The 57,671-nt window shown below is 72.1% G+C and carries 50 protein-coding genes and 1 pseudogene (1 of these 51 running past the window's edge); 31 read left to right on the top strand and 20 right to left on the bottom strand.

The window, feature by feature from the left end:
• A protein-coding gene (locus EV562_RS32675) for an endonuclease/exonuclease/phosphatase family protein (RefSeq protein ID WP_133890484.1) crosses the window boundary here: on the bottom strand, window positions 1-121 show its beginning. The gene continues 1,721 nt to the left of window position 1, outside the view; the window shows 121 of its 1,842 coding nt (coding positions 1-121); its start codon is at window positions 119-121; the stop codon falls past the left edge of the window.
• Between the two features lie 276 nt (window positions 122-397).
• Between EV562_RS32675 and EV562_RS32670 the strand changes: the two genes are divergently transcribed.
• The 4 genes from EV562_RS32670 (at window position 398) to EV562_RS32655 (ending at window position 5,910) form a co-directional block, all read left to right on the top strand.
• A complete protein-coding gene (locus EV562_RS32670; RefSeq protein ID WP_133890483.1) occupies window positions 398-1,822 on the top strand; it encodes a hypothetical protein in 1,425 nt (474 codons plus the stop codon).
• 626 nt (window positions 1,823-2,448) lie between these two features.
• A complete protein-coding gene (locus EV562_RS32665; protein WP_133890482.1) occupies window positions 2,449-3,927 on the top strand; it encodes a PhoX family protein in 1,479 nt (492 codons plus the stop codon).
• Between the two features lie 299 nt (window positions 3,928-4,226).
• Window positions 4,227-5,279, top strand: coding sequence for an LAGLIDADG family homing endonuclease (locus tag EV562_RS32660; RefSeq protein WP_166662112.1), 1,053 nt, complete (start codon window positions 4,227-4,229; stop codon window positions 5,277-5,279).
• Between the two features lie 70 nt (window positions 5,280-5,349).
• Window positions 5,350-5,910, top strand: coding sequence for a TetR/AcrR family transcriptional regulator (locus EV562_RS32655; protein ID WP_133890480.1), 561 nt, complete (start codon window positions 5,350-5,352; stop codon window positions 5,908-5,910).
• A gap of 46 nt (window positions 5,911-5,956) precedes the next feature.
• On the opposite strand, the gene EV562_RS32650 is transcribed toward EV562_RS32655, so the two are convergent.
• The 8 genes and pseudogenes from EV562_RS32650 to EV562_RS32615 form a co-directional block, all read right to left on the bottom strand.
• A complete protein-coding gene (locus EV562_RS32650) occupies window positions 5,957-7,180 on the bottom strand; it encodes a TerD family protein (RefSeq protein WP_133890516.1) in 1,224 nt (407 codons plus the stop codon).
• An 85-nt stretch (window positions 7,181-7,265) separates the two neighbouring features.
• Window positions 7,266-7,486, bottom strand: a pseudogene (locus EV562_RS35795) (hypothetical protein).
• A gap of 176 nt (window positions 7,487-7,662) precedes the next feature.
• A complete protein-coding gene (locus EV562_RS32640; RefSeq protein WP_133890479.1) occupies window positions 7,663-8,652 on the bottom strand; it encodes a zinc-dependent alcohol dehydrogenase family protein in 990 nt (329 codons plus the stop codon).
• The gene (locus tag EV562_RS32635; RefSeq protein ID WP_133890478.1) at window positions 8,649-9,524 is read right to left on the bottom strand and encodes a carbohydrate ABC transporter permease; all 876 of its coding nucleotides are present in this window, start codon (window positions 9,522-9,524) and stop codon (window positions 8,649-8,651) included. The genes EV562_RS32640 and EV562_RS32635 overlap by 4 nt, the downstream gene beginning before the upstream one ends.
• The gene (locus EV562_RS32630; protein ID WP_133890477.1) at window positions 9,521-10,465 is read right to left on the bottom strand and encodes a sugar ABC transporter permease; all 945 of its coding nucleotides are present in this window, start codon (window positions 10,463-10,465) and stop codon (window positions 9,521-9,523) included. Before EV562_RS32630 ends, EV562_RS32635 begins: the two co-directional genes overlap by 4 nt.
• Entirely contained in the window at window positions 10,462-11,832 is a 1,371-nt protein-coding gene (locus EV562_RS32625) for a sugar ABC transporter substrate-binding protein (RefSeq protein WP_133890476.1), read from the bottom strand. The genes EV562_RS32630 and EV562_RS32625 overlap by 4 nt, the downstream gene beginning before the upstream one ends.
• Before the next feature lie 90 nt (window positions 11,833-11,922).
• Complete coding sequence (locus tag EV562_RS32620) at window positions 11,923-12,693, bottom strand: DeoR/GlpR family DNA-binding transcription regulator (RefSeq protein ID WP_133890475.1); 771 nt, start codon at window positions 12,691-12,693, stop codon at window positions 11,923-11,925.
• Window positions 12,694-12,964: 271 nt separating this feature from the next.
• Window positions 12,965-13,774 carry an NAD(P)-dependent oxidoreductase gene (locus EV562_RS32615; RefSeq protein WP_133890474.1) on the bottom strand — a complete coding sequence of 270 codons (810 nt, stop codon included), beginning with the start codon at window positions 13,772-13,774 and terminating at the stop codon, window positions 12,965-12,967.
• Between the two features lie 241 nt (window positions 13,775-14,015).
• Here EV562_RS32615 and EV562_RS32610 point away from each other — a divergent pair, with 241 nt between their 5' ends.
• On the top strand, window positions 14,016-14,978 hold the full coding sequence (locus tag EV562_RS32610; protein ID WP_133890473.1) for a 5-dehydro-4-deoxyglucarate dehydratase: 963 nt from the start codon (window positions 14,016-14,018) through the stop codon (window positions 14,976-14,978).
• Window positions 14,975-16,144 carry a hypothetical protein gene (locus EV562_RS32605; RefSeq protein ID WP_133890472.1) on the top strand — a complete coding sequence of 390 codons (1,170 nt, stop codon included), beginning with the start codon at window positions 14,975-14,977 and terminating at the stop codon, window positions 16,142-16,144. The genes EV562_RS32610 and EV562_RS32605 overlap by 4 nt, the downstream gene beginning before the upstream one ends.
• 95 nt (window positions 16,145-16,239) lie before the next feature.
• Here the strand turns inward: EV562_RS32605 and EV562_RS32600 are convergent, their stop codons facing one another.
• Window positions 16,240-17,508 carry an MFS transporter gene (locus EV562_RS32600; protein WP_133890471.1) on the bottom strand — a complete coding sequence of 423 codons (1,269 nt, stop codon included), beginning with the start codon at window positions 17,506-17,508 and terminating at the stop codon, window positions 16,240-16,242.
• 137 nt (window positions 17,509-17,645) lie between these two features.
• Between EV562_RS32600 and EV562_RS32595 the strand changes: the two genes are divergently transcribed.
• The 14 genes from EV562_RS32595 (at window position 17,646) to EV562_RS32525 (ending at window position 33,440) form a co-directional block, all read left to right on the top strand.
• A complete protein-coding gene (locus tag EV562_RS32595; protein WP_133890470.1) occupies window positions 17,646-18,257 on the top strand; it encodes a TIGR03086 family metal-binding protein in 612 nt (203 codons plus the stop codon).
• A gap of 225 nt (window positions 18,258-18,482) precedes the next feature.
• Complete coding sequence (locus EV562_RS32590; protein WP_127893774.1) at window positions 18,483-19,151, top strand: GntR family transcriptional regulator; 669 nt, start codon at window positions 18,483-18,485, stop codon at window positions 19,149-19,151.
• Window positions 19,148-20,056, top strand: coding sequence for a dihydrodipicolinate synthase family protein (locus EV562_RS32585; RefSeq protein WP_133890469.1), 909 nt, complete (start codon window positions 19,148-19,150; stop codon window positions 20,054-20,056). Before EV562_RS32590 ends, EV562_RS32585 begins: the two co-directional genes overlap by 4 nt.
• Window positions 20,053-21,801 carry an L-arabinonate dehydratase gene (gene araD / locus EV562_RS32580; RefSeq protein WP_133890468.1) on the top strand — a complete coding sequence of 583 codons (1,749 nt, stop codon included), beginning with the start codon at window positions 20,053-20,055 and terminating at the stop codon, window positions 21,799-21,801. Before EV562_RS32585 ends, araD begins: the two co-directional genes overlap by 4 nt.
• 113 nt (window positions 21,802-21,914) lie before the next feature.
• Window positions 21,915-22,850, top strand: a complete 936-nt coding sequence (locus tag EV562_RS32575) for a sugar ABC transporter permease (protein ID WP_133890467.1) — start codon at window positions 21,915-21,917, stop codon at window positions 22,848-22,850.
• Window positions 22,847-23,743: a carbohydrate ABC transporter permease gene (locus tag EV562_RS32570; protein ID WP_133890466.1), complete on the top strand. Its 897-nt coding sequence runs from the start codon at window positions 22,847-22,849 to the stop codon at window positions 23,741-23,743. The genes EV562_RS32575 and EV562_RS32570 overlap by 4 nt, the downstream gene beginning before the upstream one ends.
• Window positions 23,740-24,897, top strand: coding sequence for a Gfo/Idh/MocA family oxidoreductase (locus EV562_RS32565; RefSeq protein WP_133890465.1), 1,158 nt, complete (start codon window positions 23,740-23,742; stop codon window positions 24,895-24,897). Before EV562_RS32570 ends, EV562_RS32565 begins: the two co-directional genes overlap by 4 nt.
• Window positions 24,894-25,739: a PmoA family protein gene (locus tag EV562_RS32560; protein WP_133890464.1), complete on the top strand. Its 846-nt coding sequence runs from the start codon at window positions 24,894-24,896 to the stop codon at window positions 25,737-25,739. Before EV562_RS32565 ends, EV562_RS32560 begins: the two co-directional genes overlap by 4 nt.
• Window positions 25,736-27,295 (top strand): glycoside hydrolase 43 family protein, encoded by a 1,560-nt coding sequence (locus EV562_RS32555; RefSeq protein WP_133890463.1) that lies wholly within the window; start codon window positions 25,736-25,738, stop codon window positions 27,293-27,295. Before EV562_RS32560 ends, EV562_RS32555 begins: the two co-directional genes overlap by 4 nt.
• 68 nt (window positions 27,296-27,363) lie before the next feature.
• A complete protein-coding gene (locus EV562_RS32550) occupies window positions 27,364-28,734 on the top strand; it encodes a sugar ABC transporter substrate-binding protein (RefSeq protein ID WP_166662111.1) in 1,371 nt (456 codons plus the stop codon).
• A 312-nt stretch (window positions 28,735-29,046) separates the two neighbouring features.
• The gene (locus EV562_RS32540) at window positions 29,047-29,847 is read left to right on the top strand and encodes a rhamnogalacturonan acetylesterase (RefSeq protein WP_133890461.1); all 801 of its coding nucleotides are present in this window, start codon (window positions 29,047-29,049) and stop codon (window positions 29,845-29,847) included.
• 113 nt (window positions 29,848-29,960) lie between these two features.
• Window positions 29,961-31,292 (top strand): polysaccharide lyase family 1 protein, encoded by a 1,332-nt coding sequence (locus EV562_RS32535; protein WP_133890460.1) that lies wholly within the window; start codon window positions 29,961-29,963, stop codon window positions 31,290-31,292.
• A gap of 84 nt (window positions 31,293-31,376) precedes the next feature.
• Window positions 31,377-32,525: a pectinesterase family protein gene (locus EV562_RS32530; RefSeq protein ID WP_133890459.1), complete on the top strand. Its 1,149-nt coding sequence runs from the start codon at window positions 31,377-31,379 to the stop codon at window positions 32,523-32,525.
• 117 nt (window positions 32,526-32,642) lie between these two features.
• A complete protein-coding gene (locus EV562_RS32525) occupies window positions 32,643-33,440 on the top strand; it encodes an HAD family acid phosphatase (RefSeq protein ID WP_133890458.1) in 798 nt (265 codons plus the stop codon).
• 12 nt (window positions 33,441-33,452) lie between these two features.
• On the opposite strand, the gene EV562_RS32520 is transcribed toward EV562_RS32525, so the two are convergent.
• The 5 genes from EV562_RS32520 to EV562_RS32500 all read right to left on the bottom strand — a co-directional run bounded on the left by EV562_RS32520 (window position 33,453) and on the right by EV562_RS32500 (window position 37,582).
• Entirely contained in the window at window positions 33,453-34,139 is a 687-nt protein-coding gene (locus EV562_RS32520; RefSeq protein WP_133890457.1) for a hypothetical protein, read from the bottom strand.
• Window positions 34,136-34,711, bottom strand: a complete 576-nt coding sequence (locus EV562_RS32515) for a SigE family RNA polymerase sigma factor (protein WP_133890456.1) — start codon at window positions 34,709-34,711, stop codon at window positions 34,136-34,138. The genes EV562_RS32520 and EV562_RS32515 overlap by 4 nt, the downstream gene beginning before the upstream one ends.
• A 76-nt stretch (window positions 34,712-34,787) precedes the next feature.
• Complete coding sequence (locus EV562_RS32510; protein ID WP_133890455.1) at window positions 34,788-36,242, bottom strand: penicillin-binding protein 2; 1,455 nt, start codon at window positions 36,240-36,242, stop codon at window positions 34,788-34,790.
• 92 nt (window positions 36,243-36,334) lie between these two features.
• Window positions 36,335-36,805 carry a GNAT family N-acetyltransferase gene (locus EV562_RS32505; protein WP_133890454.1) on the bottom strand — a complete coding sequence of 157 codons (471 nt, stop codon included), beginning with the start codon at window positions 36,803-36,805 and terminating at the stop codon, window positions 36,335-36,337.
• 3 nt (window positions 36,806-36,808) lie between these two features.
• Complete coding sequence (locus EV562_RS32500; RefSeq protein ID WP_133890453.1) at window positions 36,809-37,582, bottom strand: IclR family transcriptional regulator; 774 nt, start codon at window positions 37,580-37,582, stop codon at window positions 36,809-36,811.
• A gap of 115 nt (window positions 37,583-37,697) precedes the next feature.
• On the opposite strand from EV562_RS32500, the gene EV562_RS32495 reads away from it, so the two are divergent.
• The 8 genes from EV562_RS32495 to EV562_RS32455 all read left to right on the top strand — a co-directional run bounded on the left by EV562_RS32495 (window position 37,698) and on the right by EV562_RS32455 (window position 49,597).
• Window positions 37,698-39,227: an aldehyde dehydrogenase (NADP(+)) gene (locus EV562_RS32495; RefSeq protein WP_133890452.1), complete on the top strand. Its 1,530-nt coding sequence runs from the start codon at window positions 37,698-37,700 to the stop codon at window positions 39,225-39,227.
• 858 nt (window positions 39,228-40,085) lie between these two features.
• Entirely contained in the window at window positions 40,086-41,681 is a 1,596-nt protein-coding gene (locus EV562_RS32490; RefSeq protein WP_133890451.1) for an acyl-CoA oxidase, read from the top strand.
• 100 nt (window positions 41,682-41,781) lie between these two features.
• Window positions 41,782-43,785, top strand: a complete 2,004-nt coding sequence (locus EV562_RS32485; protein ID WP_133890450.1) for a hypothetical protein — start codon at window positions 41,782-41,784, stop codon at window positions 43,783-43,785.
• A gap of 637 nt (window positions 43,786-44,422) precedes the next feature.
• Entirely contained in the window at window positions 44,423-45,661 is a 1,239-nt protein-coding gene (locus tag EV562_RS32475; RefSeq protein ID WP_133890448.1) for a 3-deoxy-7-phosphoheptulonate synthase, read from the top strand.
• A 27-nt stretch (window positions 45,662-45,688) separates the two neighbouring features.
• Complete coding sequence (locus tag EV562_RS32470) at window positions 45,689-46,894, top strand: histidine decarboxylase (protein WP_133890447.1); 1,206 nt, start codon at window positions 45,689-45,691, stop codon at window positions 46,892-46,894.
• Between the two features lie 120 nt (window positions 46,895-47,014).
• On the top strand, window positions 47,015-47,623 hold the full coding sequence (locus tag EV562_RS32465; RefSeq protein ID WP_133890446.1) for a DUF1349 domain-containing protein: 609 nt from the start codon (window positions 47,015-47,017) through the stop codon (window positions 47,621-47,623).
• Between the two features lie 91 nt (window positions 47,624-47,714).
• Complete coding sequence (locus EV562_RS32460) at window positions 47,715-48,431, top strand: DsbA family oxidoreductase (protein ID WP_133890445.1); 717 nt, start codon at window positions 47,715-47,717, stop codon at window positions 48,429-48,431.
• A 71-nt stretch (window positions 48,432-48,502) separates the two neighbouring features.
• Window positions 48,503-49,597 carry an aminotransferase class V-fold PLP-dependent enzyme gene (locus EV562_RS32455; protein WP_133890515.1) on the top strand — a complete coding sequence of 365 codons (1,095 nt, stop codon included), beginning with the start codon at window positions 48,503-48,505 and terminating at the stop codon, window positions 49,595-49,597.
• A gap of 100 nt (window positions 49,598-49,697) precedes the next feature.
• Here EV562_RS32455 and thpD read toward each other — a convergent pair whose 3' ends face one another.
• The 5 genes from thpD to EV562_RS32430 all read right to left on the bottom strand — a co-directional run bounded on the left by thpD (window position 49,698) and on the right by EV562_RS32430 (window position 54,469).
• Window positions 49,698-50,597 carry an ectoine hydroxylase gene (gene thpD / locus EV562_RS32450; RefSeq protein ID WP_166662109.1) on the bottom strand — a complete coding sequence of 300 codons (900 nt, stop codon included), beginning with the start codon at window positions 50,595-50,597 and terminating at the stop codon, window positions 49,698-49,700.
• Between the two features lie 6 nt (window positions 50,598-50,603).
• On the bottom strand, window positions 50,604-51,002 hold the full coding sequence (locus EV562_RS32445; protein ID WP_133890444.1) for an ectoine synthase: 399 nt from the start codon (window positions 51,000-51,002) through the stop codon (window positions 50,604-50,606).
• Window positions 51,003-51,101: 99 nt separating this feature from the next.
• Entirely contained in the window at window positions 51,102-52,373 is a 1,272-nt protein-coding gene (gene ectB, locus EV562_RS32440; protein WP_133890443.1) for a diaminobutyrate--2-oxoglutarate transaminase, read from the bottom strand.
• A gap of 111 nt (window positions 52,374-52,484) precedes the next feature.
• Window positions 52,485-53,003, bottom strand: a complete 519-nt coding sequence (gene ectA, locus EV562_RS32435) for a diaminobutyrate acetyltransferase (RefSeq protein WP_133890442.1) — start codon at window positions 53,001-53,003, stop codon at window positions 52,485-52,487.
• A 326-nt stretch (window positions 53,004-53,329) separates the two neighbouring features.
• The gene (locus EV562_RS32430; RefSeq protein WP_133890441.1) at window positions 53,330-54,469 is read right to left on the bottom strand and encodes an aminotransferase class V-fold PLP-dependent enzyme; all 1,140 of its coding nucleotides are present in this window, start codon (window positions 54,467-54,469) and stop codon (window positions 53,330-53,332) included.
• A gap of 199 nt (window positions 54,470-54,668) precedes the next feature.
• Here EV562_RS32430 and EV562_RS32425 point away from each other — a divergent pair, with 199 nt between their 5' ends.
• The 3 genes from EV562_RS32425 to EV562_RS32415 all read left to right on the top strand — a co-directional run bounded on the left by EV562_RS32425 (window position 54,669) and on the right by EV562_RS32415 (window position 57,384).
• Window positions 54,669-55,175 (top strand): hypothetical protein, encoded by a 507-nt coding sequence (locus EV562_RS32425; RefSeq protein WP_133890440.1) that lies wholly within the window; start codon window positions 54,669-54,671, stop codon window positions 55,173-55,175.
• Between the two features lie 10 nt (window positions 55,176-55,185).
• The gene (locus EV562_RS32420) at window positions 55,186-56,277 is read left to right on the top strand and encodes an amidohydrolase family protein (RefSeq protein ID WP_133890439.1); all 1,092 of its coding nucleotides are present in this window, start codon (window positions 55,186-55,188) and stop codon (window positions 56,275-56,277) included.
• 186 nt (window positions 56,278-56,463) lie between these two features.
• Window positions 56,464-57,384: an SCO1860 family LAETG-anchored protein gene (locus tag EV562_RS32415; protein WP_166662108.1), complete on the top strand. Its 921-nt coding sequence runs from the start codon at window positions 56,464-56,466 to the stop codon at window positions 57,382-57,384.
• Window positions 57,385-57,671 lie beyond the last annotated feature (287 nt).

Below are 57,671 nucleotides of genomic sequence, written 5' to 3'. Positions count from 1 at the left end.
GCACGGAACCGGCCGCCGCCGGACCGGCGTGCGCGGGCACGGTGAGGGCGACGGTGGACGCCGCCGAGCAGACGGCGGCGACGGTGAGCGCGGCGAGGCGCGCGGAGGACTTGCTGGCCAACGGATCCCTCCGGGGATGTGACGTGGCGCCGGGGCGAGGGTGGGACACGAGGGGCAGCAGGCCGCACATGGGGCACCTGGGACCTGAGTGAACACGTGCCCCCCGGCCCGCCCCCCGCTTTCTACGCGCGTCAATCTCCTGCCTGGCCACGCCGGTTGTCAAGGTTTCGGCCATGTACTCCACCCGACGGGGAGATGAACCGGGCGGCATGGGTGGAAACCCGTCTAGGCTGAGCAGTCGTACGGCGGTCAAGAGGCGCGCGAGGAGAAACTTCCCATGTCAGACAGGTCCACCCTGCCGCCCGCACGGCTGCGCCCCGAAGCGGAGCTGGCCCGCGAAGCGCTGTCCGCGCCGGTGCTCGCCCGGGCCGCGCGACTCGCCCGCTGGGCCGGCCCCGACACCCGCGTCGACGCGGGCGGCGGACTGGTCGAGGAGCAGCTGCCCGCGGCGGCCGGGCAGCTCGGCCTGAGCGGGGACGACGCCGCCGCCCACGCGAGCGAGGCCTGGCGCGTCGCCGTGGACACCGGGCTCGTCGAGATCACCGACGAGGAGACGGGCACCGTGGCCCCGGGCGAGAACCTCGCCCTGCTCTCCGGCTCGCCCCAGGACGTGCTCGGAGTCTGGCTCACCGCCTTGGAGGCCGTGCTCGCCGACGCGAGCGTCCCCGACCTCGACGACCTCGTCGACGCGATGGCCGAGGGCGGCGAGGTCGACCTCTCCTCCTTCGACTGGGACCCCGACGCCGAGTCCGAGTTCCTCGACGGCGTGCTCGGCAACCTCTACCTGCTCACCGTCGGCGAGGACGGCCCCGGCGACGCCCCGGTGCCGCTGCCCGCGCTGGCCGCCTCGGTCATCGTGCCCAGCGACATGGGCGAGCCCAGCAACGAGGTGCTGGAGCAGGTCTCGGACGCGATGATGCGCCTGGACGACCAGTTCCGGCTGCTCGAGCCCATCGGTCTCGTCGCGTACCAGCCGGTCGACGAGGCGCTCATGGCCGACGCCGACGAGGAGCCCGCCGCGCCCCTCGACGAGGCCGACGTCACGCGCTACGGCATGGTGCGGCTCACCCCGCTCGGACTGTACGGGCTGCGCGCCCGGCTCCTGGACGCCGGCTTCGAGGCCCCCGCCGTCGGCGACCTCGCCGACAAGGGCGCCGACGCGCTGCTCGACGGCACCGCCCCCTACCCGCCGGGTGCCGCCCACGCCGAGACCCAGCTGTGGCTGGCCGGACGGAGCGCCCTCGACGCCGCCCGCGAACTGCTGGCGGCGGCCCGCGGGTCCGACCCCGGCGCGCCGCTGCGCAGGCTCCGCTGCCAGCAGGCGCTCTCCCTCGTCGGTGCGGAGGCCGAGCCCGCGCTGCGGGAGGTCCTCGACGACGCCGAACTGGGCGGCCTGGCCCGGGTGTGGCTCACCGAGCACGGCGCCCGGGACGTGCCGGCCCCGCCGCAGGAGATGGTCTTCTGGCTGACCATCGACACCGTCGCCGCCCAGCTCGCCGCCGAGGGCAACTCCGAGGAGCTGCGCGCCCTGGTGGAGGGGCTCGCCCGCCAGCACAGCGGTTTCTTCGACACGGCCTGGCGGGTCGGGCACCCCGCGACTCCGGACGTCCTGGAGGCGATGGGGCGGCTGCATCCCGACAAGAAGATCGCCAAGGAGGCCCGCAAGGCGGCCTTCAAGGCACGCTCCCAGCAGGGTGGCTGACCGGCCGACCCGCGGGCGGTGAACGGGCGGGTGGCGGGGCGGGGCCCTCGCGGCGGGCGGTGTGGTTGTCTCCTTGAGTCGGGACGGTGGTTGACCCCGGGGCGGGAGGGGCGGGGGATGGGCGGAAGGGCAGTCGGTCTGCGGCCGGGACCGGCTGTCGCTCCCGGGCGGACGACTCCCGGTGGCTGCCGCCGGTGAGCGGCGACAGGCGGCCGGCCTCAGCCGACCAGCGGCGGCGGCCGGCCTCAGCCGACCAGCGGCGGCGGCCGGCCTCGGCCGACCAGCGGCAAGCGACTTGCCACAGGAGACCAGCGACAAGCGGTCGACACAGGCGGCAGGCGACAGGCGACAGGCGGCTGGAGCCCGGACCCGGAGCCCTGAGCCGGAGCCCTGAGCCGGAGCCCGGAGCCCGGAGCCCTGAGCCCTGAGCCCGAGCCGGGGCGAGGCGGCGGCTCGCGGCGGGACCGGGGACCCGAGGGCGGGGCTCTCGGCCGGTCGGAGAGGTCTCCGCCCGTTCAGGTCCCGTTCAACAACCGGTGGGACTCCCGTTCAGGCACGGGCGGAACCGTGACGCCGGACCGAGGTCCGCCACCCTCCACGGCCCGCCCACCGTCACAGGAGACACCATGTCGCTCACCCGCAGGGATTTCGCCAGCCGATCCGCGCTCACCGGCGCCGGGGTCGTGCTGGCGGGCAGCGTCGGCGCCCTCGCGACCGCCCCGAACGCCCTCGCGTCCACGGACACCGACAGCGTGGGGGAGGAGCAGGAGCGCGGCCACGGACACGACCACCACCACGACGAGCACGGCGGGGTCGGCTACGGACCGCTGGTCCCGGACCCGGACGGCATCCTCGCCCTGCCCGCCGGATTCCGGTACGAGATCATCACCTACTCCGGCCGCACCAAACTGGAGACCGGCGAGTACACCCCGTCCAACCACGACGGCACCGCCAGCTTCGAGGGCCCGCGCGGCACCACCCTCCTCGTCAACAACCACGAGCTCGGCGGCCACCGCGACGACTGGCCGCACCCCGTCCCGCTCACCGAGGGACTCGTCTACGACCCGGCCGCCGCCGGTGGCTGCACGGTCGTCGAGGTCCGTCGCGGCGGTCACGTCGCCGAGTGGGTCGGCATCGCCGGTACCGCCACCAACTGCGCGGGCGGCAGCACTCCGTGGGGCACCTGGCTGACCTGCGAGGAGACCGAGGACAAGGCCGGCAAGAACGGCATGACCAAGGACCACGGCTACGTCTTCGAGGTCGACCCCGAGGACCGCCGCGCCAACCGCGACCCCAAGCCGGTCAAGGCGTTCGGCCGTTACGCCCACGAGGCCGTCGTCATCGACCCCAAGCGCGGCCACGCCTACCTCACCGAGGACGCCTCGGGCCCCAACGGCCTGCTCTACCGCTGGACCCCGCCGGAGCACTTCCGGCACGGCCGCGGCCGGCTGCGCACCCTCGCCGACGACGCCGGGGTCCTCCAGGCCTTCAAGTGCTTCGACTCCGGCGGCAAGTTCGTCGACGATCTCTCCCGCGCCACGAAGACCGGCACCGTCTACGGCGTCGACTGGGTCGACGTCCCCGACCGCGACGCGAGGACCACCTCCGTGCGCAAGCAGTTCACCGCCGGCCAGGTCACCCGCGCCCGCAAGCTGGAGGGCATGTGGTGGGCCGACGGCGGCACCTACATCGTCTCCTCCTACGCCCGTGACGAGAGCCCCGGCCGCCCGCACGACGGCCAGGTCTGGTTCTACGACCCCAAGCGCCGCACCCTGACCCTGAAGGTCCTGCTCGGCGTCAACGCCGACCCGTCCGCCGACGGCGCCTTCGACGGCCCCGACAACATCACCGTCTCCCCGTACGGCGGCCTGGTCATCGCCGAGGACGGTGAGGGCGTCCAGCACCTGTTCGGCGCCACCGACAGCGGGCGCACCTACCCCATCGCCCGCAACGAACTGAACCAGGGCACCGAGGACGAGCCCGAGTACAGCGAGTTCACCGGCGTCACCTTCTCGCCCGACGGCCGGACCCTCTACGCCAACATCCAGACGCCGGGCATCATGCTGGCGATCACGGGACCGTGGAAGCGGCAGAAGCGCCGGTAGCACCTTCTATCCCTCGGACGAGTGGTGCACTCGCCTTAAGGACAAGCCAGCTCCCCTTGTCGAATTAGCGTTCTGGTGTCGTGTATGCCGGGCGATCGGCAAGGGGAGAGGCGATGGGGCGGGTATGGCAACAAGGGGTTGTCGAAGGAGCGCCGGTCTGGTTGCCAGACGGTTCTGTGAGAACTGTGGAGCAGGTAGTCGAGTGCTGCCTTCCCGTGTTGTCGTACAACAAGGCTTGGGACACGAGGCCAGTACGCTACGGCCCCCATCAGGGACCTCGCGACCACTCCGTCGGTGAAGTGGTTTCTGCTCAGCCCGTCTCCATCACGTCGGGGGAGGTGGAAGAAGCGCTCGACATCCGGTTCGTATCCGGGCGTGTCGTGCAGGTGGCTCCTGGTCAGGAGTGGGTGACACAACGCCGAAAGGGCCGCCAGGCGTGGGAGTGGAAGCGGTCAGACACCCTTGTTCCAGGCGACCGGATCCCGCTCGCATTGACGGCCGGCCGTTTCGGAGAACAGGGAAGCTCGGACGAGGGCTACTTCGTGGGCGCCATGCTCGGTGATGGTGGAATGACGTCCTGCACACCCGAATTCCACGGCGACCCCGCGGATGGTGCGGTGTCGTTCATGCGTACGCTGGCGGCGAAGTACGGGTGCGGGGTGCGTGAGATCCCCTCGGGGCGCATTGTGCGTCTGAGGTTTCCGTACCTCTCGGGGCGGCGCAATCCTTTGACCCAATGCCTCCGGCGTTTTGGTGTCTGGGGACAGAGCTGCGCGGAGAAGCATCTTCCTGACGAGCTGTTCAGTCGAGACTTCTGGATCGGGTGCCTCTCTGGGCTGATCGACACCGACGGCCATGTGCGCGAAAGGCGCAATCCCAGGGGCACCGTTCACGGCTCTGTCGAGTACGCCACCGTCTCGCCCGTACTGGCGAGGCAAGTCGCGGACGCCCTCCTTCGCCTGGGCGTCACCAGTACGCACCGGGTGATCGAGAGGGGCTCCGAGTCAGCACACTGGATCAACGGCTACCGCGTTATGGGACGGCGCCCGATCCACATTGTTGACGTCTCTCGCGCCACTGCGGTGGTGCGTCTCGCGAACCTGCTGCACCTTCGCATCGGGTACAAGGCGACCAGGCTCGAAGACGTCGCGCATGCGGTGAGTCATGTCGAGGCCGCGCGAAGCGACATGCATGGATACGACGAGAGTGTCGCCCTGGACAGAGTCAAAACTGTCGAGCCGGCCGGCAGAAAGCGCGTCTTCAGCCTTGACATGGGGGCCGCTTCCTTGTTCATCGTGAACGGATTGGTGACAGGTGCGTCGAGGCGTTCCATTCTCGACTGCAGCGCTTGACGGGTGGCAAGGCGGCAGTGTCTGCCTCGGATAGGCTGGCCGGAAGGTTACCGCTGGGCAGGAGACGGGGATGGCGCAGGTCAGGCCCATGCGGGCGGATGCGCGGCGGAATCGTGAGCGGTTGCTGGCGGTCGCGGCGGAGGCGTTCGCCGAGCACGGTGAGGGCGCTTCCCTGGACGACATCGCCCGGCGGGCCGGGGTGGGGGTCGGCACCCTCTACCGGCACTTCCCGACGCGGCAGGCGCTGCTGGAGGCCGCCTACCTGGAGCGCCTGGAGGCGATCGCGGCCCGCGCCGACGTGATCGCGGCCGCGCGGCCGCCGGGCGCGGCGCTCGTGGCGTGGCTCGACGAACTGGCCGTCGGAATGCTCCACGTGCGCGGGCTCAGGGCGCTGCTCGGTACGGCCGTCACCGGCGGCGGACCCGCGTGCGGGGACTGCGTGCGGGGCGCGGCGGTCCGGCTCGTGGGAGCCGCGCAGGAGGCGGGGGAGCTGCGGCCGGACGTCGAGCCGGTCGAGGTGCTGCGGCTGCTGCACGGGGTGGTGACGGCGGCGGAGACGGCCGGCGAGGTGGACGGGACAGCCGTACGGCGGTATCTGTCGCTGCTGATGGAGGGTCTGGCACGGCCGTAGGGGCCGCCCGCAGGACGGGCGGCCCCTCGGCTCGCGGCGCGGTTCGCTACAGCGCCTGCGCGGCCGGCTTCACCATGCCGCGGACCGTGCGGGACTTGACGAAGTCGCCCATCGCGGTCATCTCCCACTCGCCGGAGTACTGGCGGATCAGCTTCGCCATCATCACGCCGGTCTGCGGCTCGGCGCTGGTGAGGTCGAAGCGGACCAGCTCCTCGCCGGTGGCGGCGTCCAGGAGGCGGCAGTAGGCCTTGGCGACCTCGGTGAACTTCTGGCCCGAGAAGGAGTTCACCGTGAAGACCAGGCCGCTGACCTCCTGCGGGAGCCGGCCCAGGTCCACGACGATCACCTCGTCGTCACCGCCGCCCTCACCGGTCAGGTTGTCGCCGGAGTGCTTGATCGCGCCGTTGACGATGGAGAGCTTGCCGAAGTAGCAGCTGTCGATGTGGTTGCGCTGCGGACCGTAGGCGATGACCGACGCGTCCAGGTCGATGTCCTTGCCGCGGTACGCCGGCTCCCAGCCGAGGCCCATCTTGACCTGGGAGAGCACCGGCCGGCCGCCCTTGACCAGGGACACCGTCTGGTTCTTCTGGAGGCTGACCCGGCCCTTGTCGAGGTTGATCTTGCCGGTGCCCGGGGCGGGGGCCGGCGGCGCGGCGGGTGGGGCCGGCGGCGCGGCGGGCATCGTGGGCGCGGCGGCGGGCGCGGGCGGGGGCGGGGGCGTGGCCGCCTGGGACCGCTGCGGGGTCGCCGGCTGGGCCGGGGGAGCGACCGGCGCGGGCTCCTCCACCGTGACGCCGAAGTCCGTGGCGATGCCGGCCAGGCCGTTGGCGTACCCCTGGCCGACCGCGCGGGCCTTCCAGGCGCCGCCTCGCAGGTAGACCTCCACGATCACCAGGGCGGTCTCGGAGCCGAGCTGCGGGGGCGTGAAGGTGGCGAGGACGGAGCCGTCGTCCGCGTTGCGGATGGTGGCGGTGGGTTCGATGCCCTGGAAGGTCTGCCCGGCCGCGTCCGGGCTGGCGGTGACGACGATCTTCTCGATGCCCGGCGGGACGGCGGCCGTGTCGACCGTGATCGCGTCCGGGGCGGTGCCGCCGCCGGAGCGGTAGGTCACGCCCTGGCCGGCGGGCTGGTTGTAGAAGATGAAGTCGTCGTCGGAGCGCACCTTGCCGTCGGCGGTGAGCAGCAGGCCCGATACGTCGAGCCGCACGGGCGCGGCGACGTCCACCGTGACGCGGGCGGCGGAGAGGGGGATGTTCGAGCCGGGGGTCATAGCTGTCATGCCGGGTGAACGAGCGGGGGCGTTTTACCGTTCCCTTACCCGGGGGCCAATCGGGTCGGGGCCGTGTCCCGCCTGGTCAGCGGCGGTTTCGGGGGTGGTTGCGGGCCGTGCGTTCGTTGCCGCGCTTGTAGTTGCCGGTCCAGCGGGCCATGACCTGCTGCGGGTCGCCCGCCTCGACCTCTTGGAGGAAGCGGGCGGCTCGGGAGCCGTTGAGGGTGGTGGCGGGGTGGTTGTGGTGGTGATGTGGACGGTGCCGGATGCTGAGGCGGTGTAGGCGAAACCGTGGGGTTCTGGCATGCGGGGGATCGTACGGGCGGTGGAGGCGGCGGGCTCGGGTTTTCGCCCCCGCCGCCCCTTCCCTTCCCGCCCTTGGGGCCCCGCCCTTAGTGGCTGCCGCCTCCCGGACCCCCGTTGTCGGCCTGGACGGCCTCGTCCTCAGGCACTCGTCCTCAGGCACCGGACGGGCCGTGCGGTCACGGCACGACGACGATCTTGCGGCCCACGCCCGCCGCGAACTGCTCCAGGGCCTGCGGATAGCGGTCGAGCTCGACGCGGTCGCTGATGAAGACGTCCGGGTCCAGGACCCCGTTGGCGAAGAGCTCCGCCGCGCGCTCGTAGCTGTGCAGGACCGCCATCGAGCCGGTGATGGTGATCTCCTGGTTGTAGATGCGGTACGGGTCGATCTGCACGCGCGTCGCGTAGTCGGCGACGCCGAACTGGAGGAACGTGCCGGCCTTGGCGACCCGGTCCAGGCCGTCCTGGATCGCCGCCGCGTTGCCCGTGGCGTCGATGACGAGGTCCCAGCCCCCGGGGCGGTCCAGTTCGTCCGGGGTCGCGGCCGACGCCGAGACGCCGAGGCCCCGGGCGGTCTCCAGCCTGGCGGGGTTGAGGTCGACCATGTCGACGCTGGCCGCGCCGGTCCGCTTGGCCAGCTCCAGCATCATCAGGCCCATCGTGCCGGAGCCGTAGATCAGGACGTGGGCGCCGAGGCGGGACTTGAGGACGTCGTAGCCGCGGACCGCGCAGGAGAGCGGCTCGATCAGGGCCGCGTCCTGGGTGCGCACGTGCTCGGGGAGCTTCACGCAGTTCGCGACCGGCGCCACCGCGTACTGCGCGGCGCCGCCCGCCGTCGTGACGCCGATGGCCGCCCAGCGTTCGCAGAGGTTGTTGTGACCGGTGCGGCAGTAGCGGCACTCGTAGCAGTACAGCGAGGGGTCGACCGCGACCCGGTCGCCGACGGCCACCTCCGTGACCTGGGCGCCGACGCCGACCACCGCGCCGGCGAACTCGTGGCCCGGCACGATCGGGAGCTTGGGGGCGAACTCGCCCTGGAGGATGTGCAGGTCGGTGCCGCACAGTCCGCAGGCGGCGACCTCGACGACGACCTCGCGCGGGCCCGGGGTCGGGTCGGGGACGTCGGTGACGACGGCGCGGCCCACGGACTCGATGACGGCGGCCTTCATTTCACGGCTCCCAACGACAGGCCCTGGACCAGTTTGTCCTGGGCGGCGAACCCCGCGGCGAGCACCGGCAGGGAGATGACGAGCGACGCGGCGCACACCTTGGCCAGGAAGAGGCCCTGGCTGGTGATGAAGCCGGTCAGGAAGACGGGGGCGGTCTCGGCGACCACGCCCGTCAGCACCCGGGCGAAGAGCAGTTCGTTCCAGCTGAAGATGAAGCAGATGAGAGAGGTCGCCGCGATGCCCGGGAGGGCGATGGGGGCCACGACCCGGGCCAGGATCGTGGGCAGCTTCGCGCCGTCCACCCGGGCCGCCTCGATGATGGCGACGGGGACCTCGGCCAGGAAGGACTGCATCATCCAGACCGCGATCGGCAGGTTCATCGAGGTGTAGAGGATGACCAGCAGCCAGATGTTGTCCAGCATGCCGGTGTTCTTGGCGAACAGGTAGATCGGCAGCAGGCCCGCCACCACCGGCAGCATCTTGGTGGACAGGAAGAAGAACAGGACGTCCGTCCACTTCTTCACCGGGCGGATGGACAGGGCGTAGGCGGCGGGCAGGGCCAGGACCAGGACGAAGAGGGTCGAGGCGAGCGACGCCACCGCGGAGTTGACCAGTGCGGGCCAGGGGCTGGCCCCGCCGCCCGCGCCGAAGAACTCCCGGTAGCCGTCCAGCGTCAGCGACGCGGCGAAGGAGGGCGGGTTGGTGGCGGCGTCCGACTCCGAGTGGAAGGAGGTCAGCGCCATCCAGGCGATGGGCAGGAAGAAGACGATGCCGACCAGCCAGGCCACCAGGCCGAGACCGGCACCGGTCCTGCGGCGGGTGGGTGCGGACTTGGCGTCGGTGACGACGGGTCGTACGGCGGTGGCGGTCATGCGCGGCCGGCCTCCTCGCGGAACAGGGACGACACCACGCGCAGCGCGAAGGTGGCGATGACGATCGAGCCGATGACGACCAGGACGCCCGCGGCCGAGGCCAGGCCGTTCTCGTGGGCCTGGTAGAAGGTCTGGTAGACGGTGTAGGGCAGGTTGGCCGTGCCCAGGCCGCCCGAGGTGATGGTGAAGACGGCGTCGAAGTTCTGGACGATGTAGATCGAACCGAGCAGTGCGCCGAGTTCGAGGTAGCGGCGCAGGTGGGGCAGGGTGAGGTGGACGAAGATCTGCCAGTCGCCCGCGCCGTCCACCCGGGCGGCCTCGATCTGCTGCTGGTCCCGGCTCTGGAGGCCGGCCAGCAGGATGAGCATCATGAACGGCGTCCACTGCCACACCAGTGAGGCCTCGACCGCCAGCAGCGGGGTGTTGGAGACCCAGTCCGGCTGTGGTCCGCCGACGTAGTGCAACAGGCCGTTGAGCAGCCCGTATTCGGGGTTGTACAGGACGTGCTTCCAGAGCAGCGCCGCCGCCACCGGGACGACCAGGAACGGGGCGATCAGCAGGGTGCGGACCACGCCGCGGCCCTTGAACCTCCGGTCGAGGAGCAGGGCGAGGGCCAGGCCGAGGACCAGGCTGACCAGGACCACCGCCACGGTCAGCAGGATGGTCGTCCACACCGACTTGCGCAGCGCCGGGTCGCTCAGGACGTCGCCGTAGTTGGCGAAGCCGGTGAAGTGGCGGGCGTCCGGGTAGAGCGCGTTCCAGTCGAAGAAGGAGATCACCAGGGTGGCCACGAAGGGCAGCTGGGTGACCGCGATCATGAAGATCAGGGCGGGGAGCAGAGGGGCGCGGGTGGCCCAGGCGCGCAGCCGGCCGGACGGCGGGCGGACGGCGGGGCGCGTGTGGTCGGGGGCGGCCGAGGGGGCCGTGGTCGTGGCGGTCATCGTCCCTCGTACTCCTCGGAGATCTGCTCGGCGAGCTGCTGGGACTTCTTCAGGGCCTCCTCGACGGACTGGCGTCCGGCGATGGCCGCGCTGATCTCCTGGGAGACCTTGGTCCCGAGGTCGGTGAACTCGGGGATGCCGACGAACTGGATGCCGGGCGCGGGCCGCGGCTGCACGCCGGGGTCCTTGGGCCTGGCACCCTCGATGGCCTTCCTGGTCATCTCCTGGAAGGCGGCGGCCTCCTCGGCGTAGGCCGGGTTCTCGTACGTCGAGGCGCGCTTGCCGGCCGGGACGTTGGACCAGCCGAACTCGTCGCCGACCAGCTGCTCGTACTCCTTGCCGGACGCCCAGGAGACGAACTTCCACGCCTTGTCGGAGTTGCGGGAGGCCTTCTGGATGCCCCAGGCCCAGGTGTAGAGCCAGCCGGAGGAGTCGGTCTTCTCCACCGGGGCCGGGGCGTAGCCGACCTTGCCCTTGACCGGGGACTTGGCCGCGTCCAGGGAGCCGGCCGCGGACGTGGCGTCGTACCACATGGCGACCTTGCCCTGCGTCATGTTGTTCAGGCACTCGGCGAAGCCGGACTGGGCGGCGCCCGACTCGCCGTGCTCGCGGACCAGGTCGACGTAGAACTTCGTCGCCCGCTGCCACTCGGGGGAGTCGAGGCGGGCCTTCCAGTCCTGGTCGAACCAGGTGCCGCCGAAGGTGTTCACCACCGTCGTCAGGGGTGCCATCAGCTCGCCCCAGCCGGGCAGCCCGCGCAGGCAGATGCCCTTCATGCCGGGCTCGGCCCCGTCGAGCTTCCCGGCGAACTCCGCCACCTGGGACCAGGTGGGGTGCTCGGGCATCTCCAGACCCGCCTCGGCGAACAGGTCCTTGCGGTACATCAGGAAGGACGACTCGCCGTAGAAGGGCTGGCCGTAGAGCTTGCCGTCGTCGCCGGTGAGGGACTCGCGCATCGGGCCGAGGACGTCCTCCTCGTCGTAGGCCGGGTCCTTCGCGACGTAGGAGTTCATCTCGTGCAGCCAGTCGTTGCGGGCGTAGATCGGTATCTCGTAGTTGGAGAGGGTCGCCACGTCGTACTGGCCGGCCTGGTTGGCGAAGTCCTGGCTGATCTTGTCGCGGACGTCGTTCTCCGGCAGGACGGTGAAGTTCACCTCGATGCCGGTGTCCTTGGTGAAGTGGTCCGCGGTGAGCTTCTGCAGCTCGACCATCTGCGGGTTGTTGACCATCAGGACGTTGATGGCGTTGCCGCCGGATCCGGCGCCGCCCGCCCCGACCCAGCAGCCGGTGAGCAGCGGGGCGAGCAGCGTCCCTGCGGCGGCCAAGGCGAGTGTGGCTCGCGGCCTCCGTCGGCTCTGGGTTCGCATGGATCGCTCCTGAACGTATGGGGAGGTATGAGGAGATAAGGGGCAGTGGACGGTAGGGGTGTGCCGTGCGGGGAGAGAGGTGGCCGGTGCTCAGACGCGGATGACCTGAGGTCCCAGCAGTGAGTAGCGGTGGGCCTCGGCCGAGGGCAGCAGCGTGCTGGTGACGATGGCCTCCAGGGCGCCGATCTCCGCGAACCGGCAGAAGCTCACCGCCCCGAACTTGGTGTGCGCGCCGACGAACACCGTGCGGCGGGCGGCCCGCACGGCCTGCGCCTTGACCTCGCTGACCGCGGGGTCGGGAGTGGTGAGGCCGTGTTCGCGGGAGATGCCGTTGGCCCCGATGTAGGCCAGGTCGACGACGAAGCCGGCCAGCATCTTCGTCGTCCAGTGGTCGACGGTGGCCAGGGTGCCCGAGCGGACCCGGCCGCCGAGCAGCAGGACCGAGGTGTCGCCGGCCTCGGCCAGCGCACCGGCGACCGGCAGGGACGCGGTGACCACGGTCAGCGGCCGGTCGCGGGGGAGGGCCTCGGCGATGAGCTGCGGGGTGAAGCCCTCGTCGACGAAGACCGTCTCCGCGTCGCCGAGCAGTTCGGCGGCGGCGGAGGCGATCCGGCGCTTCTCGGGCACGTGGCTGGTGGCCCGGAAGGCGAGCGTCGTCTCGAAACCGGCGCTCTCCACCGGGTAGGCGCCGCCGTGGGTGCGGCGGACCAGGCCGTGGTCCTCCAGGGCGCGCAGGTCCCGTCGTACGGTCTCCTTGGCGACGCCCAGTTCGGCCGCGAGCGCGGTGACGTCGACCGAACCGGTGGCGCGGGCGACCCGCACGATCTCGTGCCGGCGCTCTTCCGTCGTCCTCGTGCCCATGCCGAACACCTGCCTCACCGCCTCGTCGCCGTGTGGTTGCCCGTTCGGGCCCGCTCGGCCCTTGGGGGAAGTTCTACAGCGACCGCGCGGCACTGACCAGGTCTGTTGCGGACCCGAAACTGCCCGGGTGTGCCCGTTTGCGGTGCCGGGTGCCCGTCTCGGACCTGGGGCGCAGCGCCGGGAGGGGTGAGATCGGGCAGGGCGGATGCCCGCATACGGAAGCGGACGGGCCCGTTCGGTGCCCGTCCGCCTCTGCTCGGTCGTCTTCCGGTCAGTACGGCCAGATCGGCGGGTCGGTCACGAAGTGGCCGCCGAGGCGCGCGTGCGCGGGGTTGCCGGGGTCGAGCTCGCCCTGCTCGGCGATCAGCTTCTCGGCGTACGGCTCGGAGTCGTCCCGCGGCTCGTAACCGAGCGCCCGCGCGGAGCCGAGGTCCCACCACAGGCGGGTGTTGGCGGAGGAGCCGTGGACGACGGTGTGGCCCACGTTCTGCGCGGTGAGCGCCGCGTGGAAGAGGCGGGCGCCGTCCGCGGGGCTCATCCACACCGAGAGCATGCGCACGCTGGTCGGCTCGGGGAAGCAGGAGCCGATGCGGACCGAGACGGTCTCGATGCCGTGCTTGTCCCAGTAGAGCTGGGCGAGGTCCTCGCCGAAGCACTTGGACAGGCCGTAGAAGGTGTCCGGGCGGCGTGGCGTGTCCACGGGGATGAGGGGGTCGTCGCCCTGCGGGCGGGGGGTGTAGCCGACGGCGTGGTTGGAGGAGGCGAAGACGACGCGGCCGACGCCCTCCTCGCGGGCGGCCTCGTACAGGTTGTACGTGCCCTCGATGTTCGCCGCGAGGATCTTGTCGAAAGAGGCTTCCAGGGAGATGCCCGCCAGGTGGATGATCGCGTCGACGCCCCGGACCGCCTCGCGCAGGGCGTCCCGGTCGGCGAGGTCGGCGACGATCGCGTCCGGCTCGCCCTCGACGGGGCGCAGGTCCAGCAGGCGCAGCCGGTAGCCGTATTCGGGGAGCAGGTCCCGCATCAGGGTGCCGAGACCGCCGGCGGCGCCGGTGAGCAGGACGGTGCGGGGAGCGGGCATCCTCGGGACTCCTAGGTCGGTCTGCGGAAGCGGCGGCAGTCGCACGACGCCAGTCGTACGAGTGCGTGCCCGGTGTTCATATGCGTGGACACGCTAAGGAACGGGTGGTCACCCGTCAAGAGGCGGCCTGCTTGACGGTGTTCGCGGGGCGGCTTAGCGTGGTCGCGTTCAGAAATATGGACACCAGTCATGAATATGATGACCTCGTGAATCCACCACGCACACGGAATGGGGAGCGCCCGTGACCTCAGCCCCTCTCGCCGCCCGGCTCACCGTGCCCAGCGGGCCGCTGTTCTTCCCCGTCACCGCGTACGGACCGGACGGCGGTCTCGACCTCGGCGTCTACCGCGCCCATGTGCGTCGCGGGATCGAGGCCGGCGCCGCCGCCGTGTTCGCCTGCTGCGGCACCGGCGAGTTCCACGCCCTGACGCCCGAGGAGTTCGCGGTCTGCGTCCACGCGGCCGTGGAGGAGAGCGGGGGCCGGGTGCCCGTGCTGGCGGGCGCGGGATACGGCACCGCCCTCGCCGTGCGCTACGCCCGCCTCGCCGAGGAGGCCGGGGCCGACGGACTGCTCGCCATGCCGCCCTACCTGGTGCACGCCGGGCAGGAGGGACTGGTGCGGCACTACCGGGAGGTGGCCGCCGCGACCTCGCTGCCCGTGATCGTCTACCAGCGCGACAACGCCGTGTTCACGCCCGCGAGCGTCGTCGACCTGGCCCGCACGGACGGCATCGTCGGCCTCAAGGACGGGCTCGGCGACCTCGACCTCATGCAGCGGATCGTCAGCGCCGTGCGCACGGAGCTGCCCGGCGAGGAGTTCCTGTACTTCAACGGGCTGCCGACCGCCGAGCAGACCCAGCTCGCCTACCGCGCGATCGGCGTCGACCTCTACTCGTCCGCCGTGTTCTGCTTCGCCCCCGAACTCGCCCTCGCCTTCCACCGGGCGCTGCGCGAGGGGGACGACACCACGGCCCACCGGCTGCTGGACGGCTTCTACCGGCCGTTCGTCGAACTGCGCGCCCAGGGCCGCGGCTACGCCGTCGCCCTGGTCAAGGCGGGCGTACGGCTGGACGGCCTGGACGTCGGGGAGGTCCGGCCGCCGCTGCAGGAGCCGACCGAGGACCACGTGAAGCAGCTCGCCGGGATCATCGAACGGGGCCGGGCACTGCTCGACGCGCCGGCCGGTGCGGAGGGGGACCGGTGAGGACCTCGGCGTTCGTCTACCCCTGGGACGTCAACGGCGACCCACAGGCCCCCGCGCGCGTCGCGGACCTCGGCGTGGCCCAGGTGACGCTCGCCGCCGCCTACCACTCCACCCGCGCCCTCACCCCGCGCCACCCGGGCCACCGCGTCGTCACCGCCGAGCACGCGGCCGTCCTCTACCCGCCGGACGCCACCCGCTGGGAGGGCCGCACGCCCCGCCCGTACGCGTCCGGCGACTGGGCACCCGGCGACGCGTACGGCGAGGCCGCCGCCGCCCTCGCGGACGCGGGCCTGGAGGTGCACACCTGGGTCGTCCTCGCCCACAACTCCCGCCTCGGCGCCGAGCAGCCGCACACCTCCGTCGTCAACGCCTACGGCGACCGCTACCCCTGGGCGCCCTGCATCGCGCAGCCCGCCACGCGCGCGTACCTCACCGACCTGGCCGCCGAGGCGGCGGTGCGGCCCGGAGCCCGCGGCACGGAACTGGAGTCGCTCGGCTGGTACGGGCTCGCCCACCTGCACGCCCACGACAAGACCGGCGGGGTGCCCCTCGGGGACGCCGGGCAGTACCTGATGTCGCTGTGCTTCTGCCCCGACTGCCGGGCGGGGTACGGCGACCACGGCCTCGACGCCGACGCGCTCGCCGCCGCCGTGCGCACCGCGCTGGAACCGGTGTGGCGGGGGGAGGCGCCCTCGGACGGGGGCTGGGCGGGCGTCGGGAAGCTCATCGGCGAGACGCCGGCGAACGCCACGCGCGCGTGGCGCGACGACCGCGCCCGCACGCTGCAGGAGGCGGCGGTCTCGGCGGTCCGCGCCGCCGCACCCGACGGCTTCCAGGTCCTGCTGCACGCCGACCCGGTGTCGTACCACTGCGGCGCCAACGCCGGCGTCGACCCCGCGCACATCCTGTCCGTCGCGGACGGCGTGGTGGTGCCCTGCACGGGCGGCGCGGGCCTGCTGACACCGTTCGCCGAACGGGCCGGTGACGGAACCGTCCTCGCCGCCAACCTCACCGTGGTCTCCGGCATGGGCGGCGCCCCGCACACCCTCGCCGCGGACGCCGCCCGCGCCCGGGAGCTGGGCGCGACGGAACTGCGGCTGTACCACGCGGGGCTGGCCTCGGACGCGGACCTGGCGGCGGTGCGGGCGGGGCTCGCCCAGGGGTGAGCGGAGCGGGGACCGGGCCGGACCGCCGCGGGGCCCCGGGGTAGTGACGCCGCCGGGGTCCGTCGGGGCCGTCCGCGCGGTCCCCCAGGCCTCGGTCAGCGGTCCCCCAGGCCCCGGTCAGGGGTGTCCGGCGGAGTCGGACCCGGGACCGCCGGGTGCCGGGCGAGGGCCGCCGCCGTCCCCATCAAGGCCGCGCCCACGGCCGGGAGCAGCAACGCCAGGTCGGTCGCTTCCACCAGGGCCGCGCCCGCGGCCAGGCCGAGGACGTTCGGGGTGAAGACGAGGGTGCCGGCCGTCGCCGTGACCCGCCCGAGGAGCGGACCGGGCGTCTCCCGCTGGACGGCGGTCAGGGCGGCGATCAGCACCGCGGGCAGCCCCGCGCCGATCGCCGCGCCGCAGGCCAGGGCCACTCCGTCGTTCGGGACCGCCCGCGCGGCCACCGCGATGGAGAGCAGGGCGATCCCGGCGGTGGCGAAGCGCCGGCCGCCCAGCCGCCGCATGGCCGGCCCGGCGACCAGGCCGGCCGCCACCGACCCGGCCCCCTGGACGGCGTACAGCGCACCGGCGTACTCGGGGGAGTGGCCGAGGTCGTCGACGACGGCGTACACCGTGGCGCCGTTGACGCCCGCGCACAGCATCGTGACGCCGCCCGCGAGGACGAGCGGGCGCAGTCCGGGGCGTCCCCACAGGTACCGGGCGCCCTCGGCCGTGTGCCGCCGCCGGTTCCCCGCGGGGCGTCCCGGGGGTGCCTCCCGCACCCGCAGCGCGGCGTACACGCCGGCGGCCAGCACGAACGTCGTCGCGTCCAGCAGGGCCACGGCCGGGCCGCCGTACGCCGCGTACAGGCCCGCTCCGGCCGGCGGCGCCACCAGTTTCATGCCCTCGTTGCAGCTCATGCGCAGGCCGTTGAAGTCCCCGAGCAGCCCGGGGGCGACGGCGGTGGCCACCAGCGCCGACTCGGCCGCGTCGTGGACGACGCCCGTCGCGCCGTACACGAGGAGCACCGCGTAGACCAGCCACAGTCCGTCCCGTGAGTCGACGGCGAAGAGCGTGAGCAGCAGGCAGGCCGTCAGCAGGCTCGTGGCGATCAGCAGCGGCCTGCGGCGGACGCGGTCGGCCAGGGTGCCGAGGGCCGGGCCCACGAGCGTCGGGGCCCACATCGCGAGCACGCACAGCGCCGCGAGCCCGTCCGAGCCGGTCAGGTCCTTCACCCACACGCCCGCCGCCAGCCACAGTGCGGAGGTACCGAAACCGGACACCACCACCGAGGCGAGACACAGGCCGGCGGTGCGGTCGCGCAGGACCCGGACGACGGGCGGGCGTCCGTCCGGTTGCGCCGAGTCTTCCGTTCGTGCGGTCGTCATACCTGGTCAGCGTGGGCCTAAGGCCCGGACGCGCGCATCGGGCAGGTGTCCTAGTCGCGGCCGGACCGATGAGTTTCGCGGGTGCGGCGGGTCCACCGTCCGACGGAGCAGGCCCCGCACAGCCCGAGGAGCAGCCGATGAGTACCGACCCCGCCACCGACCCCGCCACCCTCGACCTGGGACCGCAGGCCCGGATCCTCGCCCGCCTCGCCGACGGCGTGCGTGACGACCGGCTGGGGGACCCGACGCCCTGCCCCGACCTGGCGGTGCGGAACCTGCTCGGCCACCTCACCTACCTCGCCGTCGCCTTCCGCGACGCCGCGCGCAAGGACCTCAGCGCCACGACCGACACCAGCCCCGGGGCGTCCGTCCCGGACATCGGGCCCGGCTGGCGCGCGGACCTCGCGAAGGCCCTGGGTGAAGTCGCCGACGCCTGGCGCGAGCCGGACGCGTGGACCGGCATGACCCGGGCCGGCGGCATCGACCTGCCCGGCGCCGTCGCCGGAGCCGTCGTCGCCGACGAACTGGTGATCCACGGCTGGGACCTGGCCCGCGCGACCGGCCAGGAGTACGCCCCCGACGAGGCCGCGCTCCAGGCGGCGTACGGACTCCTGGCGGGCGCCGCCGAGGAGTCCGAGCGGGACGAGGGCATGTTCGGCCCCGTCGTCGCCGTGCCCGCCGACGCGCCGCTGCTGGAGCGGGCGGTGGGACTGAGCGGACGCGATCCGGGCTGGTCCCGCACCGCCTGACGACCGGCCGGCCGGGCCGGTCCCGGCCGCCGCCGCGGTACCGCCCCGCCCGGCGAGTGAGGTACCCGGCTTCGACTTTCCTTTGTCAGAACCATTGACGCGGCCGCGCGCCCCTCTTACCTTCAACGCGTCGTACTTCGTACGTCATATATGAGACGCGATACGCGAGATCTCAGACATCAGAGATCGGTCCGCGCATCCGACGCGAGATTCCGAGAGGCGCGCATGACCTCTGTGCCCACGCCGATCCCCTCCCGCACGCAGTACGTGCTGGAGGAGATCAAACGCCGCATCCTCACCGGCCGGCTGACGCCCGGCCAGGCCCTGGTCGAGACCGACCTCGCCGCACAGTTCGGGGTGTCCAAGACGCCGGTGCGCGAGGCGCTCAAGACGCTGGCCGGTACCGGACTGGTCGTGATGAGCCAGTACAAGGGCGTCACCGTGCGCATGGTGGACGCGGACATGGCGCGCGAGGTCTACGACGTCCGGCTCCTCCTGGAGCCCGAGGCGCTCCGGCGCGCCGTGCGCCGCGGAGCCTCCCTGGACGCCGCACGCGACGCGCTCACCCAGGCCGACCGCGCCACGGACACGGCCGAACGGTCGCTGGCCAACCGGGAGTTCCACCGCGCCCTGTACGTGCCCTGCGGCAACCCGCTGCTCGGCCGGATGCTCGACGAGGTCCGCGACCAGGCGGCCCTCGTCTCCGCGGTCGCCTGGGCCGCCGACCCCTCCTGGGAGCGGGAGGCGGGCGAGCACCAGGAGATCCTGCGCCTCGCCCTCGCCGGTGACGCGGACGGCGCGGCCCGCGCCCTCCACGCGCACATCGCGTCGTTCGTCGAGCGGGCCTTCCCCGAAGCGGGGACCGCGGCCCAGGAAGAGGACGGTCAGGCATGACAGCGACGTTCGAGACCCAGCGGGCGGCCCTGGCCGACGTGGTGGCGATCCCGGTGACCCCGTTCGCCGAGGACGGCTCCGTCGACCCCGCCACCTACCGGGCCCTGCTGCGTCGTCTCCTCGACGGTGGCATCACGACCCTCACACCCGGCGGCAACACCGGCGAGTTCTACGCCCTCGACCCGGCCGAGCGGCGCCTGGTCACCGAGCTGACGATCGAGGAGGCCGGCGAGCGCGCGGAGATCCTGGTCGGCGTCGGCCACGACGTGCCGACGGCGGTCGCCTCCGCCCGGCACGCCCGCGACCTGGGCGCCTCCATGGTGATGGTGCACCAGCCCGTCCACCCCTACGTCTCCCAGAGCGGCTGGGTCGACTACCACCGCGCCATCGCCGAGGCCGTGCCGGAGCTGGGCGTCGTGCCCTACATCCGCAACGCCCAGCTCCTCGGCACCCGCCTCGCCGACCTCGCCGACACCTGCCCCAACGTCATCGGAGTGAAGTACGCCGTACCGGACGCCGCCAGGTTCGCCGCGTTCGCCCGCGACGCCGGCCTCGACCGCTTCGTCTGGGTCGCCGGGCTCGCCGAGCCGTACGCGCCCTCGTACTTCTCCGCCGGAGCCACCGGCTTCACCTCGGGACTGGTCAACGTCGCCCCCGCCGTCTCGCTGAACATGATCGAAGCGCTGCGGGCGGGCGACTACCCGGCCGCCATGAAGGTCTGGGAGCAGATCCGCCGCTTCGAGGAACTGCGCGCCGCCAACGGCTCCGCCAACAACGTCACCGTGGTCAAGGAGGCCCTCGCCTCGCTCGGCCTGTGCCGCCGGGAGGTCCGCCCGCCGAGCAAGCCGCTGCCCGAGAGCGAGCGTGCCGAGGTCGCCGCCATCGCCGCGGGATGGTCGATATGACCGGCCCCGTCGGCGCGCCCGGCCGCAAGCGCCCCGAGGAGCTGCGCAGCCACCAGTGGTACGGCACGGACGGACTGCGCTCCTTCAGCCACCGCGCCCGCACCCGCCAGCTCGGCTACCTGCCCGAGGAGCACCTCGGCAAGCCCGTCATCGCCATCCTCAACACCTGGTCCGACATCAACCCCTGCCACGTGCACCTGCGCGACCGCGCCCAGGCCGTGAAGCGGGGCGTGTGGCAGGCGGGCGGCTTCCCGCTGGAGTTCCCGGTCTCCACGCTCAGCGAGACCTTCCAGAAGCCGACCCCGATGCTCTACCGCAACCTCCTCGCCATGGAGACCGAGGAACTGCTGCGCTCCTACCCGGTCGACGGCGCCGTGCTGATGGGCGGCTGCGACAAGTCCACGCCCGCCCTGCTCATGGGCGCAGCCAGCGTCGACCTGCCCGCCGTCTTCGTGCCCGCGGGGCCCATGCTCCCCGGGCACTGGCGCGGCGAGACCCTCGGTTCCGGCACCGACATGTGGAAGTACTGGGACGACAAACGGGCCGGCCTCATCGGCGACTGCGAGATGCAGGAACTGGAGAGCGGCCTGGCCCGCTCGCCCGGCCACTGCATGACGATGGGCACCGCCTCCACGCTGACCGCCGCCGCCGAGGCCCTCGGTGTCACCGTTCCCGGCGCCTCCAGCATCCCCGCCGTCGACTCCGGGCACGACCGGATGGCCGCCGCCGCCGGACTGCGCGTCGTCGAACTGGTCCACCGCGACCGGAGACTGAGCGACATCCTCACCGCCGACGCCTTCGAGGACGCGGTCATCACCGTGCTCGGCCTCGGCGGCTCCACCAACGCCGTGATCCACCTGATCGCCATGGCGGGCCGCGCGGGCGTCACCCTCACGCTCGACGACTTCGACCGCATCGCCCGCACCGTCCCGGTGCTGGCCAACGTCCGCCCCGGCGGACAGACCTACCTGATGGAGGACTTCCACTTCGCCGGCGGCCTGCCCGGCTTCCTCTCCCGCATCACCGACCTGCTCCACCTGGACCGGCCCACCGTCTCCCACGACACCCTGCGGGAGCAGCTGGACGGTGCCCTCGTCCACCACGACGACGTCATCAGGACCCGCGACAACCCGGTCGCGGACGAGGGCGGGGTCGCCGTCCTGCGGGGCAACCTCTGCCCGGACGGTGCCGTCATCAAGCACATCGCCGCCGAGCCGCACCTGCTCAAGCACACCGGTCCCGCCGTCGTCTTCGACGACTACCGGACCATGCAGCGCACCATCAACGACCCGTCGCTGGACATCACCGCCGACAGCGTGCTGGTGCTGCGCAACTCCGGCCCCAAGGGCGGTCCCGGCATGCCCGAGTACGGCATGCTGCCCATCCCCGACCACCTGCTCAAGCAGGGCGTGCGGGACATGGTCCGGATCTCCGACGCCCGGATGAGCGGCACCAGTTACGGCGCCTGCGTACTGCACGTGGCCCCCGAGTCGTACGTCGGCGGACCGCTCGCCCTGGTGCGCACCGGCGACTCCATCACCCTCGACGTCGAGGCGCGCTCCCTCCAGCTCAACGTCGACGACGCGGAACTGGAACGCCGCAGGGCCGCCTGGACCCCGCCGCCCGCCCGCTACGAACGGGGCTACGGCGCGCTCTACAACGAACAGATCACCCAGGCCGACACCGGCTGCGACTTCGAGTTCCTGGCCCGCCCCGGCACGGTGCAGGACCCCTACGCGGGCTGAACCGCCGGGCGGATCCGCGCACACCCCTGCCGGTTGAGAAAGCGCTTCCCGTACGGCGCCCGCCCGCCGCGACGCCCGACCCCCGCACGACGTACCAGAAACGGAGAACTGTCATGGCCCAAGCCGCAGCCGTGGCGAAACCGCCCGCGCCACCCCGGCGGCGCCGTGCCTCGGCCACGCCGCGCAGGCTCCCGTACCTGCTGATCGGACCGGCCGCCCTGCTGATGCTGGGCTTCATCGCCTACCCGGTCATCAGCGTCTTCTACTACAGCCTGCAGCACTACAACCCCACCAAGCCGTGGCGGAACGGATTCGCGGGCTTCGACAACTTCGTCAAGATCTTCACCGACGACGCGGTGTTCTGGGACACCCTCGTCTTCAGTGCCAAGTGGGTCTTCGTCGAGGTCGGACTGCAACTCCTCTTCGGTCTGGCGCTGGCGCTCATCGTCAACCAGACCTTCGTGGGGCGCGGCATCGGGCGGGCCCTGGTCTTCTCCCCGTGGGCCGTCTCCGGCGTGCTGACCTCGGCGATCTGGGTGCTGCTCTACAACTCCCAGACCGGCGTCACGCGCTACCTGGCCGACATGGGCATCGGCTCGTACGGCACCAGTTGGCTCTCCGACACCTCGACCGTGTTCTCCGCGGCGGTGGTCGCGGACCTGTGGCGCGGCGTGCCCTTCTTCGCGATCCTCATCCTCGCCGACCTCCAGTCCGTCTCGAAGGACCTGTACGAGGCCGCCGAGGTCGACGGTGCCAGCCGGCTCAAGCAGTTCTGGCACATCACGCTGCCGCACCTGAAGGACGCCATCATCCTGTCCACGCTGCTGCGCGCGGTGTGGGAGTTCAACAACGTCGACCTGCTCTACACCCTGACCGGCGGCGGACCCGCCGGCGAGACCACGACGTTGCCCCTGTACATCGCCAACACCAGCGTCGACGCCCATGACTTCGGCTACGCGTCGGCCCTCACCACGGTCGCGTTCGTGATCCTGCTCTTCTGCTCGATCGTCTACCTGCGGCTGAGCAAGTTCGGAGGCGAGAACAAGTGATCACCAAAGAGGCCACGGCGGCCGCCCCCGCCCCCGCGCCGGTCGCCCCCGCGCCGCCGCGGCCGCGCAGGAAGCGCCCGGCCTGGGACGAGGTGCCCCGCTGGCAGATCTACCTGCCGCTCGGGATCTACCTGATCTTCACCCTGATCCCGTTCTACTGGATCGTGCTCTTCGCGGTGCGCCCGGCCGGCTCGACCTCGCTCCTGCCCTGGCCGATGACCACCGAGCACTTCGAGAAGGTGTGGACCGACCGCGGCTTCGGCACCTACTTCCAGAACAGCGTGTACGTCGGCCTCGCGACCCTGGTGATGACCACGCTCGTCGCCCTGGCCGGCGGCTACGCCCTCGCCCGGTTCGACTTCAGGATCAAGCGCGGCTTCATGCTCGCCCTGCTCTGCTCCCAGTTCGTGCCCGGCGCGCTGCTGCTCGTGCCGCTGTTCGAGATCTTCGCCGGGCTCCAGATGATCAACTCGCTGGGCAGCGTCATCATCGCCGAGACGGTCTTCCAGCTGCCGCTGTCGATCATCCTGATCAGCAACTTCATCAAGAACGTGCCGTACTCCCTGGAGGAGGCCGCCTGGGTCGACGGCTGCGGACGCTTCCGGGCCTTCCGGATCGTCGTTCTGCCGCTGCTGCGGCCGGGCCTGATCGCGGTGGGCTCCTTCGCCTTCGTGCACTCCTGGAACCACTTCCTGTTCGCCCTGATGTTCCTCAACAACCAGCACAAGCAGACCATCCCGGTCGGTCTCAACTCCCTGATGAGCGCGGACAGCGTCGACCTCGGCGCGCTCGCCGCCGGCGGCATCGTCGCCGCCGTCCCCGTCGTGATCGTCTTCGCCTTCATCCAGAAGTGGCTGATCACCGGCTTCAGCGCGGGGGCGGTGAAGGGATGAGCCCGGTTCCCGTCGTCCTCGCCGGCGCCCGCGGCCACGGCCGCTGGCACGTCGCCAACATCCGCCGCCTGGAACGGGCGGGAACGGTCCGGCTCGCCGGCATCTGCGAGCTGACCCCGCTGACCGAGGAGGAGGCCGGGGGAGAACTCCCCGAGCAGTCGGCCGACTTCGGCGCCCTGCTCGACTCCACCGGCGCCCGGATCGCGGTGATCTGCACGCCGATCCCCACCCACACCGACCTCGCCCTGACCGCCGCCCGGCGGGGCGTGCACCTGCTGCTGGAGAAGCCCCCCGCACCGTCGTACGCCGAGTTCCGGCGGATGGCCGACGGGGTCGCCGAGGCCGGGGTGGCCTGCCAGATCGGGTTCCAGTCGCTGGGCTCGCACGCCGTGCCCGCCATCCGGGAGCTGGTCGCCCAGGGTGCGATCGGCGAGGTCGTGGGCGTCGGCGGGGCCGGTGCCTGGGTACGGGACGAGGCCTACTTCCGCCGCGCCCCCTGGTCGGGCAGGCGGCGGCTGAACGGCGCCGACGTCGTCGACGGCGCGCTCACCAACCCGCTGGCGCACGCCGTCGCCACCGCCCTCGCGCTCGGCGGCACCGCCCGCGCCGAGGACGTCACCGGCATCGAGACCGAGCTGAGCCACGCCAACGACATCGAGGCCGACGACACCTCCTGCGTGCGGATCGGCACCGCGCGCGGGCACCGCGTCACCGTCGCCGCGACCCTGTGCGCGGAGCGGGCCGACGAGCCGTACGTCCTGGTGCACGGCTCCAGCGGACGCGTCACCTTCTGGTACAAGCAGGACCGCGTCCTGCTCCAGCGCGGCGGCCACGGCCCCGAGGAGTTCCACCTCGGCCGCACCGACCTGCTGGAGAACCTGGCCGACCACCTCGCCACCGGCGCCCCGTTGCTGGTGCCGCCGGACGAGACGGGCGCCTTCATGCGGGTCGTCGAGGCGATCCGCCGGGCCCCCGACCCGGAGCCGCTGCCCGCCGCCGCCTGGCGCCGCCTCCCGGACGAGGCGCGGCGCGTGGTCCCCGGCGTCGACGCACTCGTGGCCGCCGCCGCCGACACCCTCTGCCTCTACTCCGAGCTGGGCGCGCCCTGGGCACCGCGCACCGAGCACCCGCGTCACGAGGTGAGCACCCGATGACCGGCAACGACTCCCCGGTACTGCGCGTGGCGGGCCGCCCCGTCGCCCGGTACGTCACCCGGCCCGAGCTGCCGTACCGGCTCTCGCCGCGCCCCTGCCTGCACCCCGTCACCACCCTGGCCGGCACGGCCGTGACCGAGTTCAGCCCCGCCGACCACCTCCATCACCTCGGCGTCGGTGTCGCCGTTCCCGACGTCGAGGGGCACAACTTCTGGGGCGGGCGCACCTACGTCCGCGGCCGGGGACCGACCGAGCTGGACAACCACGGCACCCAGCGGCACACCGCCTTCCAGCTCCGCGACCCCGACGGCTTCGTCGAGGAGCTGCGCTGGGTCGCCGGCGGCGCCGAACTGCTCCGCGAGCGCCGCACGGTCGCCGCCACCGAACTCACCGCCACCGCCTGGGCACTGGACTTCACCTTCTCGCTGACCAACGTCACCCCGGACCCGCTCACCTTCGGCAGCCCCGCCACCAACGGGCGCCCCGGCGCCGCCTACGGCGGCTTCTTCTGGCGGGCCCGCAAGGAGAGCACGGCGCCCAGGGTCTTCACCGCCGACCGGGAGGGCGAGCGGGAGGTGCACGGCCGCGGCGCCGACTGGCTCGCGCTGAGCGGGGAGACCTGGTCACTGGTGTTCGCCGGCGCCACCGGACGCACCCGGCGCGACCCGTGGTTCGTGCGCACCGAGGAGTACCCGGGAGTCGGGTCCTCGCTGGCCCACGACGACCGGGTGGCCCTCGCCCCGGGTGACACCCTGGTCCGCCGGATCGTCACCGTCGTCGCCGACGGCCGCCTCGACGCCGACGGCGCCGCCGCCCTCGTCCGCAAGGCGGTGAGCCCGTGACCGCCGCCGAGCACACCCCGGGCGCGGCTCCCGGGACCGCCGGGACCTACACCAACCCGGTCCTGAACGCCGACTGGTCCGACCCGGACGTCGTACGCGTCGGCGACGACTTCTACCTGACCGCCTCCAGCTTCGGCCGCGTCCCCGGACTGCCGCTCCTGCACTCCCGGAACCTGGTCGACTGGACGCTGGTCGGGCACGCCCTGGAGCGCCTGGAGCCGGAGCGGGAGTTCGCCGGACCCCGCCACGACTGCGGCGTCTGGGCGCCGTCCCTGCGCCATCACGCCGACCGCTTCTGGATCTTCTGGGGCGACCCCGACCGGGGCGTCTTCCAGGTCAGCGCCCCCGGCATCCGGGGCCCGTGGACCACACCCCACCTGGTCAAGGCGGGCAAGGGCCTGATCGACCCCTGCCCCCTGTGGGACGAGGAGACCGGAGAGGCCTACCTCGTGCACGCCTGGGCCCGCTCCCGCTCCGGGATCAAGAACCGGCTCACCGGCCACCGCATGCGTCCCGACGGCACCGGACTCCTCGACGAGGGCCAGGTGATCGTCGACGCCGACCGGCTCCCCGGCTGGTTCACCCTGGAGGGCCCCAAGCTCTACCGGCACGACGGCTGGTTCTGGATTCTCGCCCCCGCCGGATCGGTGGAGACCGGCTGGCAGGGCGCCTTCCGCTCCCGCGAGTTCTTCGGACCGTACGACGAGAGGGTCGTCCTCGAACAGAAGGACACCGACGTCAACGGCCCCCACCAGGGCGGCTGGGTGCGCACGGCGGCGGGTGAGGACTGGTTCCTGCACTTCCAGCAGCGCGGCGCGTACGGGAGGGTGGTCCACCTCCAGCCGATGACGTGGTCGCCGGACGGCTGGCCTGTCCTCGGGGACGACGGCGCCCCGGTCACCGAGCACGCCCGCCCCGCCCTGCCCCCGCAGCCGCCCGCCGCGCCCGCGGCCGACGACGACTTCCCCGGCGGACGGTACGGCCGCCAGTGGTCCTGGACGGCCAACCCCCGCGAGGGCTGGGCCACCCAGCACGCCGGTGACGGGCTGCGGCTGGCCTGCGTCCGCTCGGCCGACGCGCACGACCTGCGCCTGCTGCCGAGCGTCCTCACCCAGCGCTTCCCCGGCAGCCCGGCGGTGATCGAGGTCGAGCTGCGGCTGGACGGTACGGAACCCGGCGCGCGGGCCGGGCTCGCGGTGCTCGGCGACGCCTACCGCTGGATCGGGCTCCAGCGGGACACCGACGGGACCGTGCACCTGGTGCACCGGTTCGCCGAGCCGGCGGCCGAGGCCGAGCGGGACGCCGACCGGCCGCGCCCCGCGCCCGGCGGGCGGGCCCGGCTGCGGATCGAGACGCTGCCCGGCGCGCGCTGCCGCTTCTCCTACGACCTCGGCGACGACGCCCCCGGCGACGGCCCGCACTCCGTCGGCCGGGAGTTCGCCGCCACCCCCTGGCGCTGGGTCGGCGCACTGCTCGGCCTGTTCGCCCTCGCACCAGCCGGCCACACGGACGCGGGCACCGCCACCTTCACGCGGTTCCGCATCGGGCCCCACTGAACCCCCACGTTGTCGTTCCACCGCTTCGTTCCACCGCTTCGTTCGATCCGGAAGAAGAGAGCCGACCAATGAGGATCAGCATGCTCAGCAGCAGAGACAAGGGCACGGCCAGGCGCCGGACCTCCGCCGCCGTCGCCCTGGGAGCCGTGCTCGCGCTGACCGCCACCGCCTGCGGCGACGACGGCAGCGGGGCGGGCGGCGACAAGGGGGCCGAGGGCAGCGGCAAGGGCAAGATCGTCTTCTGGGACAACAACGGCGGCATCCGTACGGCCGTCTGGAAGGAGATCATCGCCGACTTCGAGAAGGCGAACCCGGACATCGACGTCGAGTACGTCGGGATCGCCGCGACCGAGTACCAGTCCAAGGTCGACACCGCCATCCAGGGCGGCGGCCTGCCGGACGTCGGCGGCGTGACGGCGTCGATGCTCGCGGGCTTCTCCGCGCAGGGCGCCCTGGAGCCGCTGGACGACCGGCTCAGCGCGTCCTCCCTGAGTGACAAGCTCAACAAGGACATGGTCGAGTCCCTGAAGGCCGCGGGCGGCGGCGACGGCACCCTGTACTCGATGCCGACCTCCGCCAACAACGGCGTCCTCTACTACCGCACCGACCTGTTCGAGAAGGCCGGTCTCGACGCGCCGACGACGTGGGACAAGTTCTACGCGGCCGCCGAGAAGCTGACCGACGCGGGCAAGAACGAGTTCGGCTACACCATCCGCGGCGGTTCCGGGTCCATCGCCCAGGCGTTCGACGCCATGTACGGACAGTCCGGCATCACCTCGTTCTGGGACGCCGACAAGAAGAAGACCACCGTCAACGACCCGAAGAACGTCGAGGCGCTGGAGAAGTACGCCGCGCTCTACAAGAAGGTCACGCCGGCCGCCGACGTCAACAACGACTTCGCCAAGATGGTCGCCCAGTGGGACACCGGCACCATCGGCATGGTCAACCACAACCTCGGCTCCTACCAGGACCACGTGAAGGCGCTCGGCGTCGGCAAGTTCCGCGGCATCCCGCAGCCGGCCGGCGCCTCCGGCAAGCGGGTCCAGGTGTCCAACCCGGTCGACGGGCTCGGCATGTTCAAGAGCTCGAAGAACAAGGAGGCCGCCTGGAAGTTCATCGAGTTCGCCACGTCGAAGGAGCAGAACTCGAAGTTCAACGAGTCGGCCGGGCAGGTGCCGTCCAACACCGAGGCCTCGAACGACGCGTGGATCCAGAAGGCCGAGCCGACGAAGCTGGCCGCGCAGGCGCTGAACGACGGGTCCACGACCATCGTCCAGCTGCCCTACTACCTGCCGGACTGGAACACGGTGTCCAAGTCGGAGAGCGAGCCGGCGTTCCAGAAGGTGCTGCTGGGTGACATGAGCGCGAAGGACTTCCTGAACGGGCTGGCCGAGAAGCTGAACGAGGCGCAGGCCGAGTGGACGGAGCAGATGGGTTAGTCGGCCGTTTCGGTTTCGCCGTGGGCGGTCCGTCGTTCGTCGCGGGCTGCGGGCCGTCCGTGGCTTGTCGCGCAGTTCCCCGCGCCCCTAGGGGGTGTCGTTTGGATCTTGCCGCGGTCGCGGGGTCCGGCACGCGCATCTGCGGCGTTGTCGTCACTCGCCGACGCTCCGCGTCGACTCCCCCCTCCGCCTTGCAGCTGCACGCGCCGGACCCCGCTCGGGTCGACGACAGGGACCGCCGGCCGGAGCCGGCCTGATCCAAACGACACCCCCTAGGTGTCTTTCCCAGCCCCTCGCCGAAAGGTGACCCGCGTGTCACTCAGCCGAAGACAGGTCACTGCAGCCGCCGTCTCCGCCGTTCCCCTGGCGTTCGCCGCCACGCAGACCGCCCACGCCGGCGGGCGCCGCCCCCGCACCCTCTACATCGCCGGAGACTCCACCGCCGCGCAGAAGTACGCCGACGCCGCGCCCGAGACCGGGTGGGGCATGGCCCTGCCGTTCTTCCTCCGCAAGGAGCTGGAGGTCGCCAACCACGCCGTGAACGGGCGGAGTTCCAAGAGCTTCGTCGACGAGGGGCGACTCGACGTCGTCCTCGGTGCGATCCGGCCCGGTGACTTCCTCCTGATCCAGTTCGCGCACAACGACGAGAAGGCCGAGGACCCCACCCGCCACACCGAGCCCTGGACGACGTACCAGGACCACCTGCGGCTGTACGTCGACGGGGCGCGGGCCCGAGGGGCGCGGCCGGTGCTGGCCACGCCCGTCGAGCGGCGGCGGTTCGACGCGCAGGGCGACGCCGTGCCGAGCCACGGGGAGTACCCGGCGGCGATGCGGGCGCTCGCGCGGCGGGAGGGCGTGGCGCTGCTCGACGTACAGGCGCTGTCGCTCGCGCTGTGGCAGCGGCTCGGGGCCGAGGCGACCAAGGCGTACTTCAACTGGACCGCCACCGAGCAGGACAACACCCACTTCAACCCGCCGGGCGCGATCGCGGTCGCCCGGCTCGTCGCCCGGGAACTGCTGCGCGAGCGCGTGCTGGCGCACCGGGACGTGCGCCGGCTGGACGAGGAGATCCCCGGGTCCTGGATCAGCTGGCCGGAACCGGCCACCGCGTAGCCACCGCACCGGCCACCTTGCGACACCCCGCACCGGCCACCGCACGACACCCCGCACCGTCCACCGCGCGCAACACCTCGCACACCGCCCCGAGAACCAGGGAGAACCGCACCATGAGCACCCGCAGATGGCATGCGCATGCCACACGTAGAACCGCCGCCCTCGTCGGCTGCACCGCCCTCGTCCTGAGCCTGACCGCCGCCACGGCCGAGGCCCGCCCCGGGCACCACCCCCACGACACCGCCCGGCAGACGCTGCCCGCCCACGACGGCTGGGCCTCCCAGGGCACCGGTACCACCGGCGGGGCCGCCGCCGACGCCGAGCACGTGTACACCGTCTCCACCTGGGCCGAGTTCAAGGCCGCCCTCGCCGCCGGCGGCACCGCGCCCAGGATCATCAAGGTCAAGGGCACCGTCGACGCCGTCTCGGAGGGCTGCGAGGCGTTCGCCGCGCCCGGCTACGACTTCGACGCCTACCTGGAGAAGTACTCCCCGGAGAACTGGGGCAGGGAGACCGACCTGAGCGCCGAGCCCGACGACAGCCCCGAGGGGCTGCGCCGCGCCTCCGCCGCACAGCAGGACCGGTCCATCAAGGCGAACGTGCCGCCCGACACCACGATCATCGGCGTCGGCCGGGGCGCCGCGCTCAAGGGCGCCAGCCTCCAGATCAAGGACGTGGACAACGTCATCGTCCGCAACCTGACCTTCGAGAGCCCCGTCGACTGCTTCCCGCAGTGGGACCCGACCGACGGGGACCAGGGCAACTGGAACTCCGAGTACGACAGCGCCGTGGTGTACGGCTCCACCCACGTGTGGCTGGACCACAACACCTTCACCGACGGCGAGCACCCCGACAGCGCGGCACCCACCTACTTCGGCATGCTCTACCAGCAGCACGACGGCCAGCTGGACATCGTCAAGGGCGCCGACTACGTCACCGCGTCCTGGAACGTCTTCGCCGACCACGACAAGACCATCCTGATCGGCAACAGCGACAGCGAGTCCACCGCCGCCGTGGACCGCGGCCACCTGAGGGCGACCTTCCACCACAACCTGTTCCGGAACCTCGTCGAGCGCGCGCCCCGCGTCCGCTTCGGCCAGGTCGACGTCTACAACAACCACTTCGTGGCCTCGGACGACTACGCCTACAGCTTCGGCGTCGGCAAGGAGTCCGCCCTCGTCGCCGAGCACAACGCCTTCACCCTGCCGGCCGGAGTCGGCCCCGCGAAGGTGCTCAAGCGCTGGAACGACGCGCCGCTCAGCGCCGCGCACAACCGCGTCAACGGCCGCACCGTCGACCTGATCGCCGCCCACAACGCCGAGAACCCGGCAGCCCCCCTCCGCTCCGGCGCGGGCTGGAAGCCGACGCTGCGCACCGGGGTCCTGCCGTCCCTGGCGGTCCCCTTCGTCGTCGACCACGGCGCGGGCGCAGACCGCCTGCGCTGACGCCCGCCCCACGAACCGGGCCGGGGCGCCCGCACCGCCCCGGCCCACCCCGACCGCCCCCGTCCGCCCCGAAGGAGCACCCGCATGCACCGCCCCGCCCCCTCCCGCAGAGGCTTCCTCCTGACGACCGCCGGCGCGGGCGCCGCCCTGGGCCTCGGCCTCGCCGCCGGGCCCGCCGCCGCCGGCACCCGGCCCCGCCCGCACCCCTTCGGCCGCCACGGCTCACCGGCCGCCCGCCGCACCCCAAGGACCCTGTACGTCGACCCGCACGGCCGCGGCGACTTCACCTCCGTCCAGGCCGCCGTGGACGCCGCCGGGGGCGAGGGCTGGACACTGGTCCTCGCCCCCGGCACCTACCGCGAGACGGTCTCCGTCGACGCCGACCGCACCGGGGCGACCTGGATCGGCGCCTCCGGGGACCCGCGCGACGCCGTCATCGTGTACGGCAACGCGGCCGGCACCCCCAAGCCGGACGGCTCCGGCACCTACGGCACCAGCGGGTCGGCCACCACCACCGTGCGCGCCGACGGCTTCACCGCCCGCGCGCTCACCTTCGCCAACGACTGGCTGCGCGCCGACCAGCCCGACTGGACCGGCACCCAGGCGGTCGCGATCAAGGTCATGGGCGACCGGTCCGCCTTCCACGACTGCCGCTTCCTGGGCCACCAGGACACCCTCTACGCCGACACCCGCGACCTCGCCTCCTTCGCCCGCCAGTACTACGAGCGCTGCTACGTCGAGGGCGACGTCGACTTCGTCTTCGGCCGGGCGACCGCGGTGTACGAGCACTGCCACTTCCGCACCCTGGTCCGCCCCGACCTCGACGCGGCCCCGTACGGCTTCGTGTTCGCGCCGTCCACGGCGGGCGCCAACCCGCGCGGCTACCTGGTGACCGGCGGCCGCGTCAGCAGCGAGGCCCCGGCCGGCTACTACAAGCTGGCCCGCCCCTGGGTGCCCAGCTCCGACCCGACCGCCCGCCCGATGCTCACCGTGCGCGGGACCCACCTCGGCGCGGGCATCGACGCGGCGGCGCCGTACGCCGACATGCGGGACGCGTACCCCTGGCAGGAGCAGCGGTTCGCCGAGTACCGCAACACCGGGCCCGGCGCCGAGGTCAGCGTCCCGGAGAACCGGCCGCAGCTCACCCGCGCGGAGGCCGCCCGGCACACCCGGGAGACGTATCTCGGCGACTGGCGGCCCCACGACCGGCAGCCGTACCGCGGACGGCACTGACCGGCCCTCCCCGGTGCGGTACTTGACCCGCTTGACGTGATCTTTGCCAGATGCGGGGGCGCGAATCCGGCCACGGGTCTCGCGCTCACCCGGGTGACGCGCGTAGAAACCTGTGTCATGCATAAACCACTGCGCATCGCGACCGTCACCGCCGCCTGTGCCGTCGCCGGTGCCGTCCTGTACGGCACCGGCGCCGCCACGGCCGGCCAGTCGACGGCCAACTCCACCCACGAGCCGTACAACATCGGGGTGCTGGCCAAGGACATCGACGCCTACTACGGCACCACGCTCGACGCCGACGGCGTCTACCAGGCATCCCCGGACAGCCCGTACGCCGCCGACCTGGCCCGCCTGGACGCCACCGCGAAGCAGCAGATCGACCGGGCGGCCCGCGCGGCGCGGCACCGGCACGACAGGCCGGCCGTCGTCTTCGACATCGACGACACGCTGCTGCTCAGCCTCGACTACGAGAAGAAGAACAACTACGGCTACGACGGCACCACCTGGGCCGCCTACGTCGACCGGGCCGACCGCCCGGCCGTCCCCGGCAGCCCCGAGCTGGCGCGGTACGCCGAGAAGAAGGGGGTCGAGGTCTTCTACAACTCCGGCCTCAGCGAGGCGCAGCGCACCGCCGCCGTCCAGAACCTGAAGCGGGTCGGCGCCGACGTGAACCTCGACGCGTCCCACATCTTCCTCAAGGACAAGGCGAACCCGCCGTCCTACCTGGCCCACTGCGCCACCCCGGGCACCTGGACGTGCACCACCGTGCAGTACAAGGCGGGCACCCGCCGGCACATCGAGCGCGACCTCGGCTACGACATCGTCGCCAACTTCGGCGACCAGTACTCCGACCTCCAGGGCGGCTACGCGGACCGCACGTACAAGCTGCCCAACCCGACGTACTTCGTCGAGTAGCCGCACCCCCGCTCAGCCGCCGGCGGCGAAGCCGCCCGCCGTCGAGAGACGGCCGGACGGGGCGGTGGCCGTCACCGACCAGCGGTCGCCGCCCGCGTCCCGGCCGCCGCGCTCGTGGTTGTACTGCCCAGCGAACACCCACGTGCCCGCCGGTACCGTACGGCCCTGCCGGAGCGTCCACCGGTAGACGAGGAAACCGCCCCGCTCGGCGACCGTGAACGCGAAGTCCGCCTCCGGCAGCGAACGCCAGGCTCCGGTGGAGGTCACCGAGCCCGTCTGCGCCACCCGCAGCTCGACGGTGAGCGCGGTCAGGGCGGTGCCCGCCCTCAGGGTGACGTTGCTCTGCGCCCAGAAGTCGTTGCTGTGCGGGTCCACGGTGCCGCTCGACCACAGCGGACCGGGCGCCGGCGCATCGTGCGCGCCGGCGGCCGGGCGCGGCACGGGAGCGTCGTCCCGCACCACCGAGGCGACGGTGTGGCCCCCGGCGACCAGGACAGCCGCCACGGCCGCCGTCGCCCCCGCCACCCGAACCCAGCCCGGCGGCGACGGGCGGGCCGGCCCGCCCTTCCCGGCCGTCATCCCGCGTTCCACCCGGGCCAGCATCCGCGCCCGGTCGGGCCGGTGCGCCCCGGCCGCCGCGTGCAGCCGGGCGCGCAGCTCCGCGCCCGCCTCGCCCCCGTCCCGCCGCGGTCCGGTCATCGGGCCCCTCCCGCCGCGCCACCGCTGCGCGCGATCGCCGCGCGCACCTGCTGGGGAGCGCGGGGAGCCGTCCGGGTGCCGAGCAGCCGCTGGAGTTCGGCCACCCCTTTCGACGTCTGGCTCTTGACCGTGCCCACCGAGACGCCCAGGGCAAGCGCCGTGTCCTTCTCCGAGAGGTCGAAGGCGTGCCGCAGCACCACGCACGCCCGTTTGCGGAACGGCAGCCGGCGCAGCGCCTCCTGTACGTCCACCACGCCCGCGACGTCGGGGTTCTCCGTCGGCTCCGCGCGCTGCGACCAGAACAGGGCGACGCGTCTGCGTTCGCGCACGGCGGCCCGCACGCGGGTGCGGGCCAGGTTGGCGACGACCCCGCGCGCGTACGCCACCGGGCGGTCGGCCGCGCGGACCCGGTCCCAGCGGTGCCACAGGGCCAGCAGGGCGTCCGCCGCGAGGTCGTCGGCGGCGTCCGGCTCGCCCGTGAGCAGGTGGGCGAGCCGGGCCAGTTCGGCGTAGTGGCGCTCGAAGAAGGCGTGGAACTCCGCGGAGGCGGCGTCGTCGACGGCTGTCCCCACGGCGGACCCTCCTCGCAGCGGCTTCCCGGGTGCCGAACACCGTACGGCAGACCGAACCCGGCCGGCCCCCGGAAAGTCAGCCCTTGAGGGCCGCCTCCATCATCGCCTTGGCCACCGGGGCCGCCAGGCCGTTGCCGCTGACCTCGCTGCGGGCGGCGTCGGACTGCTCGACGACGACCGCCACCGCGACCTCGTCGTCCGAGGTGTCGGACTTGGCGTACGAGGTGAACCAGGCGTAGGGCGTCTTGCTGTTGTTCTCGCCGTGCTGGGCCGTGCCCGTCTTGCCGCCCACCGTCGCTCCGGGCATCTGCGCGCCCGAGCCCGTGCCCTCCTTGACGACGGTCTGCATGGCCGACTGCAACTGCGCGGCGGTGGAGGAGCTGACGATCCGCTTCGCCTCCGCGTCGGTGTGGTCCTCCAGGACGTCCCCGCCGCTGTCGGTGACCTGCGACACCATGTGCGGGGAGACCAGCTCGCCGCCGTTGGCGAGGGCCGCCGAGACCATCGCCATCTGCAACGGCGTCGCGGTCACGTCGAACTGGCCGATACCGGTCAGCGCCGTCGACGACCGGTCCATGTCCTTCGGGTACACGCTGGTGTAGGCCCGGACGGGCACGTCCTGCGTCTCGTCGTTGAAGCCGAACTTCTCGGCCGTGGCGCGCAGGTCGTCCTGGCCGAGGGAGACGGCCATCTTCGCGAAGACGTTGTTGCACGAGTACTGCAGCGCGGTGCGGATCGTGGCGTTCTCGCACGGGGCGTTCGGGTTCTCGTTGGACAGCTCCGTCGAGGTGCCCGGGAGGGTGTACGGGTCCGGGCTGTCGGTCCGCTCGTCCACCGAGTCGTACAGCCCGTTCTCCAGGGCCGCGGCCGCCACGACCAGTTTGAACGTCGACCCCGGCGGCAGCGGCTGGCGCAGCGCGCGGTTGGTCAGCGGCTTGTCGGGGTCACCGGTCAGCTTCTCCCACGCCTCACCCGCGGTGTTGGCGTCGGTCAGCGACGACGGGTCGTAGGAGGGGGTCGACACGACCGACAGGATCCGGCCCGTCTTCGGGTCGATCGCGACGGCGGCGCCCTTCTTGTCGCCCAGCGCCTCGAACCCGGCCTTCTGCACGGCCGGGTCGATCGTGGTCACCACGTTGCCCGGCTTCGCGCGTGCGTCGGTGACGGTGTCCATCACGGTCTTCAGCCGTGGATCGGTGCCGTTGAGCACGTCCTGGTAGATGCCCTCCAACTGCGTCGGCGCGTACGCCTGCGAGGCGTAGCCCGTCACCGCCGCGTAGAGCTTCCCGTTCTCGTACGTGCGTTTGTACGCGAGGTCGCCGCCCTTCGTCGACGCCGAGCCGGTGACCGGCCGGCCGGCCACGATGATGTCCCCGAGCGGCTCCGCGTACGTCTCGATCGCGTTCCGCCGGTTGTCCTTGCTGTCCGCGAGCGCACGGCTCTCGTAGAACTGCACCCAGGTCGCCCTGACCAGCAGAGCGAACACCAGGAGCAGCGTGAAGACCGATGCGCGCCTGATCGTCTTGTTCATCCCGATGACAGGACGAACGGGCGGGCGGCGATCGTTCCCCTGTGCCCCGGTTTCTCATCTTTCTCATCGAGTGTTCATCCGGGGCCGGCGCGTCACTCGGCGAGGTGCAGGACGACCTCGTCGATCTCCTCGCCGCGGGCCGGTGCGAACCCCCGCGCCTGCACGCTGGTCACGAACCCGCACTTCTCCAGCACGCGCCGCGACCCCGTGTTGTCGGCCGCCGCACGCGCGTACAGCGGGCGGTCCCGCACCTCGGTGAGCAGGGCGCGCAGCGCGGCCGTGGCCACGCCCCGCCCCCAGTACGTCCGGTCCACCCAGTACGTCACCTCGCGCTCGCCCGGGTCCCCGTACACCGCGGTGCTGCCGACCACGTCACCGTCGGCGAGGATGGTCCGCACGATGTCGCGGGAGTCCCGGATCTTCGTCCAGTGCGTGGCGAACGCGTCCCAGTCGGCCGGGTCCTCGGGGGTGAAGGCCGCCATGCGCAGGGACTGTGGATCGTTCATCTGCCGGAAGAAGACGGGCAGATCGCTGTCGTGGACCTCGCGCAGTGCGATGTGCATGGATCAGAGCCTACGCGTGGCCAGCGTCAGCCGGTCCCGTGCGTCGAAAAGCGCGTCCTTCACCGTCTGCTCGTGTGCCGGCGTCAGCCGCGCCACCGGCACCGAGCAGCTGATCGCGTCCCGCGCGGGGGTCCGGTAGGGGACGGCCACGCCGAAGCAGCGCAGCCCCAGCGTGTTCTCCTCCCGGTCCACGGCGAAGCCCTGCTCCCGCACCTGGTGCAGCTCCTCGATGAGCTTCTCCCGGTCGGTGATGGTGTGCTCGGTGAGCGCGGGCAGCGTCTCCGGCAGCAGCTTGCGCACCTGCTCGTCGCTGTAGGTGCTCAGCAGCGCCTTGCCCAGCGAGGTCGAGTGCGCGGGCAGCCGGCGGCCGACCCGGGTGAACGGCCGCAGATAGTGCTGGGACTGCCGGGTGGCCAGGTAGACGACGTTCGTGCCGTCCAGCCGCGCGAGGTGGATGGTCTCCGTCGTGTCGTCCGAGAGCCGGTCCAGCGTCGGCCGGGCCGCCGCGACCACCTCGTCGCCGTCGATGTACGAGGTGCCGACCAGCAGCGCCCGCACGCCGATGCCGTACCGCGTGCCGGTGGCGTCGGTCTCCACCCAGCCCAGCTCCACCAGCGTGCGCAGCAGCATGTAGAGGCTGGACTTGGGATAGCCGACGGCCTCCTGGACCGACGCGAGGGAGTGCATGCCGGGGCGTCCGGCGAAGTACTCGAGCAGCTCAACCGTCCGCACCGCGGACTTGACCTGCGCTCCGCCCCCCGTCTCGACAGCCGTCATCGCCCTTGACCCCTTCGTTCGACGGGAAATACTCTCGCGAGCAGCATATTCATCAGTAGAGACAGCGTTCAGCATATCGAACGAGTTCTGTGCAGAGCACGTGGAGGGACCCGCGGTGGCAGCAGCACCAGTCTGGAGTGTCGACCCCCGTACCGGGAAGCAGCGTGAGCAGGTCGCCGTGGAAGCCACGGCCGAGGAGGTGGACGCGGCCGTCCGCGCCGCGCACGCCGCACGGGAGGCCCTCGCCGACCGCACCGTGCGCGCGGCCTTCCTGCGCGGCGCCGCCGACGAGCTGAAGGCGGCCGAGGGCACCCTCGTCGAGGTCGCCGACGCGGAGACCGCCCTCGGCCCGGTCCGGCTCACCGGTGAACTCGCCCGCACCTGCTACCAGCTGCGGGCCTTCGCCGACATCGTCGACGAGGGCGAGTACCTCGGCGTGGTCGTCAACCACCCCGACGACACCGCCACCCCGCCCATCCCCGACCTGCGCCGCTACAAGGTGCCGCTCGGCGTCGTCGCCGTCTACTCGGCGTCCAACTTCCCCTTCGCCTTCTCCGTCCCCGGCGGCGACACGGCGAGCGCGCTCGCGGCCGGCTGCCCGGTCGTCGTCAAGTCACACCCCGACCACCCGGCGCTGTCCGAGCTGGTCGCCAAGGTGCTGCGCCGGGCCGCGGCCCGCCACGGCATCCCGGACGGCGTCCTCGGCCTGGTGCACGGCTTCGAGGCGGGCGTCGAGCTGATCAGGCACCCGCTGGTCGCCGCGGCCGGCTTCACGGGCTCCGTCCGCGGCGGCCGCGCGCTCTTCGACGCGGCGGCGGCGCGTCCGGTGCCGATCCCCTTCCACGGCGAGCTGGGCTCGCTGAACCCGGTCGTCGTCACCGAGGCGGCGGCCACCGAGCGGGCGGAGGACATCGGTGCGGGCCTGGCCGGTTCCATGACGCTGGGCGTCGGGCAGTTCTGCGTGAAGCCCGGCCTGGTGCTGGTGCCGTCCGGTGACGCCGGGGACGGCCTGGTCAAGTCCCTCACCGACGCGGTCAGCGCCACCGACGCCGGTGTGCTCCTGGACCACCGCATGCGGGACAACTTCGTCGCGGGCGTCGCCGAGCGCGCCGCGCTGCCCGACGTGGACTCCCCGGTGACCCCGGGCGCGGGCGGCGAGCACACCGTCAGCGCCGGATTCCTCACCGTGCCGGCGGCGCGGCTGGCGGCCCGGGGCGAGCACGACCTGCTCCTGGAGGAGTGCTTCGGGCCGGTCACCGTGGTGGCCCGCTACCGGGACGAGGAAGAGGTGCGGGGCGTGCTGTCCCGGCTGCCGGGCAACCTGACCGCGACCGTGCAGCTCTCCGCCGAGGAGGCGGCGGGGGAGGGCGCCGGGGCGGCGCTCCTCGCCGAGGTGACGCCGCTGGCGGGCCGGGTGCTGGTCAACGGCTGGCCGACCGGAGTCGCCGTGGCGGCGGCCCAGCAGCACGGGGGGCCCTACCCGGCGACCACGTCGACGTCCACGTCGGTGGGGGGCACGGCCATCGAGCGCTGGTTGCGGCCGGTGGCGTACCAGGGGGTGCCGGAGGCGCTGCTGCCGGAGGAGCTGCGGGACGACAATCCGCTGGGGCTGCCCCGGCGGTTCGACGGGGTGCTTGAGCGGTAGCGCGTGGGGCCCCGGGCTGTCGGCCGGCTGCTGGGCCGTCGCGGCTCGTCCCGCCCACGCGGTGGGTCCGCACCCGGAGACGGCTCCGGGGCCTGAAAGTTCCTCGATTCCGCATCGGTTGTGAGGCGCCGACGGTCTGCTGCGCGCATCGCGCAGGGCGCGCACAGCACCGTGTCCGCCGGCTCGAACCGCTCCTCGCCACATCCGGTCGGAGGCGCCGGCGACCCGCCCCGGAAGGGACACCCGCTTCTCCCGGGGCCGCAGGTGACAGGCCCGGCCTCACGGCCTCGGTCCCGTACGGCACATCTTGGCCGGAGCGCAGGATCAGAGGCGGCAGAGCGGACCGCTGAGGGCGAGCCGAGGTCGGTGATCGCCGAGACCCGCGGTCCGGCGCCGCATCGACGCGGCGACGGCGGCGGACGGGGGCGAGTGGTCCGCGAAGGGATCACAGGCCGCGGCCCGCGGGCCTCAGGGGCGCAGAGATGCCGGCCGCCTGTGCCGCACGGCCGGGGAGGCGCCCCGCGACACAGGGTGGCGTGGGCGCTGCGCCGGTCAGGGCGTTCAACGCGCGCACGCACGGCACGGCAGCCGGCGGCGTAGGCGTCGGGGGTGCCGGGCAACCGGGGGTTGAAGCCGTCCTCGCACCACGACACCCGCCGGAGGAACCTGTCGCCCGGACGTCCCGCCCACCGCACGTGCTCGGCACGCCAGGAGTGACACGCCGGCGCCCGGCGACCGCCGGTGGCGTTCCCTCCGGGCGCACTGCCTCGGCCCACAAACGGCTCGCGTGCTCATGCCGGCACGCACCGCTCGAGCTCGCCGTGCGACAAGGCCCCGAAAAGACGGAAGGTTTCGGACATGCCCGACCGCAGCAGCGCACTGCACAGGCTGATGTTCGGCGACCGGTGGGAGAAGGTGCACGAGCCGTGGCGGCGCTTCTACGACCAGGAGGATCTGTACGAACCCGTCCCGCCCGACGAGCAACTGAGGCGCGCCTACGCGTTGATGGAGCATGTGCCGGTCGACGAGCCCGAACGCTTCGTGCAGGACACCGAGAGGCTGATGGCCCTGCACGAGTGGGCGACCTGCGGAAGCCTCGCCACTGTGGCAGGGATCCACTACAACCTGTTCCTGGGGACGCTGGTGGACGCGGGACGGGACATCGGTGCCTTCCGCGGTCAGATCGGCACCTTCCTGTGCACGGAAGTGGAACACGGCAACGGGGCCGCGTTCATGGAGACGACCGCCACCTGGAACGGGCACGGGTTCGACCTGCACACGCCGCATGCGGGAGCGGCGAAGTTCATGCCCAACACCGGGCTGCTCGGGGGGCCCAAGACGGCGGTCGTCTTCGCGCGTCTGCAGATGCGCGAACGGGACGAGGGCGTCTTCGGTTTCGTCGTCCCCCTCCACGACGGTCACCGGTTCCACCCCGGTGTGCAGGTGCAGCCGCTCCCTTGGAAGGTGGGGCCTGCCGTCGATCACTGCCTCACGCGTTTCGACCACGTCCGTCTTCCTCCTGATGCGCTGGTCGAGGGCGAGCACGGCCGCCTGGACGGGGCCACCCTGGTCAGCGAGACGGGAGCACCCCACCGTTTCCTGAAGGCGATCCGCCGGGTGGAGAACGGCAAGCTGTGCATGATGGGAGTGGCCACCGGCGGTGCTCGCCAGTCTCTGGGCCTCTCGGTGCAGTACGCGAAGGAACGGCGAACCCGCTTCGTCGCCGCGGAGGACTGGCCTCTGTGGCGCATCCGAAGCCATTCCGACCGGCTGCTGGAGGCGATCGCCGACACCTGTGTGGCCTCGGCGTGGACCCGGACCCTGGTCGACATCCCGGCAGATCCCCTCACCCTGCTCGCCAAGGGATGGATCACCTGGCGGATGCGCCAGGCCATGTTGGAGGCCCGTGAGCGGTGCGGTGCCCAGGCGCTCTTCCCGGCGAACCTGATCACCGAGCGGCTGCTCTTCAACGAGGGCGCCATCACGGCGGAGGGTGACAACCTCGCTATCTGGGCCAAAGCCGGGCCGCTGCTCCTGGCCCAGGAACAGGAGCCTCCCGGTGGTGAGGGGGTGGAGGAGATCCCCGCCCTGGCCGAGGCTCTGACGCGCACTTCACTGGAGACGGCGATCAAGGAGGACGGGGGACGCAACCAGGCCGGCCCGCTCATGGACTACCTGAACGTCCGTGCGATGCGGGAGGCCGTCAGGTGCTTCCGGCCGCAGGACGAGACCACGGAGCTGCTGCTGCGGCTGTTCCTGGTGAAGGAGGCCGTTCCCTGGGTCGGTCGGCTGCTGGCCGAAGGCAGGATCGACCGTTCCGCCGCGCGGCGGCTGCCAAAGTTGCGGGCCGAGGCCCTTGACGCCCTTCATGGCCGCAGTGAGGACCTGGTGGCGGCGTTCCGCCTACCTGAGGGGATGGCCCGCCATGTGCCGATGCTGCACCGGACGTCCTGACCGTCGGGGTGACCGGAGAGCTGTCCGAGCCGCCGGTGACGATCGTCCGTACGGACGATCCTGAAGCCGTTCGGACCCTCGAAGGAGAAGGAGGAGGGCAATGACGCTGCCGAGCGGAGTGAAGGGCCGCAGGAGTGCCTCACGCAAGTTCAGGGGGCGCGTCCCGACCGCGGCCCTGGCCGCAGGATGTCTCGCCTGGGCCGTCCCCGCACCGGTCGCGGTTCCCGCGGACGGCTCCGCGAGCAAGGCGGGCGCGGCTCCGTTCTACGCGGTGCAGCGCGACGCCGTGCCGGTGCCGGCCGGGGTGATGCCGTGGGGCCCCACCTGGTTCCCGGACGGTCGGCACATCCTGTTCGAGGACTACAACGGCGGTCGGGAGTGGATCGCGGACGCGGACGGCGCCAACGCGCGCTGCCTGACCTGCTCCATGTCCGATCACCCTGGCGTCGTCGGCGGGTTCGCCTACGCGTTCCCCGACCGGAAGCGCATGTTCCTGGCCAACGAACTGGGCGACAACGTGAAGATCCTCGAATGCGCCCCCAGTCTGCTCGACTGTCGCAGCCACCAGTGGCTGCCGGTCGATCTGTCCGCCGATGCCGCTCCCGGCCAACGCAACCTCGGCCGGCGGACCTACCATCTGGCGCCTGACGGGGTCCACCTCGGGTACTCGATCACACGCCCGGACGGATTGGTCATGATCGTCGCCGCGCTGGAACGCGGCGTTTCGGACTACAGCCTGGCCGATCCGCGCGCGGTCAATCCCCCCGGACCGGCAGGCCCGACGGACACCGATCCGGACGGCTGGGCGAACGGCGGCTCGCTCCAGGAGTTCAAGTCCTTCGCGGACGGCGGGCGGTCGGCCGTGGTGCTGGCCGCACAGCCGGGAGGCATCCCGCAGCAGCAGAAGATCGACCTGCGCACCGGACGCGTGACCCAGTTGACCGGGTATCCGGACTGGAACGAGGACGGAGCTGTCTCGCCCGACAGCGATCTGCTGCTGACGGCGTCCTGGCGTACCCAGAACCGCATGACGGCCCTGGGTCTCCTGCCGCTGCCCCGGCCTTTCGTCAACCTGTCCCGGGCCATCGAGGCGATCTACTACGTGTCCAGCCGCCCCGGCTTCGCGTGCGACCTGCACCCGTGGTTACTGCCCGCCGGAGGCGACCGCAACGGACACCTCGTGGGCCAACCGCTCAACCCTTACGGCGGCGGCACGGACATCCCCGCGAACAACCTCTCCGGCCAGCAGGTGTGGAGCCCGGACTCGACCCGGGTTCTTCTCCAGGGGCGCTCCCTGGTCCCCCCGGCGGCGGGCGCCAACGCGTACGTACAGCAGAAGGGGACAGCCCCCAGCGAACTGGTCGTCGCCCGCATCAACCGCCCGCCCACCACTCCTGTGCCCACCGTCACCACGGAGGTCGGCTCCTGGGCGCCGACGCCGCAGGACTACCGGTCGAGCTACGACATGCCCGGAGTCCACGTGGTCAAGGGCAAAAGCTCCGGCACCGCTGTGATCACCCTTGGCGGAGACATCACCGGAGGGACCTTCTCCGTCCGCTACCAGGACTACAGCGACGACGGCGACTACTTCCTGAACGGCACGCAGACGGTTACCGGTACGGTCGCCGCCGAAGTGGTGATCGAGGACAACCTCGTCGCGACCGACGCGAAGGGTGCCAAGGCCGGGCATCTCAGGAGCGCGCTGCGGTACCGCCAGATCACGCCCAGGCCCGAGGACGGGCAGCCGGGCGTGGAGAAGGCCGGAACCGTCTCCTCGTCATGGCTGGGCAAGCGGGCCAACGGGCTGCCGCCGGTCGCAGCTTGTCCCGGCACGATGCCGAGGCCCTTCCAGCTCGCTCTGACGGTGACGTCGTCCTCGCCCCGGTCGACGATCAAGGCCCGGGTGACCGCCGACATCCACGGGGACGAGCGGCCGGTTCAGGGAGCCGCCGTACGGGTCGGCACAGATACCGCCGTGACCGGTCCCGACGGCACCGTCATCCTCCCCGCCCCCGCCGGACCACAGGAGACGGTCGAGGTGACCGCGACAGCCGGTGACACGTTTCTCCCGGCGAGGACGCCCCTCCCCGGGCCGTCCTCATGACCGGACGACGGCGGGCGGGGGTCCGATCGCGCTCACCGCACCCCGGCATCGTCCGACATTCACGGACGTCTCTTCGTTCGGCCGGAGTACGGCGTTCAACACGCGCACTCCGCCGACGGTGAGGTCCAGCGTCGTGGGCGCGATGCGAGGTAATCGGAGGAGGTGTCCCGCACCCGTGGGGATCCCCACACCAGCACGTGGCAGCGGGGCAGGTCGTATCCGTTGGGCCGGGACGTACAACGTCCCGCGCCTCGCATGAAAGAGGTCACGTCATCATGGGTTCTTCTGACCGCGGCCGTACCAGGGAACGAGGCGGCCCCCCGCCGGAGGCAGTCGGCTCGGGGACCGCCGAGGCACAGATCAGCGCTCTGCGCCTGCGAATCGATGAGCTGGACACGGTGGTGATCGGCCTGTTGCAACAGCGGGCACGCCTCTCCGCGGAGGTGCAGCGCACGCGGGTCGCCGATCAGGGATCGTCACTGGCACCCGACCGGGAGCAAGCAGTGCGGAGGCACTTCCAGAGCGGGCTGGGTGCACGCGGGGAGGACGTGGCCGACGCGGTGCTGTTGTTGTGCCGGGGCTTGCCGAACGCACCCCGGACGTCCGACACCGTCTCCAGCGTCAGGAGGGGAAGGAAGTGACCGGGACCGGCACACAGTCAGGCGTCTGTGACCTCCTCGAACCGCTCTCGGAGCGGGAACTGGCCGAGTGGCGCGGGATTCCCGCCCGCCAGCAGCCGGTGTGGGAGGACACCGGACGGGCCAGTGACGGCAGGCACCGGCTCACGGCCCTCCCTCCCCTTGTCCGGCCCGAGGAGATCGTCCAGCTCGGTCAGTTGCTCGACCGGTGTGCGAGTGGCGCGCTCAGCGTCGTTCAGGTGGGCAACTGCGCCGAAGAGCCAAGGGAATCGGATCCGCACTCCGTCGAGCGGATGGCGGGACTGATAGATGCGCTGGCCGCCACCTGGCAGCTCATCACAGGCAGGCAGGTCGTGCGCGTCGGCCGTATGGCCGGGCAGTACGCCAAACCGAGGTCGGAGCCCATGGAGACGGTCGAGGGCCGACAGATCGCCGTCTACCGCGGACACATGGTCAACCGTCCCGGAGCCACGGAAGGAGACAGGCGGCATCTCTCCGACCACATGATGGAGTGCTACCGCAGCGCAGGCCGCGTGTTGGCCGCACTGAACGACCGGCGCGACGAGCCGGCCTCCCTGTCGAAGATCTGGACCAGCCACGAAGCTCTCGTTCTCGACTACGAACTGGGCCTGCTGCGCCGAGATGCCATGGGCCGCTTGTTCTTGACGTCCACTCACTGGCCGTGGGTGGGCGAACGGACCCGCCAGATCGACCATGCCCACGTGCGGCTGCTGGCAGCGATCCACAACCCCGTTGCCTGCAAGATCGGTCCCTCCGCCACGCCCCGAGATGTCAGGAACCTGTGCCGTGTGCTCAACTCGCGGGGACAGCCGGGGCGTTTGACGCTGATCTCCCGCATGGGCGCGGAGAAAGTGGAAAAGATCCTGCCGCCTCTGGTCGCGGCGGCGCGTGACGCGAAGTGCCCGGTGCTCTGGATGTGTGATCCCATGCATGCGAACACTCGGCGACAAGAAGGCACCAAGATTCGTGTCGTCGAAGACATCACGACTGAACTCAGGCGGTTCCACCACTGCGTGACCGCGGCCGGCGGTGTACCGGCCGGCATCCACCTTGAGGCCACACCGGCCGATGTGGGCGAATGCGTGAGTGCGGGAGACGCTGCGCGGATGGATCCGCGGCGCTACACCACCCTGTGCGATCCCCGCCTGAATCCGATGCAGGCTCAAACCGTCCTGTGGGCCGCGGCGAGCGCTGTCGCCGGCGGACCGTGCAACTGAAACCGTCCGGGACAGAGGAGTAGTTCCGTGAAACCCACCGTCGCAGATGCCGACCTCACCATCGGAGGTCTCCCAAGGACCGCGGACGAACTCAAGGCCGACAGGACCATGCTGGAGGAGATGGCCGACGAGATGTATCGGGCGCGGGACCACATGGTCGGTTTTCCGGTGAACCTTGAATTCGACTATCGCCACCTGGCCCGATACCTGGCCGTCCACGGCAACAACGCGGGAAGCCCCTACGGCAGTACGGACTACCACCTGCACAGCAAGCGGTTCGAGCGGGCTGTGGTCGGCTTTTTCGCCGACCTCGCCGGTGCGCCTTCGGACGAGGTGTTCGGATATGTGAGCAACGGGGGAACGGAAAGCAACATCTTCGGTGTCTACGTCGGCAGGGAGCGCTTCCCGGACGCTGTTCTCTACGCCTCGGCTCAGGCCCACTACTCCATCCCGAAGATCGCGAGGCTGCTGCGCATGCAGTACGAACCCGTGGCCACGGACGCCGAAGGTGCCATGGACACGGACGTCTTACGAACCGCCCTGTCACAACACGGGACACGAGCGGCGGTGGTGGTTGCCACCATCGGCACCACGGGCCGGGGAGCCGTCGACGCCCTGCCAGGTGTCCAACGGGCTCTGACCGAGGCGGGGACATGTCGCGCTCACGTGCACGCCGATGCCGCGTTCGGTGGACTCCTGGCCGCTCTCGGGCCCCGCCCGGCCCCCTGGGGGTTCTCCGACGGAGCTGACTCCGTCGCCATCAGCGGACACAAGATGATCGGCAGCCCGATTCCCTGCGGTATCGTTCTCGCCCGTCATCGGCACGTTGAGACCGTCCGGGTGCACGACGCCGCGGTGGGGGCGGACGACGACACCATCAGCGGTTCCAGGGACGCCCTTTCCCCCGTGATTCTGTGGCAGGAACTCCGGCGACTGGGCCGACAGGGACTCGCGCAGCGGGTTCACGGGTGTCTGCGGACAGCGGAGTACGCGGAGAAGCGCCTCCGTGAATGCGGCATGCGGCCGGAGCGACCGCACAGGAACACCACTGTGCTCTTCGACGCTCCGCAGCAGGACGTGTGCGACCGCTGGAACCTGCTGCACGTCGAGGGGCGGACCCATCTGATCACCATGCCCCATGTCACCGAGGCGGACATCGACCGTCTCTGTGCGGACATCGCGCGCACGGAACGGCGCAGGCGCGTCACTACGAGCCCGCCGCCGAGTCCTTGAGGAACGTGCGGGGTTTCTCCTGGCGCAAAGGGGGAGTCGGCCGTCCGGGGCGGATGCCGGGGCCCTGGCGGATGAGGACCAGCAAGGCGGGCACCCGCCGGGGCCTGGGATGATCACACCATGACTCTCAGAATCGCCGAACTGCCTTTCGTTCTCCACCCCTACGGACCCGCCGGCGACTGGTCCTACGCCGACGGTGTGCTGACCGGAACCGCCGGGCCCCGCCAGGACCGGTTCGTGCCGCCCACCGGGGAGTCCCTGGAGTCCGTGTCCGACGCGCCGCGGCTGCTGGGGGCGCCCGACGGGGACTTCCAGCTGATCGCCCGCGTGTCCGTCGGCTTCGCCGGCGCCTTCGACGCCGGGGTGCTGTACGTGCACGTGGGGGAGCGGGCCTGGGCCAAGCTGTGCCTGGAGTACTCGCCGGACGTGCCCACCGTCTGCACGGTGGTCACCCGGGGCCACTCCGACGACTGCAACTCCTTCACCGTCGAGGGCGACTCCGTCTGGTTCCGCGTCAGCCGCACCGGACGGGCCTTCGCCTTCCACGCCTCCCTCGACGGGGAGCGCTGGACCTTCGTACGGCTCTTCACGCTGGGTGACGAGAAGGAGACGGGGGCGGCCCTGGTGGGCTTCCTCGCGCAGGCGCCCACGGGGGAGGGCTGCACCGTGAGGTACGACCGCCTGGAGTTCCGGCCGTCCTGGCCCGCGGACCTGCGGGACGGCAGCTGAGGGGCGGCGGGAATGGGCCCGGCTGGTTGAAGGTTCACGTACGAGGCGGAGAGGGCCTCCGCAGCCGTACGACCTGGAGAAGAGCCGAGACATGCGCGTCGAGATCTGGAGCGACATCGCCTGCCCCTGGTGCTACGTGGGCAAGGCCCGCTTCGAGAAGGCGCTCGCGGCCTTCCCGCACCGTGACGGGGTCGAGGTGGTGCACCGTTCGTTCGAGCTGGACCCTGGGCGGGCCAAGGACGACGTGCAGCCGGTGCTGACGATGCTCACCGCCAAGTACGGCATGAGCGAGACGCAGGCACAGGCGGGCGAGGACAACCTCGGCGCGCAGGCCGCCGCCGAGGGCCTGGACTACCGCACCCGGGGCCGCGACCACGGCAGCACCTTCGACATGCACCGGCTGCTGCACCTCGCCAAGGAGCGGGGCCGGCAGGAGGCCCTGCTCGACGCCTTCTACCGGGGCAACTTCGCCGACGAGCGCTCCGTGTTCGACGACGACGAGCGGCTCGTGGAGCTGGCCGCCGACGCGGGGCTCGACGAGGACGAGGCCCGCAAGGTGCTCGCCGACCCCGCCGCCTACGCCGACGAGGTGCGCGCCGACGAGCGCGAAGCCGCCCAGCTCGGGGCGACGGGGGTGCCGTTCTTCGTGCTCGACCGCGCCTACGGCGTCTCGGGCGCCCAGCCCGCCGAGGTCTTCGCCCAGGCACTGACGCAGGCGTGGGGCGAGCGCACGCCGCTGAAGCTGATCGACGACGGGGGCGACGCCGACGCCTGCGGCCCGGACGGATGCGCGGTGCCCCGGGGCTGAGGCGCCGGCCGTCGTCGCAGGTGGGACGGGTTTCATAAGCGATGCTTGGAGAACCCGCGGAGAAATACGCGATGGACGGGGAGGTCGCGGGACCGCACAGTGGTGCCATGGAGAGCTTCGAGATCCTCGTCCGTACCGAGTTCACCCCGAAGACCACGTACCTGAACACCGCGAGCACCGGTCTGCTGCCCGCCCGGACCGTCGGGGCGATGCGTGACGCGGCGGTGTCCGCGGCGGAGGGGAGGCCGCTCGACATGTTCGCCGACGTCGAGGCCTCCCGGGCCGCGTACGCCCGCCTCATGGGGGTCCCCGCCACCCGGGTGGCGACCGGCGCTTCGGTCGCCACCTTCAGCGGGCTGGTCGCCGCGTCGCTGCCCTCGGGAGCCGAAGTGCTCACCGCGGAGGCGGACTTCAGCTCCCTGGTGAACCCGCTGTACACACGCGGCGATCTGAAGGTGCGCAGCGTGCCGCTGGAGCGGCTGGCCGAGTCCGTGGGCCCGGACACCGCGCTCGTGGCGGTCAGCTCCGTGCAGTCGGCCGACGGGCGGATCGCCGACCTCGCCGCGCTGCGGGAGGCCGCGCGGGCGCACGGGGCGCGGACGCTGATCGACGCCTCCCAGGCGGGCGGCTGGCTGCCGACGGCGGCGGACGACTTCGACTACGTGACCGCCGTCGGCTACAAGTGGGTGCTGTGCCCGCGCGGCGTCGCCTTCCTCGTGGTGCCGGAGGACCTGGGCGCGGCGGCCGGGCTGAGGCCGCTGTTCGCCGGGTGGGCGACCGGCGAGCACCCCTGGGACTCCTGCTACGGCCCCGTCGAGGAACTCGCGCACTCCGCCCGGCGGTTCGACGAGAGCCCCGCCCTGTTCTCGTACACCGGAGCCCGGCACTCCCTGGCCCTGGTCGAGGAGCTGGGCGTGGACGCCGTGCACGCGCACGACACCGCTCTCGCCGACCGGTTCCGCGCGGGGGTGCGCTCACTGGGCCACGAGCCGGTGCCCGCGCCGGGCTCCGCGATCGTGTCCGTGCCGGGGCTCGGCCACCGGCAACGCGGTCTCGGCGAGGCCGGTGTCCAGGTGTCCGACCGGGCGGGCAACCTCCGGGCCGCCTTCCACGTGTACAACACCGAGGCCGACGTGGACCGGTTGCTGGACGTACTGGCGGGCTGAGAGCGCATCCGCCCGGCGGGCCGGGAAGAATCCGCGGACAGCACCGGGCAGGGGCCTCCCGTCCCACACGAAGAGGCCCCTGCCCGAGATCAGTCGCGGGTCACCGCACCGGGGTGAAGTCCCGCGCGCCGATGAACTCCGGCCGCCGGATCGGTGCCGCGAACGGCTCCACGGCCGTGTTCTCCACGCTGTTGAACACGATGAACACGTTGCTGCGCGGGAAGGGCGTGATGTTGTCGCCCGAACCGTGCATGCAGTTGCAGTCGAACCAGGTCGCCGAGCCGGCCTTGCCGGTGAACAGCTTGATGCCGTACTCGGAGGCCATCTTCGTCAGCGCCTCGTCGGACGGCGTCCCCGCGTCCTGCATCTGCAGGGACTTCTTGTAGTTGTCCTTCGGCGTGGCCCCCGCGCACCCGAGGAACGTCTTGTGCGACCCCGGCATGATCATCAGACCGCCGTTGGTGTCGTAGTTCTCGGTGAGCGCGATCGAGACCGAGACGGTGCGCATGTTGGGCAGGCCGTCCTCGGCGTGCCAGGTCTCGAAGTCCGAGTGCCAGTAGAAGCCGCTGGCACCGAAGCCGGGCTTCACGTTGATCCGCGACTGGTGGACGTAGACGTCCGAGCCGAGGATCTGTCGGGCCCGTCCGACCACGCGCTCGTCGCGCACCAGCTTCGCGAAGACCTCGCTGATCTTGTGCACCTCGAAGACCGACCGGATCTCCTTGGACTGCGGCTCGACGATCGAGCGCTCGTCCGCGCGGACGGCCGGGTCCGTGGTGAGGCGCTGCAGCTCCCGCTGGTACTCGGCCACCTCGTCCGGCCCGATGAGCTGGTCCACGGCGAGGAAGCCGTCGCGCTCCAGCGACTGGAGGTCACCGGCCGACACGGGGCCCGGGGTGTCGGGGCTGCCCCAGACCACCGGGTCCTGCCGGGGGGTGGCCACCTCGGTGGCACCGCGGGTGGGGTACAGATCGGTGATGTTCGTGGTCGTGATGGTCACGATGACTCACACCTCCTCGGTGAGCAGCGGGTAGACGCCGTTCTCGTCGTGATCCTCCCGTCCGGTGACGGGCGGGTTGAAGACACAGATGCAGTGGAAGTCCTCCTTGACCTTGAGCGTGTGCCGCTCGTGGCCGTCGAGGAGGTACATCGTGCCCGGCGTGATGTGGTACGTCTTCCCCGTCTCGCGGTCGGTCAACTCGGCGTCGCCCTTGGTGCAGACGACGGCCTCGATGTGGTTGGCGTACCACATCGACGTCTCGGTTCCCGCGTACAGGATCGTCTCGTGCAGGGAGAAGCCGACCTTCTCCTTGGCGAGGACGATCCGGGTGCTTTCCCAGGTGCCGGTCGCGCTCTTCACGTGCCGGTCGGTGCCTTCGAACTCCTTGAACGAACGGACGATCACGGTGTTGCGATGCCTCCTAGGTGAGGGATGTGCAGGGGTCCCCGGCGCCCGCGGCCGCGGGCCGAAGGCGCCGGAAGCGGGGGTGGTGGCGCGGGACGGTCAGGCCGTCTCGCGGACGGCCCGGGCGAGGGTCTTCATGCCCTCGTCCAGCTCGTCGGGCGTGATGGTGAGGGCCGGCAGCAGCTTGACGACCTCGCTCTCGGGGCCGGACGTCTCGATGAGCAGCCCCAGCTCGAAGGCGCGCTTGGCGACCCGGCCCGCGCGGGCCTTGTCGTGGAACTCCAGGCCCCAGACCAGACCGCGGCCCCGGTACTCCTTGACGTCCGCGAGGTTCTCCTCGGTGATGGCGATCATGTGCTGCTCGACCTGCTCGCCGCGCTTGCGGGTCTGCTTCTCCATCGCCGAGCCGTCGGCCCAGTACGCCTCCAGCGTGGCGGTCGCCGTGACGAAGGCGGGGTTGTTGCCGCGGAAGGTGCCGTTGTGCTCGCCCGGCTCCCAGACGTCCAGTTCCGGCTTGAACAGGCACAGCGACATGGGCAGGCCGTAGCCGCTGATCGACTTGGAGACGGTGACGATGTCCGGCGTGATGCCCGCCTCCTCGAAGGAGAAGAAGGCGCCGGTACGGCCGCAGCCCATCTGGATGTCGTCGACGATGAGCAGCATGTCCTGGCGCTCGCACAGGTCGGCCAGGGCACGCAGCCACTCGGCCCGGGCGACGTTGATGCCGCCCTCGCCCTGCACCGTCTCGACGATCACGGCGGCCGGCTTGTTGAGGCCGGAGCCCTGGTCCTCCAGCAGCCGCTCGAACCACATGAAGTCCTCGACGGTGCCGTCGAAGTAGTTGTCGAACGGCATGGGCGTGCCGTGCACCAGCGGGATACCGGCGCCGGCCCGCTTGAAGGCGTTGCCGGTCACGGCGAGCGAGCCGAGCGACATGCCGTGGAAGGCGTTGGTGAAGGACACGATCGACTCGCGCCCCTTCACCTTCCGCGCCAGCTTCAGCGCGGACTCCACGGCGTTGGTGCCCGTCGGGCCCGGGAACATGACCTTGTACGGCAGGTCGCGCGGCCGCAGGATGGTGTTCTGGAACGTCTCCAGGAAGCGGCGCTTGGCGGTGGTCGACATGTCGAGACCGTGCGTGACGCCGTCCCGCTCCAGGTAGTCGATCAGCGCGCGTTTGAGGACCGCGTTGTTGTGCCCGTAGTTGAGCGAGCCCGCGCCGGCGAAGAAGTCGAGGTACTCGTGGCCGTCCTCGTCGTACATGCGGCTGCCGACCGCACGGTCGAAGATGGTGGGCCAGCCGCGGCAGTAGCTGCGCACCTCGGACTCGACGGTCTCGAAGACACTGAGGTCGGGCTGGGTGATGGTCACGACTAATCGCTCCTCGTGGGGTGAGGGGGGAGAGGCAGGTCGTACGGATCCGGTGGGACCGGTCGCGGTCCCGGCCGGGAAGTTCGGGGGAGCCGGCGAGGGGCCGGACGGTCAGCCGCGGGCCGGGCCGGTGAGCGGGCCTATGCGGTACAGGACCTCGGGCTCGTGGGGCCCGTCGGGGAACTCGTCCGTGTCGAAGAGGACTTCGCGCTCCAGACCGGCGCCGTGGCGCTCGGCGAACGAGGTGAACAGCCGCTGGGACGCTGTGTTGTCGGGGGAGATGGTGGTCTCCAAGGTCGTCGTCCCGCACTCCGCGAGGGTCCGTGCGGCGAGCCCGTCGAGCATCGCAGCCGCGAGCCTTCGACCACGGTAAGCCTCGTCCACCGCCACCTGCCACACGAGCAGCGTGTCGGGCCGGTCGGGCCGTACGTAGCCGGTCACGAAACCCACTGGCACGCCGTGCCCGTCGCGGGCGACGGCCGAGGTCGCCGCGAAGTCACGGCACCAGAGCAGATAGCTGTAGGACGAGTTCACGTCGAGGACCTTCGAGTCCTTGGCTATCCGCCACAGGGCGGCCCCGTCGGCCACTCTCGGACGATCGATTTGCAGGTCTGCTTGCACGGCAGTCATGCAAATGAAATTACCCAGCGAAATTCGAAATTGCATCGCCGGACGGGGTTACGTGTAAGCGGTCCTTGTGATATCACGCGGGCGCGTGCCACCGCGCGAAACGTCGACACTTTGGGATGATTTGACCTGGAGGAAGGCCGCAAATCGGTCAGCATGTGTAACGGGTCACAATCGTGTAACCTGTGCGCCGCGTGTCCGAAATGCCGGTCCGGAACTTATCGAAATCTTAGCGTTTAGGTCCCGGAAAAGCGGGCAGAAGAACACGGATGGCTCTACTCAAAAGAATTGCCGAATTCATTCTGATGGCTTCGGCAAATTCACGGAATTCAGGCTCCGGAAAGACCCGCGCCGTTCGCGCCGTCCTGATCGGCCCAGGACGCCTCGACGGCGCGCCGGGCCGCGCCCGGGTCGGTGGCCGCCCCGGTCTCGGCCAGTGCGGCACCCAGTGCCGCCAGGCAGCTCTCCACGACGCCCGGCGTGGCGTCCGGACCGTAGTGGTTGACCCGGACCATCTCCCGGGCCAGCGCGCCCCCGCCCGCGGCCAGCGGCAGCGCGGGGTCGGACTCCAGGGCCCGGGCCACCAGGCGTGACGCGTCGGTGCCCGGGGGCACCCGCAGCGTCGTCGCGACCGGCGCCGCGTCCCGCGCCTCCCGGACGTACGGCTCCAGGCCGCCGCCCAGCGCCAGCGCGCCGGCCCGGGTGGCCGCCGCGGCGGACGCGTGGCGCGCCATCACCGTCCGGGGCCCCTCCGTCTCGATGCGCTCGACGCACGCCTCCAGCGCCAGCATCTCCAGCTGCGCCGGCGCGTGCAGCAGTGCCTTGCGCCCGCCGTCGATCCAGCGCTCCTTCCAGTCGAGGAGCGACAGGTACGAGCGCCGCGGGGCGTTCGGGTTCGCCGCCATGCGCGCCCAGGCCCGCTCGCTCACCGACACCGCCGACACCCCGGCCGGTCCGCCCATCGCCTTCTGCGCGCCGATGACGCACAGGTCCACGCCCCACGCGTCCGGCAGCACCGGCTCGGCGCCCACGGAGGCCACCGCGTCCAGGTAGAACAGCGCGCCGTGCGCCCGCACCGCCTCACCGATCTCCGCGACCGGATTGGTGTTGCCGGTCGCCGCCTCGGCGTGCACCAGGGACACGAAATCGATCTCCGGGTGCTCGGTGAGGGCGCGGCGGACCTCCTCGGCGGAGACGGCCCGGTGGAACGGCACCGCGAGGTCGTGCACGGTCGCGCCGCAGTCCCGCAGCCAGTCCCCGAAGGTCTGCCCGTACGGCCCCGTGACGATGTTCAGCGCGACGGTGCCGGGGCCCGCGGCGGCGCGGATGGCGCCCTCCAGCGGCAGCAGCGCCTCGCCCTGCATGACCACCACGTCCTGGCCGGTGCCGAGCAGGCGCGCGATCCGGTCCTCGATCGCGGCGAAACGGCCGGCGGTCAGCGGGGCGAGGTCCAGGAGCGGGTGGGTCACGGCGGTGCTCTCTTCGGTGCGGCGGTGGTACGTGACGCGGGGTGCGTCGCGTACGGACGCGGTACGTCGCGTACGGAGTCGAGAGTAACCATGGCACCCGTCGGCACTCGCGCCGGAGTGCTTCCGTTGCGACACCCCCACGCCCGGAATTGTGGCTTCCGCTACAGCCGCGGCGGTGACCGTCTGATGAACTGGGCCCGTGTTCCTGGTACTTGTGCTGGTCGTGGTGGTCGCCGTGGTGGCGGCCTTCGGTCTGACCGGTCACGGCGCGAGCGTCCTGGCCGCCCGCCGCGCCCGGGGCCCGGGCGCCGGGCCGCCGCTGCACGCCCTCGCCGCGTTCGCCGGCGCGGCCGCCCTCGCGGTGTACGCCTGGGGGTTGCTGCACGTGACCGGCGCCGTCATGGAGTCCGGCGGCGGCGCGAGTTCCGCACCGGCGCCGCCCTGCCGCACGCCCGGGCACGAGGAGCGGGCCCTGAACGTCGTCGACCAGTCCGTCTCCTTCCTGCCGCTGGGCTTCGTCTGCGAGACCACCGGCGGCGGCGACTACACCAGCGACGACGTCCCCGGCTACGTCAACCCCGTTACCGCCGTCCTCGCGCTCGCCGCCGTCGCGAGCGCCGTCGGGGCCGGGTACGCGTCCGCACCGCGCGCCCGCGCGGCGGCCGCCGGTGACCGGGCCCCGGACGCGGGCTCGGGCACCGTCTAGGGTGCGGGACATGAGGGATCGCGCGGTGCTGCACGTGAAGGGGCGGGTGCTCGTCGGACCGGAGGAGGTCCGGGACGAGTTGTGGGTGGTGGACGGCCGGATCACGTACGACCGTCCCACGGGCGCCGCCGACGTCCGCACCGTCGAGGGGTGGGCGCTGCCCGGACTGGTCGACGCGCACTGCCACGTCGGCCTGGACCGGCACGGGGCCGTGCCCGAGGACGTCGCCGAGAAGCAGGCGCTGACCGACCGCGAGGCGGGCACCCTCCTCATCCGCGACGCGGGCTCGCCCTCGGACACCCGCTGGATCGACGACCGCGAGGACCTCCCGAAGATCATCCGGGCCGGCCGGCACATCGCCCGCACCCGCCGCTACATCCGCAACTACGCCTGGGAGGTCGAGCCGGAGGACCTCGTCGCCTACGTCGCCCAGGAGGCCCGGCGCGGCGACGGCTGGGTGAAGCTGGTCGGCGACTGGATCGACCGCGACCTCGGCGACCTGTCGGCCTGCTGGCCGCGCGGCGCCGTCGAGGCGGCCATCGCCGAGGCGCACCGTCTGGGCGCCCGCGTCACCGCGCACTGCTTCGCCGAGGACTCCCTGCGCGACCTGGTCGAGGCCGGCATCGACTGCGTCGAGCACGCCACCGGGCTCACCGACGACACCATCCCCCTCTTCGCCGAGCGCGGGGTCGCCATCGTGCCCACGCTCGTCAACATCGCCACCTTCCCGGCCCTGGCCGACGGCGGCGAGACCCGCTTCCCGCGCTGGTCGGCCCACATGCGCCGGCTCCACGAACGCCGCTACGACACCGTGCGCAACGCCTACGACGCCGGTATCCCGGTCTTCGTCGGCACCGACGCGGGCGGCGCCCTCGCCCACGGACTGGCCGGGGCCGAGGTCGCCGAACTGGTCACCGCCGGCATCCCGCCCGTCGAGGCGCTCGCCGCGACGACCTGGGCGGCCCGCCGCTGGCTGGGCCGTCCCGGCCTGGACGAGGGCGCACCGGCGGATCTGGTGGTGTTCGAGCGGGACCCGCGCGCGGACGTGCGCGTGCTCGGCGCTCCGCGCCGGGTGGTGCTCAACGGGCGGGTCGTCGGTTAGCCGACGGGAGTGACACCGGGGAACGTCTGTACCGGAGGATTCGAAAAGGTTCGCCAAAACCCCACGAAGGGGTGAAGTGCCCTGGGTTCGCTGACGGTTCGGCGGACCCGGGGACATTCTGTCCGGGTCCCAAGCACGTCGCTCATGCGTGCCTCGCACGCATGTCTCACTGGGGGTCCCACCACCTTGAACGGCAACACCTTCCGCATGCCCGCACGCCGTCTCACCACCGTCGCGGCGGCCACGGCCCTGGCCGTCGGTCCCGTGGTCCTGGCCGGCCCGGGACAGGCCCACGCGACCGGTGACCACGGCCGCGCGAGCGCCGCCGTGCTGCGCACCGGGCTCGACGTCTCCCTGCTCGACAAGACCGTGAACGTCCCGCTCGCGGTCACCCTCAACGAGGTGCAGGCACCCGAGAGCGCCGAGAAGACCGCGCTCACCGTCCGGCTGGACGGCGTCGGCGGCGGAAAGCCCTTCAGCGTCCTGCGCGCCGACGTCGCCGAGGCCAGGGCGACGGCCACCGCCGGGAAGAGTGAGGGCAGCACGACCCTGGCCCGCGCCAGGCTGCACCTCCCCGGCCTGCCGCTGCTCTCGGTGGTCGAGGTGCGGGAGGTCACCGCGCGGGCGACCTGCGAGGCCGGGAAGAAGCCGGTCGCCGACGCCGACCTGCTGGGCCCCGTGACGGTCCTCGGCAAGAAGGTCACGCTGACCGCGGGCGGCACGACCGACGTGAAGGTGCCCGGCGTCGGCGAGGTACGCCTCGACCTCTCGGCGCGGGAGACCACCTCCCGCACGGCCGCCGCCACCGCGCTGCGGCTCAAGGTCTCCGTCAACCCCCTCGACCTGAACGTCGCCGAGGTCGAGGGCACCGTGTCCCTGGCCGAGGCGACGTGCGAGTCCCCGGCCGCCCCCGCGGACGAGCCCGAGCAGCCCCCGGCGAAGGCCGACCGGCCCCCGGCGGAGGTGAAGCCCCAGGGCGCCCGCGCCGAGGCGGACCTCGCCGAGACCGGCGGCAACTCGTCGACGCCGTACGTGGCGGCGGGCGCCGCGGTCCTGGTCCTGGCGGGCGGCGGGGCTCTGACCCTGGCCCGGCGCAGGCGCGGCTGAGCGCGGGTTCCGGCCGGGGCGGTGGCCCGTCGGGCGTGTCCCGGCTGCGGCCGCCACGGTCCCGGCTGCCGTCCCGGCTGCCGTCGACGCCGTACGTCGCGGTCGGCGCGGCGGTCCTGGTCCTGGCGGGTGGCGGGGCTGTGCGTCCTGGCCCGGCGCAGGCGGGGCTGATCGCGGGGTTTCGGCCGGGGTGGTGGCCCGTCGGGCGTGTCCCGGCTGCGGCCGCCACGGTCCCGGCTGCCGTCCCGGCTGCCGTCGACGCCGTACGTCGCGGTCGGCGCGGCGGT

The organism is Streptomyces sp. BK208 (assembly GCF_004364245.1).
Lineage (GTDB): Bacteria > Actinomycetota > Actinomycetes > Streptomycetales > Streptomycetaceae > Streptomyces.
This window is presented reverse-complemented; position numbering and strand designations above follow the sequence as displayed.

Bases quoted from the DNA above. Each gene is read 5' to 3' on its own strand.
- EV562_RS32670 (WP_133890483.1), top strand. From the start codon at position 398: ATGTCAGACAGGTCCACCCTGCCGCCCGCACGGCTGCGCCCCGAAGCG.
- EV562_RS32665 (WP_133890482.1), top strand. From the start codon at position 2,449: ATGTCGCTCACCCGCAGGGATTTCGCCAGCCGATCCGCGCTCACCGGC.
- EV562_RS32655 (WP_133890480.1), top strand. From the start codon at position 5,350: ATGGCGCAGGTCAGGCCCATGCGGGCGGATGCGCGGCGGAATCGTGAG.
- EV562_RS32650 (WP_133890516.1), bottom strand. From the start codon at position 7,180: ATGACCCCCGGCTCGAACATCCCCCTCTCCGCCGCCCGCGTCACGGTG.
- EV562_RS32640 (WP_133890479.1), bottom strand. From the start codon at position 8,652: ATGAAGGCCGCCGTCATCGAGTCCGTGGGCCGCGCCGTCGTCACCGAC.
- EV562_RS32635 (WP_133890478.1), bottom strand. From the start codon at position 9,524: ATGACCGCCACCGCCGTACGACCCGTCGTCACCGACGCCAAGTCCGCA.
- EV562_RS32630 (WP_133890477.1), bottom strand. From the start codon at position 10,465: ATGACCGCCACGACCACGGCCCCCTCGGCCGCCCCCGACCACACGCGC.
- EV562_RS32625 (WP_133890476.1), bottom strand. From the start codon at position 11,832: ATGCGAACCCAGAGCCGACGGAGGCCGCGAGCCACACTCGCCTTGGCC.
- EV562_RS32620 (WP_133890475.1), bottom strand. From the start codon at position 12,693: ATGGGCACGAGGACGACGGAAGAGCGCCGGCACGAGATCGTGCGGGTC.
- EV562_RS32615 (WP_133890474.1), bottom strand. From the start codon at position 13,774: ATGCCCGCTCCCCGCACCGTCCTGCTCACCGGCGCCGCCGGCGGTCTC.
- EV562_RS32600 (WP_133890471.1), bottom strand. From the start codon at position 17,508: ATGACGACCGCACGAACGGAAGACTCGGCGCAACCGGACGGACGCCCG.
- EV562_RS32595 (WP_133890470.1), top strand. From the start codon at position 17,646: ATGAGTACCGACCCCGCCACCGACCCCGCCACCCTCGACCTGGGACCG.
- EV562_RS32590 (WP_127893774.1), top strand. From the start codon at position 18,483: ATGACCTCTGTGCCCACGCCGATCCCCTCCCGCACGCAGTACGTGCTG.
- EV562_RS32585 (WP_133890469.1), top strand. From the start codon at position 19,148: ATGACAGCGACGTTCGAGACCCAGCGGGCGGCCCTGGCCGACGTGGTG.
- araD (WP_133890468.1), top strand. From the start codon at position 20,053: ATGACCGGCCCCGTCGGCGCGCCCGGCCGCAAGCGCCCCGAGGAGCTG.
- EV562_RS32575 (WP_133890467.1), top strand. From the start codon at position 21,915: ATGGCCCAAGCCGCAGCCGTGGCGAAACCGCCCGCGCCACCCCGGCGG.
- EV562_RS32565 (WP_133890465.1), top strand. From the start codon at position 23,740: ATGAGCCCGGTTCCCGTCGTCCTCGCCGGCGCCCGCGGCCACGGCCGC.
- EV562_RS32560 (WP_133890464.1), top strand. From the start codon at position 24,894: ATGACCGGCAACGACTCCCCGGTACTGCGCGTGGCGGGCCGCCCCGTC.
- EV562_RS32550 (WP_166662111.1), top strand. From the start codon at position 27,364: ATGAGGATCAGCATGCTCAGCAGCAGAGACAAGGGCACGGCCAGGCGC.
- EV562_RS32535 (WP_133890460.1), top strand. From the start codon at position 29,961: ATGAGCACCCGCAGATGGCATGCGCATGCCACACGTAGAACCGCCGCC.
- EV562_RS32530 (WP_133890459.1), top strand. From the start codon at position 31,377: ATGCACCGCCCCGCCCCCTCCCGCAGAGGCTTCCTCCTGACGACCGCC.
- EV562_RS32525 (WP_133890458.1), top strand. From the start codon at position 32,643: ATGCATAAACCACTGCGCATCGCGACCGTCACCGCCGCCTGTGCCGTC.
- EV562_RS32520 (WP_133890457.1), bottom strand. From the start codon at position 34,139: ATGACCGGACCGCGGCGGGACGGGGGCGAGGCGGGCGCGGAGCTGCGC.
- EV562_RS32510 (WP_133890455.1), bottom strand. From the start codon at position 36,242: ATGAACAAGACGATCAGGCGCGCATCGGTCTTCACGCTGCTCCTGGTG.
- EV562_RS32505 (WP_133890454.1), bottom strand. From the start codon at position 36,805: ATGCACATCGCACTGCGCGAGGTCCACGACAGCGATCTGCCCGTCTTC.
- EV562_RS32500 (WP_133890453.1), bottom strand. From the start codon at position 37,582: ATGACGGCTGTCGAGACGGGGGGCGGAGCGCAGGTCAAGTCCGCGGTG.
- EV562_RS32490 (WP_133890451.1), top strand. From the start codon at position 40,086: ATGCCCGACCGCAGCAGCGCACTGCACAGGCTGATGTTCGGCGACCGG.
- EV562_RS32485 (WP_133890450.1), top strand. From the start codon at position 41,782: ATGACGCTGCCGAGCGGAGTGAAGGGCCGCAGGAGTGCCTCACGCAAG.
- EV562_RS32465 (WP_133890446.1), top strand. From the start codon at position 47,015: ATGACTCTCAGAATCGCCGAACTGCCTTTCGTTCTCCACCCCTACGGA.
- EV562_RS32460 (WP_133890445.1), top strand. From the start codon at position 47,715: ATGCGCGTCGAGATCTGGAGCGACATCGCCTGCCCCTGGTGCTACGTG.
- EV562_RS32455 (WP_133890515.1), top strand. From the start codon at position 48,503: ATGGACGGGGAGGTCGCGGGACCGCACAGTGGTGCCATGGAGAGCTTC.
- ectA (WP_133890442.1), bottom strand. From the start codon at position 53,003: ATGACTGCCGTGCAAGCAGACCTGCAAATCGATCGTCCGAGAGTGGCC.
- EV562_RS32420 (WP_133890439.1), top strand. From the start codon at position 55,186: ATGAGGGATCGCGCGGTGCTGCACGTGAAGGGGCGGGTGCTCGTCGGA.